Annotated in this window: 56 protein-coding genes and 1 pseudogene (1 of these 57 running past the window's edge); 31 read left to right on the forward strand and 26 right to left on the reverse strand. The window is 72.4% G+C overall.

What is annotated here, in order from left to right:
- From ACZ6S4_RS31505 to proC, 5 genes are all read left to right on the forward strand, one after another.
- Positions 1 to 121, forward strand: the 3' end of a protein-coding gene (locus ACZ6S4_RS31505; RefSeq protein WP_433726539.1) for a phosphotransferase enzyme family protein. It extends 761 nt beyond the left edge of the window; 121 of the gene's 882 nt are visible here — the last part of the coding sequence; its start codon lies beyond the left edge, outside the window; its stop codon occupies positions 119 to 121.
- A 15-nt stretch (positions 122 to 136) separates the two neighbouring features.
- The gene (locus ACZ6S4_RS31510; RefSeq protein ID WP_360830330.1) at positions 137 to 625 is read left to right on the forward strand and encodes a polyadenylate-specific 3'-exoribonuclease AS; all 489 of its coding nucleotides are present in this window, start codon (positions 137 to 139) and stop codon (positions 623 to 625) included.
- Positions 626 to 697: 72 nt separating this feature from the next.
- Positions 698 to 1198: a pyridoxamine 5'-phosphate oxidase family protein gene (locus tag ACZ6S4_RS31515; RefSeq protein WP_465478382.1), complete on the forward strand. Its 501-nt coding sequence runs from the start codon at positions 698 to 700 to the stop codon at positions 1196 to 1198.
- Positions 1199 to 1340: 142 nt separating this feature from the next.
- Positions 1341 to 2369, forward strand: a complete 1029-nt coding sequence (locus ACZ6S4_RS31520) for a 6-phosphofructokinase (protein WP_360548156.1) — start codon at positions 1341 to 1343, stop codon at positions 2367 to 2369.
- Positions 2370 to 2435: 66 nt separating this feature from the next.
- Positions 2436 to 3248: a pyrroline-5-carboxylate reductase gene (proC, locus tag ACZ6S4_RS31525; RefSeq protein WP_465478383.1), complete on the forward strand. Its 813-nt coding sequence runs from the start codon at positions 2436 to 2438 to the stop codon at positions 3246 to 3248.
- Position 3249: 1 nt separating this feature from the next.
- Here proC and ACZ6S4_RS31530 read toward each other — a convergent pair whose 3' ends face one another.
- On the reverse strand, positions 3250 to 3927 hold the full coding sequence (locus ACZ6S4_RS31530) for a DUF429 domain-containing protein (RefSeq protein WP_433726548.1): 678 nt from the start codon (positions 3925 to 3927) through the stop codon (positions 3250 to 3252).
- A 7-nt stretch (positions 3928 to 3934) separates the two neighbouring features.
- On the reverse strand, positions 3935 to 4405 hold the full coding sequence (locus ACZ6S4_RS31535) for a glutathione peroxidase (protein ID WP_465478384.1): 471 nt from the start codon (positions 4403 to 4405) through the stop codon (positions 3935 to 3937).
- A 172-nt stretch (positions 4406 to 4577) separates the two neighbouring features.
- Between ACZ6S4_RS31535 and ACZ6S4_RS31540 the strand changes: the two genes are divergently transcribed.
- From ACZ6S4_RS31540 to ACZ6S4_RS31555, 4 genes are all read left to right on the forward strand, one after another.
- Positions 4578 to 6050, forward strand: coding sequence for a glycosyl hydrolase family 18 protein (locus ACZ6S4_RS31540; RefSeq protein WP_465478385.1), 1473 nt, complete (start codon positions 4578 to 4580; stop codon positions 6048 to 6050).
- 71 nt (positions 6051 to 6121) lie between these two features.
- Complete coding sequence (locus ACZ6S4_RS31545; RefSeq protein WP_360827986.1) at positions 6122 to 7528, forward strand: class II 3-deoxy-7-phosphoheptulonate synthase; 1407 nt, start codon at positions 6122 to 6124, stop codon at positions 7526 to 7528.
- Positions 7521 to 8540 (forward strand): threonine aldolase family protein, encoded by a 1020-nt coding sequence (locus ACZ6S4_RS31550; RefSeq protein WP_465478386.1) that lies wholly within the window; start codon positions 7521 to 7523, stop codon positions 8538 to 8540. Before ACZ6S4_RS31545 ends, ACZ6S4_RS31550 begins: the two co-directional genes overlap by 8 nt.
- Before the next feature lie 54 nt (positions 8541 to 8594).
- Positions 8595 to 8984, forward strand: coding sequence for a DUF3224 domain-containing protein (locus tag ACZ6S4_RS31555; RefSeq protein ID WP_465478387.1), 390 nt, complete (start codon positions 8595 to 8597; stop codon positions 8982 to 8984).
- A 361-nt stretch (positions 8985 to 9345) separates the two neighbouring features.
- On the opposite strand, the gene ACZ6S4_RS31560 is transcribed toward ACZ6S4_RS31555, so the two are convergent.
- The 4 genes from ACZ6S4_RS31560 to ACZ6S4_RS31575 all read right to left on the reverse strand — a co-directional run bounded on the left by ACZ6S4_RS31560 (position 9346) and on the right by ACZ6S4_RS31575 (position 14004).
- Positions 9346 to 10212, reverse strand: coding sequence for an aminoglycoside phosphotransferase family protein (locus ACZ6S4_RS31560; protein ID WP_465478388.1), 867 nt, complete (start codon positions 10210 to 10212; stop codon positions 9346 to 9348).
- Entirely contained in the window at positions 10209 to 11075 is an 867-nt protein-coding gene (locus ACZ6S4_RS31565) for a deoxyribonuclease IV (RefSeq protein WP_465478389.1), read from the reverse strand. The genes ACZ6S4_RS31560 and ACZ6S4_RS31565 overlap by 4 nt, the downstream gene beginning before the upstream one ends.
- On the reverse strand, positions 11066 to 13036 hold the full coding sequence (pknB, locus tag ACZ6S4_RS31570) for a Stk1 family PASTA domain-containing Ser/Thr kinase (RefSeq protein ID WP_465478390.1): 1971 nt from the start codon (positions 13034 to 13036) through the stop codon (positions 11066 to 11068). Before pknB ends, ACZ6S4_RS31565 begins: the two co-directional genes overlap by 10 nt.
- Before the next feature lie 152 nt (positions 13037 to 13188).
- Positions 13189 to 14004, reverse strand: a complete 816-nt coding sequence (locus ACZ6S4_RS31575; RefSeq protein WP_465478391.1) for a hypothetical protein — start codon at positions 14002 to 14004, stop codon at positions 13189 to 13191.
- Positions 14005 to 14097: 93 nt separating this feature from the next.
- On the opposite strand from ACZ6S4_RS31575, the gene ACZ6S4_RS31580 reads away from it, so the two are divergent.
- The 4 genes from ACZ6S4_RS31580 to ACZ6S4_RS31595 are packed head-to-tail and all read left to right on the forward strand — an operon-like array spanning position 14098 to position 16066.
- Positions 14098 to 14475: an Rv2175c family DNA-binding protein gene (locus ACZ6S4_RS31580; RefSeq protein ID WP_212993845.1), complete on the forward strand. Its 378-nt coding sequence runs from the start codon at positions 14098 to 14100 to the stop codon at positions 14473 to 14475.
- 8 nt (positions 14476 to 14483) lie between these two features.
- A complete protein-coding gene (locus ACZ6S4_RS31585; protein WP_465478392.1) occupies positions 14484 to 14810 on the forward strand; it encodes a lycopene cyclase domain-containing protein in 327 nt (108 codons plus the stop codon).
- Positions 14807 to 15187, forward strand: coding sequence for a lycopene cyclase domain-containing protein (locus tag ACZ6S4_RS31590; protein ID WP_465478393.1), 381 nt, complete (start codon positions 14807 to 14809; stop codon positions 15185 to 15187). Before ACZ6S4_RS31585 ends, ACZ6S4_RS31590 begins: the two co-directional genes overlap by 4 nt.
- A 12-nt stretch (positions 15188 to 15199) precedes the next feature.
- Positions 15200 to 16066, forward strand: a complete 867-nt coding sequence (locus ACZ6S4_RS31595; protein WP_465478394.1) for a hypothetical protein — start codon at positions 15200 to 15202, stop codon at positions 16064 to 16066.
- An 88-nt stretch (positions 16067 to 16154) separates the two neighbouring features.
- Here ACZ6S4_RS31595 and ACZ6S4_RS31600 read toward each other — a convergent pair whose 3' ends face one another.
- Complete coding sequence (locus ACZ6S4_RS31600) at positions 16155 to 17222, reverse strand: polyprenyl synthetase family protein (protein ID WP_465478395.1); 1068 nt, start codon at positions 17220 to 17222, stop codon at positions 16155 to 16157.
- A gap of 52 nt (positions 17223 to 17274) precedes the next feature.
- On the opposite strand from ACZ6S4_RS31600, the gene metF reads away from it, so the two are divergent.
- The 3 genes from metF (at position 17275) to ACZ6S4_RS31615 (ending at position 19526) form a co-directional block, all read left to right on the forward strand.
- Positions 17275 to 18189: a methylenetetrahydrofolate reductase [NAD(P)H] gene (metF, locus tag ACZ6S4_RS31605; protein ID WP_465478396.1), complete on the forward strand. Its 915-nt coding sequence runs from the start codon at positions 17275 to 17277 to the stop codon at positions 18187 to 18189.
- Positions 18186 to 18854 carry a CDP-alcohol phosphatidyltransferase family protein gene (locus ACZ6S4_RS31610; protein ID WP_465478397.1) on the forward strand — a complete coding sequence of 223 codons (669 nt, stop codon included), beginning with the start codon at positions 18186 to 18188 and terminating at the stop codon, positions 18852 to 18854. Before metF ends, ACZ6S4_RS31610 begins: the two co-directional genes overlap by 4 nt.
- 228 nt (positions 18855 to 19082) lie before the next feature.
- Positions 19083 to 19526: an HNH endonuclease gene (locus ACZ6S4_RS31615; protein ID WP_433726576.1), complete on the forward strand. Its 444-nt coding sequence runs from the start codon at positions 19083 to 19085 to the stop codon at positions 19524 to 19526.
- A gap of 44 nt (positions 19527 to 19570) precedes the next feature.
- Here the strand turns inward: ACZ6S4_RS31615 and ACZ6S4_RS31620 are convergent, their stop codons facing one another.
- A complete protein-coding gene (locus ACZ6S4_RS31620) occupies positions 19571 to 20788 on the reverse strand; it encodes an exonuclease domain-containing protein (protein ID WP_465478398.1) in 1218 nt (405 codons plus the stop codon).
- A gap of 207 nt (positions 20789 to 20995) precedes the next feature.
- Between ACZ6S4_RS31620 and ACZ6S4_RS31625 the strand changes: the two genes are divergently transcribed.
- Together ACZ6S4_RS31625 and ACZ6S4_RS31630 are read left to right on the forward strand one after the other, a co-directional pair.
- Positions 20996 to 21478: a MarR family winged helix-turn-helix transcriptional regulator gene (locus ACZ6S4_RS31625; protein WP_465478399.1), complete on the forward strand. Its 483-nt coding sequence runs from the start codon at positions 20996 to 20998 to the stop codon at positions 21476 to 21478.
- Positions 21479 to 21521: 43 nt separating this feature from the next.
- Complete coding sequence (locus ACZ6S4_RS31630; RefSeq protein WP_465478400.1) at positions 21522 to 23018, forward strand: MFS transporter; 1497 nt, start codon at positions 21522 to 21524, stop codon at positions 23016 to 23018.
- Between the two features lie 27 nt (positions 23019 to 23045).
- Here ACZ6S4_RS31630 and ACZ6S4_RS31635 read toward each other — a convergent pair.
- A pseudogene (locus ACZ6S4_RS31635) lies at positions 23046 to 23825 on the reverse strand (DUF2306 domain-containing protein); the annotation flags it as partial.
- Between ACZ6S4_RS31635 and ACZ6S4_RS31640 the strand changes: the two are divergent.
- From ACZ6S4_RS31640 to ACZ6S4_RS31655, 4 genes are all read left to right on the forward strand, one after another.
- Complete coding sequence (locus tag ACZ6S4_RS31640; RefSeq protein WP_465478401.1) at positions 23725 to 24432, forward strand: TetR/AcrR family transcriptional regulator; 708 nt, start codon at positions 23725 to 23727, stop codon at positions 24430 to 24432. The pseudogene ACZ6S4_RS31635 and the gene ACZ6S4_RS31640 overlap by 101 nt on opposite strands.
- A complete protein-coding gene (locus ACZ6S4_RS31645) occupies positions 24422 to 24895 on the forward strand; it encodes a hypothetical protein (protein WP_465478402.1) in 474 nt (157 codons plus the stop codon). The genes ACZ6S4_RS31640 and ACZ6S4_RS31645 overlap by 11 nt, the downstream gene beginning before the upstream one ends.
- A 51-nt stretch (positions 24896 to 24946) precedes the next feature.
- Positions 24947 to 26131, forward strand: a complete 1185-nt coding sequence (locus ACZ6S4_RS31650) for an MFS transporter (RefSeq protein WP_465478403.1) — start codon at positions 24947 to 24949, stop codon at positions 26129 to 26131.
- A 131-nt stretch (positions 26132 to 26262) separates the two neighbouring features.
- Entirely contained in the window at positions 26263 to 27066 is an 804-nt protein-coding gene (locus tag ACZ6S4_RS31655) for an LPXTG cell wall anchor domain-containing protein (RefSeq protein WP_465478404.1), read from the forward strand.
- A 36-nt stretch (positions 27067 to 27102) separates the two neighbouring features.
- Here the strand turns inward: ACZ6S4_RS31655 and ACZ6S4_RS31660 are convergent, their stop codons facing one another.
- The gene (locus ACZ6S4_RS31660; RefSeq protein ID WP_465478405.1) at positions 27103 to 28140 is read right to left on the reverse strand and encodes a hypothetical protein; all 1038 of its coding nucleotides are present in this window, start codon (positions 28138 to 28140) and stop codon (positions 27103 to 27105) included.
- A gap of 243 nt (positions 28141 to 28383) precedes the next feature.
- On the opposite strand from ACZ6S4_RS31660, the gene ACZ6S4_RS31665 reads away from it, so the two are divergent.
- Positions 28384 to 28548 carry a hypothetical protein gene (locus ACZ6S4_RS31665; RefSeq protein WP_360834204.1) on the forward strand — a complete coding sequence of 55 codons (165 nt, stop codon included), beginning with the start codon at positions 28384 to 28386 and terminating at the stop codon, positions 28546 to 28548.
- Positions 28548 to 30080 carry a glycosyltransferase family 2 protein gene (locus tag ACZ6S4_RS31670; RefSeq protein WP_465478406.1) on the forward strand — a complete coding sequence of 511 codons (1533 nt, stop codon included), beginning with the start codon at positions 28548 to 28550 and terminating at the stop codon, positions 30078 to 30080. The genes ACZ6S4_RS31665 and ACZ6S4_RS31670 overlap by 1 nt, the downstream gene beginning before the upstream one ends.
- A gap of 48 nt (positions 30081 to 30128) precedes the next feature.
- Here the strand turns inward: ACZ6S4_RS31670 and ACZ6S4_RS31675 are convergent, their stop codons facing one another.
- From ACZ6S4_RS31675 to ACZ6S4_RS31690, 4 genes are read right to left on the reverse strand one after another with little or no spacing between them, the layout of a single operon-like run.
- Entirely contained in the window at positions 30129 to 30719 is a 591-nt protein-coding gene (locus ACZ6S4_RS31675) for a cadmium resistance transporter (RefSeq protein ID WP_465478407.1), read from the reverse strand.
- Positions 30720 to 30722: 3 nt separating this feature from the next.
- Positions 30723 to 31373: an AAA family ATPase gene (locus ACZ6S4_RS31680; RefSeq protein ID WP_465478408.1), complete on the reverse strand. Its 651-nt coding sequence runs from the start codon at positions 31371 to 31373 to the stop codon at positions 30723 to 30725.
- Positions 31370 to 32029 (reverse strand): response regulator, encoded by a 660-nt coding sequence (locus ACZ6S4_RS31685; RefSeq protein WP_465478409.1) that lies wholly within the window; start codon positions 32027 to 32029, stop codon positions 31370 to 31372. The genes ACZ6S4_RS31680 and ACZ6S4_RS31685 overlap by 4 nt, the downstream gene beginning before the upstream one ends.
- Positions 32026 to 33345, reverse strand: coding sequence for a sensor histidine kinase (locus ACZ6S4_RS31690; RefSeq protein ID WP_465478410.1), 1320 nt, complete (start codon positions 33343 to 33345; stop codon positions 32026 to 32028). Before ACZ6S4_RS31690 ends, ACZ6S4_RS31685 begins: the two co-directional genes overlap by 4 nt.
- Before the next feature lie 217 nt (positions 33346 to 33562).
- Here ACZ6S4_RS31690 and ACZ6S4_RS31695 point away from each other — a divergent pair, with 217 nt between their 5' ends.
- The 3 genes from ACZ6S4_RS31695 to ACZ6S4_RS31705 are packed head-to-tail and all read left to right on the forward strand — an operon-like array spanning position 33563 to position 37853.
- Positions 33563 to 34252, forward strand: a complete 690-nt coding sequence (locus ACZ6S4_RS31695; protein WP_465478411.1) for an ABC transporter ATP-binding protein — start codon at positions 33563 to 33565, stop codon at positions 34250 to 34252.
- Positions 34249 to 36666 carry an ABC transporter permease gene (locus tag ACZ6S4_RS31700; protein ID WP_465478412.1) on the forward strand — a complete coding sequence of 806 codons (2418 nt, stop codon included), beginning with the start codon at positions 34249 to 34251 and terminating at the stop codon, positions 36664 to 36666. Before ACZ6S4_RS31695 ends, ACZ6S4_RS31700 begins: the two co-directional genes overlap by 4 nt.
- Before the next feature lie 20 nt (positions 36667 to 36686).
- A complete protein-coding gene (locus ACZ6S4_RS31705; protein WP_465478413.1) occupies positions 36687 to 37853 on the forward strand; it encodes an alpha/beta hydrolase family protein in 1167 nt (388 codons plus the stop codon).
- A 51-nt stretch (positions 37854 to 37904) separates the two neighbouring features.
- Here ACZ6S4_RS31705 and ACZ6S4_RS31710 read toward each other — a convergent pair whose 3' ends face one another.
- The 3 genes from ACZ6S4_RS31710 to ACZ6S4_RS31720 are packed head-to-tail and all read right to left on the reverse strand — an operon-like array spanning position 37905 to position 41229.
- The gene (locus ACZ6S4_RS31710) at positions 37905 to 38648 is read right to left on the reverse strand and encodes a succinate dehydrogenase/fumarate reductase iron-sulfur subunit (RefSeq protein WP_360548086.1); all 744 of its coding nucleotides are present in this window, start codon (positions 38646 to 38648) and stop codon (positions 37905 to 37907) included.
- Positions 38648 to 40576 carry a fumarate reductase/succinate dehydrogenase flavoprotein subunit gene (locus tag ACZ6S4_RS31715; protein ID WP_465478414.1) on the reverse strand — a complete coding sequence of 643 codons (1929 nt, stop codon included), beginning with the start codon at positions 40574 to 40576 and terminating at the stop codon, positions 38648 to 38650. Before ACZ6S4_RS31715 ends, ACZ6S4_RS31710 begins: the two co-directional genes overlap by 1 nt.
- A gap of 2 nt (positions 40577 to 40578) precedes the next feature.
- Positions 40579 to 41229 carry a succinate dehydrogenase cytochrome b subunit gene (locus ACZ6S4_RS31720; protein WP_465478437.1) on the reverse strand — a complete coding sequence of 217 codons (651 nt, stop codon included), beginning with the start codon at positions 41227 to 41229 and terminating at the stop codon, positions 40579 to 40581.
- A 179-nt stretch (positions 41230 to 41408) separates the two neighbouring features.
- On the opposite strand from ACZ6S4_RS31720, the gene ACZ6S4_RS31725 reads away from it, so the two are divergent.
- Positions 41409 to 42332 (forward strand): LysR family transcriptional regulator, encoded by a 924-nt coding sequence (locus ACZ6S4_RS31725; RefSeq protein WP_465478438.1) that lies wholly within the window; start codon positions 41409 to 41411, stop codon positions 42330 to 42332.
- Here ACZ6S4_RS31725 and ACZ6S4_RS31730 read toward each other — a convergent pair.
- A complete protein-coding gene (locus ACZ6S4_RS31730) occupies positions 42329 to 42868 on the reverse strand; it encodes a nuclear transport factor 2 family protein (protein WP_465478415.1) in 540 nt (179 codons plus the stop codon). The two genes, ACZ6S4_RS31725 and ACZ6S4_RS31730, sit on opposite strands and share 4 nt — an antisense overlap.
- Here ACZ6S4_RS31730 and ACZ6S4_RS31735 point away from each other — a divergent pair.
- The gene (locus ACZ6S4_RS31735; protein ID WP_465478416.1) at positions 42759 to 43094 is read left to right on the forward strand and encodes a TetR family transcriptional regulator C-terminal domain-containing protein; all 336 of its coding nucleotides are present in this window, start codon (positions 42759 to 42761) and stop codon (positions 43092 to 43094) included. The two genes, ACZ6S4_RS31730 and ACZ6S4_RS31735, sit on opposite strands and share 110 nt — an antisense overlap.
- Positions 43095 to 43107: 13 nt before the next feature.
- On the opposite strand, the gene ACZ6S4_RS31740 is transcribed toward ACZ6S4_RS31735, so the two are convergent.
- Entirely contained in the window at positions 43108 to 43878 is a 771-nt protein-coding gene (locus ACZ6S4_RS31740; protein ID WP_465478417.1) for a Rossmann-fold NAD(P)-binding domain-containing protein, read from the reverse strand.
- Between the two features lie 74 nt (positions 43879 to 43952).
- Between ACZ6S4_RS31740 and ACZ6S4_RS31745 the strand changes: the two genes are divergently transcribed.
- Positions 43953 to 44414, forward strand: coding sequence for a MarR family transcriptional regulator (locus ACZ6S4_RS31745; RefSeq protein WP_465478418.1), 462 nt, complete (start codon positions 43953 to 43955; stop codon positions 44412 to 44414).
- On the opposite strand, the gene ACZ6S4_RS31750 is transcribed toward ACZ6S4_RS31745, so the two are convergent.
- From ACZ6S4_RS31750 to ACZ6S4_RS31780, 7 genes are all read right to left on the reverse strand, one after another.
- On the reverse strand, positions 44406 to 45641 hold the full coding sequence (locus tag ACZ6S4_RS31750; protein ID WP_465478419.1) for an erythromycin esterase family protein: 1236 nt from the start codon (positions 45639 to 45641) through the stop codon (positions 44406 to 44408). The genes ACZ6S4_RS31745 and ACZ6S4_RS31750 overlap by 9 nt on opposite strands.
- Positions 45638 to 47080, reverse strand: coding sequence for a phytoene desaturase family protein (locus ACZ6S4_RS31755; protein WP_465478420.1), 1443 nt, complete (start codon positions 47078 to 47080; stop codon positions 45638 to 45640). The genes ACZ6S4_RS31750 and ACZ6S4_RS31755 overlap by 4 nt, the downstream gene beginning before the upstream one ends.
- A gap of 73 nt (positions 47081 to 47153) precedes the next feature.
- Positions 47154 to 48248, reverse strand: coding sequence for a glycosyltransferase family 2 protein (locus ACZ6S4_RS31760; protein ID WP_465478421.1), 1095 nt, complete (start codon positions 48246 to 48248; stop codon positions 47154 to 47156).
- A complete protein-coding gene (locus ACZ6S4_RS31765) occupies positions 48245 to 49006 on the reverse strand; it encodes a carotenoid biosynthesis protein (RefSeq protein ID WP_465478422.1) in 762 nt (253 codons plus the stop codon). The genes ACZ6S4_RS31760 and ACZ6S4_RS31765 overlap by 4 nt, the downstream gene beginning before the upstream one ends.
- Before the next feature lie 2 nt (positions 49007 to 49008).
- Entirely contained in the window at positions 49009 to 49590 is a 582-nt protein-coding gene (locus tag ACZ6S4_RS31770) for a GNAT family N-acetyltransferase (RefSeq protein WP_360548070.1), read from the reverse strand.
- Complete coding sequence (locus tag ACZ6S4_RS31775; protein WP_465478423.1) at positions 49587 to 50303, reverse strand: monooxygenase; 717 nt, start codon at positions 50301 to 50303, stop codon at positions 49587 to 49589. Before ACZ6S4_RS31775 ends, ACZ6S4_RS31770 begins: the two co-directional genes overlap by 4 nt.
- Before the next feature lie 10 nt (positions 50304 to 50313).
- Positions 50314 to 50883, reverse strand: a complete 570-nt coding sequence (locus ACZ6S4_RS31780) for a CGNR zinc finger domain-containing protein (RefSeq protein WP_465478424.1) — start codon at positions 50881 to 50883, stop codon at positions 50314 to 50316.
- A 118-nt stretch (positions 50884 to 51001) separates the two neighbouring features.
- On the opposite strand from ACZ6S4_RS31780, the gene ACZ6S4_RS31785 reads away from it, so the two are divergent.
- On the forward strand, positions 51002 to 51672 hold a 671-nt coding region (locus ACZ6S4_RS31785), incomplete at its 3' end, for an MFS transporter (RefSeq protein WP_465478425.1).

The following is a 51672-nucleotide window of genomic DNA, read 5'->3' on the forward strand; positions in this document are numbered from 1 at the left end:
CCGCTGGGCGGTGCAGGCCGACTGGTCGGCGCAGCGACTCGTACGCGGTGACGACGGCAACGCCCGGGAGGCGCTGGGCCGGGCGCGGCAGGCCCTGGCGGAGACCACCGGCGCGGCGTAGGCAAGGATGTCCGCGATGGCCTACAGGTATTTCTACGACTGCGAATTCATCGAGGACGGGCGCACTGTCGACCTGGTCTCGATCGGCATGGTGGACGAGTTCGGCCGCGAGTTCTACGCGGTCTCGACGGAGTTCGACGACTCCCGGGCGGTGCCCTGGGTGCGCCGCAACGTGCTCGACAAGCTGCCGTCCCCGGCCGACCCGGCGTGGCGGTCCCGCGAGCGCATCCGCGACGACCTGTACGCGTTCATGCGCGAACCGGTCCAGGGCCGCGACGAGCAGATCGAGCTGTGGGCCTGGTACGCGGCGTACGACCACGTGGCCCTGGCCCAGCTCTGGGGGGCGATGCCGGCGCTGCCCCGCGAGATCCCCCGCTTCACCAAGGACCTGCGCCAGAAGTGGGACGACCTCGGCCGACCGCCCCTGCCGACCGCCGCGGGCCGGCACGACGCCCTGGTCGACGCCAAGCACAACCTGGCCCGCTGGCGGGCGATGGGGGGCTAGCTCCCGTTCGTTTCGGGCCCCCCGCGCTGGGCACGTTTCCCTTCGTATCCGACAACGGTGAGGGGATTTGTGATGGCCGAGAAGACCGAGCAGGAGAAGCGGGAAACGCTCAAGGGGCTGGTCAAGGACGCCCGGATCGGCATGCTCACCACCATGACCGCCGACGGGCGGCACGTCAGCCGGCCGATGGCCGTGCAGGACGTCGAGTTCGACGGCGACCTCTGGTTCTTCACCTACTCCGACTCCGACCTGGTCCAGCAGGTACGCACCCACCCGCAGGTCAACGTCTCGTTCAGTGACGACAAGCAGCACGCCTGGGTGTCCATCGCCGGCACCGCCGAGCAGCTCACCGACCGGGCCAAGGCCGAGGAGCTGTGGAACCCGATGCTCAAGGCGTGGTTCCCGGACGGCCTGGAGACGCCGAACCTGACGCTGGTCAAGGTGCACGCCGACACGGCGGAGTACTGGGAGTCGGCGCACAGCTCGCGCGTCGTCACGCTGCTGGGCTACGCCAAGGCCGCGGTCACCGGGAAGACCCCTGACGCGGGGGAGAACGAAACCGTGCAGTTGTAGCGGGGCGCCTTGGTCCGGGCTGCGAGCGGCGACTACAGTGCGCTTGCGGCCCGCCCCATGACCCCGGCAGTGCAGCCGGACGACAGCTTTCTCCTCCGGAGGCGGGCATCTCGCGACCTGATCTCAGGGAGGACGAGCAATCATGCGTATCGGCGTGCTCACCGGCGGCGGAGACTGCCCCGGTCTGAACGCGGTGATCCGGGCGGTCGTCCGTAAGGGCGTCGCCACTTACGGACACGAGTTCGTCGGATTCCGCGACGGGTGGAAGGGCCCCCTGGAGGGCCTGACGAAGCCCCTCGGCATCGCCGAGGTCCGGGGTATCCTGCCGCGCGGCGGCACCATCCTGGGCTCTTCCCGCACCAACCCGTTCAAGATCGACGGCGGCGTGGAGCGGATCAAGGCCAACCTGGCCGAGCAGGGCGTCGACGCGCTCGTCGCGATCGGCGGCGAGGACACCCTCGGCGTCGCGACCAAGCTCAACGACCTGGGCGTGAACGTCGTCGGCGTGCCGAAGACGATCGACAACGACCTCAACGCCACGGACTACACCTTCGGCTTCGACACCGCGGTCAACATCGCGATGGAGGCCATCGACCGGCTGCACACCACCGCCGAGTCGCACCACCGCACCCTGGTGGTCGAGGTCATGGGCCGGCACGCCGGCTGGATCGCGCTGCACGCCGGCCTGGCCGGCGGGGCCAACGTCATCCTGCTGCCGGAGCGCAACTTCGACGTGGAGCAGGTGGCAACGTACGTGACCAAGCGCTTCCAGGTCGAGTACGCCCCGATCGTCGTGGTCGCCGAGGGCGCGCAGCCGCTCGAGGGCCAGATGAGCCTGCAGAGCCAGGAGAAGGACGCGTTCGGTCACGTCCGCCTCGGCGGCATCGGGCAGTGGCTGGCCCAGCAGCTGGAGGAGAAGACCGGCAAGGAGGCCCGTACGGTCGTCCTCGGTCACATCCAGCGCGGCGGCACGCCCACCGCGTTCGACCGGGTGCTCGCGACCCGCTTCGGTCTGCAGGCGATCGACGCCGTCCACGAGGGTGATTTCGGTAAGATGATGGCGTTGCGTGGCACCGACATCGTCCGCGTCCCGCTCGCCGACGGCACCGGTGAGCTCAAGACCGTCCCGATCTCGCGGTACGACGAGGCCGAGGTCTTCTTCGGCAGCTGAGCCGGCGTTCTTTCACAGAAGGGGGCGACCGCCGGTCGCCCCCTTTTTCTGTCCCGAAGGGGTCCGATGGGCAATCACATGATCGCGGTGATCGGTGCCGGCAAGCTCGGCGAGCTGGTGCTCTCCGGTCTGCTGCGGGCCGGCTGGCCGGCCAACCAGATCATCGCCACCACCCGGCGCCCGGAGCGGGCCGCCGAGCTGGCCGAGCGGTACGGCATCCGGCCGACCCTGAACCTCACCGCCGTCACCCAGGCCGACGTGCTGCTGGTGGCGGTCAAGCCGCAGGACGCGGGCAAGCTGCTGGACGAGTTCGGCATGAAGATCCCGCCGGGCAAGCTGGTGGTGTCGCTGTGCGCGGGCCTGCCGACGAGCTTCTTCACCGAGCGGCTGCCCGGCGGCATCCCGGTGGTGCGGGTCATGACCAACACCCCGGCGCTGGTCGACCAGGCGATGACGGTGATCTCCGCGGGCCCGTACGCGACGGACGAGCACCTGGCGCTGACCGAGGAGATCTTCCAGCCGCTGGGCAAGACGATGCGGGTGCCCGAGGCCCAGCAGGACGCCGTGACCGCGCTGTCCGGCTCCGGCCCGGCGTACTTCTACCTGCTGGTCGAGGCCATGATCGACGCCGGGATCCTGCTCGGGCTGCCGCGTCAGGTCGCGCACGAGCTGATCGTGCAGACCGCGATCGGCTCGGCGGTGATGCTGCGCGACTCCGGCGAGCACCCGGTGAAGCTGCGCGAGGCGGTCACCTCCCCGGCCGGCACGACCATCTCGGCGATCCGCGAGCTGGAGAAGCACGGTGTCCGTGCGGCGTTTCTGGCCGCCCTGGAGGCCGCGCGGGACCGCGCTCGGGAGATCGCCGCTCAATCTGCCTGAGTCAGTACCAGATGGCGATGCGGGCGCCGTTGTTCTCCTCCGGTGGGCTGGGGTGGCTCTGCGCCGCCCCGGTCGCCATCCGGTGGGCGCTCCAGGCCACCGCGGCGGCGTCCAGGATGTCGTCGGGCGGGGCCTGCCCGGCCGGGCCGAGCTGGTCGGGCAGCACGATGCCGTGCTTGGCCAGCAACTGCCGGCGGCGGGCCTGACCGGTCCAGGTCTTCTTCGCGTACGCCAGGGGCTCGCCCGCCATCTGCCGGAACGACACCTCGGGGTGCGCCTCGAAGAGCAGCCCCGGGTGCCGTTCCCAGATCGCGTTGGCTTCGAGCAATTTCGGCCGCAATGCCCAGGACTGGCGGCTGAGGCCGGCGCCGGTGAGCTCGCGGCAGAGCCGGTTGGCGGCGGCGAAGTCGCCCTCCTGCCAGACCGCGCGCGGTGGCACCCGGAAGACGCTGCTGCGCCGCGGGCCGAGCTGGTCGGCGGCGAGGGTGTCCGCGGCGCGCCAGCGGTCGGGGAGCATGCCCAGCGGGATGTCGACGCCGATCACGGCCGCGCCGGAGCTGCCCGCGACGATCTCGTACAGGGTGGACGCCAGCATCGCCCGGCCGAACGCGCCGTCGCGCAGCTCGACCCCCACCCAGCCCAGGGCGTACGCGTCGACGCCGATCACGTGGATGCTCATCCGCAGCTCAGCGAGGAAGCAGTTTCTCGATGGCGGCGATGAGCTCGCCGTCCTGGGGGTCGGTCTGTGGACCGAACCGGGCGGCCACCGCACCGTCCGGGCCGACCACGAACTTCTCGAAGTTCCACTGGATGTCCGGGCCGGCGCCGACCAGTTCGCGGTAGAGCGCGTGGCGGCCGGGCCCGTTCACGTCCACCTTCTCGGTGAGCGGGAACGTCACGCCGTAGTTCACCTGGCAGAAATCTTCGATCTCGGCGGCGGTGCCGGGCTCCTGGCCGCCGAACTGGTTGCACGGGACACCCAGGACGACCAGCCCGCGGTCCGCATAGGTGTCGGCGAGCGCCTGGAGTCCGGCGTACTGCGGGGTGAGGCCGCAGCGGGAGGCCACATTGACCACCAGGACGACATGATCGCGGTAGCGATCCATATCGGCCGGTCCGCCCGAGAGTGTGTGGATGTCGACGGCAAAGATGGTCATGACGGCAGACTACGCGCTGTGCGCGAGCGAGTGCACGCCGTGGCCGCGTCCGGGAGAAAAGTTAAGGTCGCGCTTAATCAGCGATGACCTTCTTGACTCATGTTCATAGATGTGACTACCGTCTCTTCAACTTCCCTTTGGAAAGTTTCCTAACTGTTCTTGAGGAGACGCAGTGAAGAAATCCCTCCGCCGCGCCCTATGGGCCGGGGCCATCGTGGCGGTCGCGACCGCTGCGGTCCCCGTGGTCCAGGCCTCGGCCGCCGCCGCCTGTGCCCCCGCCTGGAGCGCCTCGGCGGTCTACGTCAAGGACAACTCCGTCTCGTACCAGTCGAAGAACTACACCGCGAAGTGGTGGACCACCAACGAGGTCCCCACCGCCAGCGGCGAGTGGGGCGTCTGGGCCGACAAGGGCGCCTGTGACGGTGGGCCGACCACGCCGCCCACCACCCCGCCGACCACGCCCCCCACGACACCTCCGACGACTCCACCCACCACGCCGCCGACAACCCCGCCGACCAACGGTCCGGCCGGCAAGGCCGTCGTGGGCTACTTCGCCGAGTGGGGCGTCTACGGCCGCAACTACCACGTCAAGAACCTGGTGACGAGCGGCTCGGCGGCCAAGCTGACCCACATCCTGTACGCCTTCGGCAACACCACCGGCGGCCAGTGCTCGATCGGTGACGCGTACGCCGACTACGACAAGGCCTACACCGCGGCCGACAGTGTGGACGGCGTCGCCGACACGTGGGACACCGGCGCGCTGCGCGGCTCGTTCAACCAGCTGCGCAAGCTCAAGAAGCTGTACCCGAACATCAAGGTGATCTGGTCGTTCGGCGGCTGGACCTGGTCCGGTGGCTTCACCCAGGCCGCCGCGAACCCGACCGCGTTCGCCAACTCCTGCTACAACCTGGTCAAGGACTCCCGCTGGTCGGACGTCTTCGACGGCATCGACGTCGACTGGGAGTACCCCAACGCCTGTGGCCTCACCTGTGACGCCAGCGGCCCGGACTCGTACAACAAGGTCGTCTCCGCCCTGCGCACCAAGTTCGGGCAGAACTTCCTGGTCACCTCGGCGATCTCGGCCGACGGCTCGAACGGCGGCAAGCTGGACGCGGCCGACTACGCGTCGGGCATCTCGAAGCTCAACTACGTCTTCCCGATGACCTACGACTACTTCGGCGCTTTCGCCCCGCAGGGCCCGACCGCCCCGCACTCGCCGCTGACCTCGTACTCCGGCATCCCGCAGCAGGGCTTCTGGTCCGACGCGGCGATCCAGAAGCTGAAGAGCAAGGGTGTGCCGTCCAGCAAGATGCTGCTCGGCATCGGCTTCTACGGCCGCGGCTGGACCGGCGTGAGCCAGACCGCCCCGGGCGGTACGGCCACCGGTGCGGCACCGGGCACCTACGAGGCCGGCATCGAGGACTACAAGGTCCTCAAGAACAGCTGCCCGGTCTCCGGCACGGTCGGCGGCACCGCGTACGCCAAGTGCGGCAGCAACTGGTGGAGCTACGACACCCCGAGCACCATCGCCGGCAAGATGACCTACGCGAAGCAGCAGGGTCTGGGCGGTGCGTTCTTCTGGGAGTTCTCCGGCGACACCGCCAACGGTGAGCTCATCACCGCCATCAAGAACGGTCTCAACTAGCTCGTCTTACCAAGTGGGGCGTCGGGGATCCTCCCGGCGCCCCACTTCCCTGCGCCGATTAGGCTTCTGACATGCGCCGAGAGTGGCACCAGCTCAGTCATCCCGGGGTCGGGACCACCGCCCTGCAGACGTCCCGCCCGTCCACCGACTCCGCCGAGGACTCCGCCCTCGGCCTGGACAAGTGGCGGGAGCTCCCGCGCCTGCAGATGCCGCCGTGGGCGGACATGGACGAGGTCGCCTCGGTCTGCCGGGTCCTCGACACCGTCCCGTCGATCGTCGCGCCCTACGAGGTCGACCAGCTCCGGCACCGCCTCGCCGAGGTCTGCGAGGGCCGCGCCTTCCTGCTCCAGGGCGGCGACTGCGCCGAGACCTTCGCGGACAACACCGAGAGCCACCTGCTGGCCAACGCCCGCACGCTGCTGCAGATGGCGGTCGTGCTGACGTACGGCGCGTCGATGCCGGTGGTCAAGGTGGCCCGGGTCGCGGGGCAGTACACCAAGCCCCGGTCGTCGGCGACGGACTCGCTGGGGCTGCCGGCGTACCGCGGTGATCTGATCAACTCGCTGGACGCCAACGAGGCGGCGCGGGTGGCCGACCCGCAACGCATGATCCGGGCGTACGCGAACTCCGCCGCGGCGATGAACATGCTGCGGGCGTACCTGGCGGGCGGCCTGGCCGACCTGGCCGGCCTGCACGACTGGAACAAGGACTTCGTCCGCGCCTCGCCGGCCGGCGAGCGCTACGAGGCGATCGCCCGCGAGATCGACCGCACCCTGGACTTCATCCGCGCCTGCGGCATGACCGAGGACGAGGCGCTGCGCACGGTCAGCCTGTACTGCTCGCACGAGGCGCTGGCGCTGGAGTACGACCGCGCGCTGACCCGGGTCTCCGACGGCAAGGCGTACGGCCTGTCCGGGCACTTCCTGTGGATCGGCGAGCGCACCCGGCAGCTGGACCACGCGCACATCGACTTCATCAGCCGCATCGCCAACCCGATCGGCGTCAAGCTCGGCCCCGGCACCAGCCCGGAGACGGCCATCGAGCTGTGCGAGAAGCTCAACCCGGACAACATCCCGGGCCGGCTCACGCTGATCAGCCGGATGGGCAACGGCAAGGTCCGCGACGCGCTGCCGGCCATCGTGGAGAAGGTCAGCGCCACCGGGGCCAAGGTGGTGTGGCAGTGCGACCCGATGCACGGCAACACCCACGAGTCGTCCAACGGCTACAAGACCCGGCACTTCGACCGGGTCGTCGACGAGGTCCTCGGCTACTTCGAGGTGCACCGCGGCCTGGGCACCCACCCGGGCGGCATCCACATCGAGCTGACCGGCGAGGACGTCACCGAGTGCCTGGGCGGCGCGCAGGGTATCGAGGACCTCGACCTGCCGGACCGCTACGAGACCGCCTGCGACCCGCGGCTCAACACCCAGCAGAGCCTGGAGCTGGCCTTCCTGGTGGCGGAGATGCTGCGTGGCTGACCTGCGGTCCGACACGGTCACCCGGCCGACCGCGGCGATGCGCGAGGCCATGGCGACGGCGGCGGTGGGCGACGACGTCTTCGGCGACGACCCGACGGTCATCGCGCTGGAACGGCGGGTGGCCGAGCTGTTCGGGCACGAGGCGGCCCTGTTCGCCCCGTCCGGGACGATGGCCAACCAGATCGCCCTGCAACTCGTCGTCCCGCGCGGCGGCGAGCTGCTGGCCGGCGCCGACGCGCACGTGGTGACGTACGAGCAGGGTGCGGCGGCCGCGCTCGGGGGCATCTCCACCCGTACGTGGCCGTCGGTGGGCGCGGCGCTGGATCCGGAGCAGATCGAGGCGATGATCCGCCCGGACGGCTACCCGTCGGTGGCGACCCGGGCCATCGCCGTCGAGCAGACCCACAACCTCGGCGGCGGCACGGTGGTCCCGCTGGAGATCCTGCGCCGGCTGCGTACGGTGGCCGACGCGGCGGGCGTGGCCCTGCACTGCGACGGCGCCCGGATCTGGCACGCGCACGTCGCGGACGGCGTGCCGCTGGCGGCGTACGGGGAGCTCTTCGACACCCTGTCGGTCTGCTTGTCCAAGGGCCTGGGCGCGCCGATCGGCTCGCTGGTCGTGGGCAGCGCGGCCCGCATCGCGCAGGCCCGGGTGCTCCGCAAGCGGCTGGGCGGCGGCATGCGCCAGGTCGGCATCCTGGCGGCGGCCGGGCAGCACGCGCTGGATCACCACCTCACGCGGCTGGCGGACGACCACGCGCGCGCCCGGCGGCTGGCCGAGGCCCTCGAGCCGCTCGGGGTGGTGCGGGCGGCGGAGGTGCGCACCAACCTGGTGATGCTGGACCTGACCAAGTCGGCGCTGGACGCGCCGTCGCTGGTCGCGGCGGCGGCCGAGCGGGGAGTGCTGATGGCGGCGATGCTGCCGCGTACGGCCCGCCTGGTGACCCACCTGGACCTGACCGACGACGACATCGACGTGGCCATCACGGTGCTGCGAGCGCTGCTTTCCTGACGCGTTCTGGTTACATCAGGAGCCGATGCTGTCCCGTACCGCTGAGGAGTTCCGATGACCCGCCGCGCCACCGGCACCTTCACCACCGTGTTCGAGCCGTTGCCCATCGACGACGACACGATCGGCCGGATGGAGGTGCGCAAGACCATCGAGGGTGACCTGAGCGGCACGGGCCGGGCGGAGATGCTGTCGGTCGGCACCCCGATCGACGGCTCGGCGGGTTATGTCGCGATCGATCGCATCACCGGCACGCTGCACGGCCGCAGCGGCAGCTTCGTGCTGCAGCACTACGGGCTGATGGACCGCGGGGCCGGGACGTTGATCGTGCGGGTCGTGCCGGACTCGGGCACCGACGAGCTGGCCGGCCTCACCGGTACGTTCGAGATCGACAACAGCTCCGCCGAGCACCGCTACACCTTCGACTACGACATCACGCCCGGCTGACCGCGGCATGGACGGCGGTTGTTGAATCGGTGCGGCGGGCTGACCACCGAATTCACACCCTGGCCGATGGCCGCGGCCGGTCGCCGGCCACGCTCATCACCCGGCCGGCCGATCGACACCCGGCAGTTGATCCCGTGCTCGAGCAGGTCCGCGTTGCCCGGCCCGGTGGCATCGGGCGGCCCCGCCGCCGGCCCACATCGGTGACCGGCGACAAGGCGTACTCGTCGCGTGCCAACCGCCAAGCCCTACGCGGCGAACGGATCCGCGCGACGATCTCGGAACCGACGACCAGATCGCCAACCGGAAACGCCGCGGTGGTCGTGGTGGCCGGCCACTCGCGTTCGGTCCCAGCGCCTACCGCCTAGGCGGTGATGGGATCGGCCAGCACCTGATCCACGACGTGACGCCAGGCCGGGGCGGCGCCCGGCTCGGCCAGCATGATCAGTGCCTTCCACAGCGCCCATCCGCGGGCCCGTTGCCAGGTCTGCCGGTCGAGGCCGACAGCGTCGCGGAAGGCGGCGCGCTCGGCCCCTGCCAGGGTGTTCCAGGCGATCACCAGGTCGCAGGCCGGGTCGCCGACGCCGCAGGTGCCGAAGTCGATGACGGCGGCCAGTCGCCCATCCCGCACCAGCAGATTGCCCACCGCGATGTCACCGTGGAACCAGACCGGCGCCGACTCCCAGGACGACTCCAGCGCCTCGGCCCACACCGCCCGGCACGCCGGCACGTCCACGGCGTCCCCGAGCTCCTTCAGGGCCTGCTCGACCCCGTCGGCGTAGGCGCTGGGGTGGCACCCGCGGAAGAACGAATGCCGGCCGCCGGGTGGCCCGGCCACGGGAGCCTGCCGCAGCACGGTGAGGAACTCGCCCAGGTCGCGCGCCAACCTGAGGCGGTCGACCTCCGCGGCGTCCTCGAGGGTGTCGCCCGCCAGCCACTGCCGGACCGACCACGGGTACGGGTAACCGGCCCCCGGACGCCCGACCGCCACCGGAGAAGGCACCGGCAGCGGCAGGTGCGCGGCCAGCTCGGGCAGCCAGCGGTTCTCCTTCTCCACCGCCGCCACGTACCCCTCGGCGCTGGGCAGCCGCACGGACAGCTGATCGCCGAGGCGGAACGTGCGGTTGTCCCAGCCCTGCCGGGGCACCGGTGTGACGGGCAGGTCGCTCCACCGCGGGAACTGCTCGGCGATCAGGGCGCGTACCAGATCGGTCGTGATCGTGGGCTTCACAGCTCGGGACGCAGCTCCTTGAGCAGGGCGATGTCCGCCGCGTGGCCCTCGTGTTCCTCGGTCGGGGTCTCCACGATCACCGGCAGGCCCGCGGTCGCCGGGTGGGCCAGCAGCTCGGCGAAGGCGGCCGCGCCGATCCGGCCCTCGCCGATGCGCTCGTGCCGGTCGCGGGTCGAGCCGCACGCGTCCTTGGAGTCGTTGGCGTGGATCAGCTGGAGGCGGTCCGGGCCGACCGTCGCCACCAGGGCGTCCAGTGTCTCGGTCATGCCGCCCGGCCTGGCCAGGTCGTGCCCGGCCGCCCAGGCGTGGCAGGTGTCGAAGCAGACGCCCAGCCAAGGGTGGTGCTCCACCGCGGCCAGGTACGGCCCCAGATCCTGCACCTTCGACGCCAGGCTGCGCCCGCCACCGGCACTGGGCTCCACCAGCACCTTCGGCAGGCCCTGGGCTGCCGCGACGTCCAGCAGCGGCAGCAACGCCTCGCGCAGCTGGTGCAGCGCCTTGTCGTCGTGGGCCGGGTCGACCGAGCTGCCCGCGTGGTAGACGATCGCCGTCGCGCCGATCGCGGCACCGCGGCGCAGCGCGTGCTCCAGCGTCTCCACCGACCGCTGGACCGTCTGCTCGGTGGGCGAGCCCAGGTTGACCAGCAGCGACGCGTGGATGTACGCCGGCAGCCCCCGCTCGCCGCAGCCGTCGCGGAACAGCGTGTCCTGCTTCGGGTCACCCGGCGGCAGCGCCCAGCCGCGGGAGTTCGAGACGTAGACCTGCACCGCCTCCGACCCGGCCGCGTCCGCGTACGGCAGTGCCGCCTTGGCCAGGCCCCCCGACGTTCTCGTGTGCGAGCCGACCGGCCTGCTCACGCGCACGTCAGCACCACCTCGGTCTGCGGAGGCACCGGCGTGCCGGCCGGCGGGTTCTGGATCCGGACCACGCCGTTGGGGTTGAAGTCGAGGCGGGCGCGCAGCCCCTGCGCCTCCAGGACGCCCTTGGCCGTCTGGCACGGCTGGTTGTTCACGTCCGGGACGCCGACCTGCGGCGGGCCCTTGCTGACCACGAGCTTGATCTCGTCGTCCTTCTCCGCGCCGGTGCCGGGCTTGGGGGACTGCTCGATGACCTGGTCGGCAGGCTGGTCGTTGTCCTTGTACTGCTCCACCACGGTCAGGCCGAGCCGCTGGGCCTCGCCGCGGGCGTCGTTGATGTTCTTGCCCGTCAGGTCCGGCACGGTGATCGGTGCCCGGCCCTTGCTGACCACCACGGTCACGGTCGAGCCCGGCTTGAGCTGCGCCTCCGCCTTCGGGTCGGTGGAGATGACCACGCCCTGCGGGATGGTGTCGCTGTACTTGCCCTTGCCTTCCTTGAACTTGAGCTTGGTGCCCTCGATCTCGCCCCGGGCCACGGCCAGCTCCTTGCCGATGACGTCGGGCACCGGATAGCGCTCCGGGCCCAGCGAGAGCGTGAGCGAGACGACGCCACCCTTGAGGATGCGCTCGGTGGGCGGCGGGTCCTGGCGGAGCACCACGTCCTTGGGGACGTTCTCGCTGAACGCACCGTCGCCGATGCGCAGCTCGAAGCCCTCCTGGGCGGCGGCCTGCTCGGCCTGGGCCCGGCTCATGTTCACCAGCTGCGGGGTGTCCGTGTAGCGGCCCAGGGTGACCCACCAGGTGCTGCCGACGACGACCAGCACCATCAGCGCCACCGCCGCCATGATCAGGATCTGCCGCCGGTCGCCGCTGAAGCGGCCGAGCAGGCCGCCGGCGGCGCGCGGGGGCGGCGCTCCGGCCCGGCGCTGGCCGCCGCGGGCGCGGCCCTGCTCCGGCAGGCGGGCCCAGCCGGGGCGGTCGCCGCCGGTGGCCGGGAAGGTCGTGGTGATCGCGGGCACGAGCGCGGTGGCGTCGGCGGCCGGCGGGCGGGCCGGGACCTGGCGCAGCAGCGCGGTCTCGACGTTCGCCGCGCCCAGGTCGTCGCGGACCACCTGGACCTCGGCCAGCAGCGCGCCGGCGTCGGTGGGGCGGGCCCCCGGGTCGCGGCGGGTGGCCCGGGCGACCAGGTCGTCCAGCACGGTGGGCAGGCCCTTGACGATGCTGGACGGCGCCGGCACGTCGTTGTCGACGTGCTGCCAGGCGACCTCGACCGGCTCGTCGCCGTCGTACGGGACCCGGCCGGTGAGCATCTCGAAGAGCACGATGCCGGCCGAGTAGACGTCCGTGCGCGCGTCGGCGTGCCCGTCGGTGACCAGCTCGGGCGCCACGTAGGCGACCGTGGCCATGAGCTGGCCGGACTCGTCGGTGCTGCTGGCCTCGACCGCGCGGGCCAGGCCGAAGTCGGCCACTTTGACCACGCTGTCGACCAGGTTGGCGATGCCGCCGCTGGGCGCCTCGGCGACCAGCACGTTCTCCGGCTTGACGTCGCGGTGCACCAGGCCGGCGCGGTGCGCGGCGGCGATGGCGGCGAGCATCTGCTCACAGATGGCCAGCGCCTCCACCGGGTTGAGCCGGCGGCGCTGGATCAGCAGGTCGCGCAGGGTGCGGCCCTGGACGTACTCCATGACCAGGTACGGCAGGCCCTGGTGGCGGCCCTGGTCGTACACGGCGACGACGTTGGGGTGGGTGAGCCGGGCGATCGTCTTCGCCTCGTCGGTGAAGCGGTCGACGAAGTGCACGTTCGTCGCCTGCGACGGGTGAATGATCTTGAGGGCCACCGTGCGTTCGAGCCGGTCGTCCACAGCGGTGTACACAGTCGCCATGCCACCACGGGCCACGCGACCGGTGATCCGGTAGCGCCCGTCAATCGTCGTGCCGATCAACGTGTCGGCGACAGTCGTGTCCATCGGCGTGAAGTGTATGTGTCCTTCCGGGCGCGGCAGCCCAGGATCTCACAGCTGAGACCGAACGGGTACAGCGCGCAGTCCTGACCAGGGCAAAGTGGAGAAAACGACCCGCGCGGCCGAGGCCCCGCGAGTCGTTATCGTGACAAATCGGATCAGTGCCGCCGCGCGTGGCGTGCCCGGCGCTCCTCCTGGTCCGTCCCCACGGTGTCGTCCGACCCGGTCGGCTCCGCCGAAACGGGCGATTCGCTCGGCGCCGGCGAGTCACTGCCGTCCGGCGAGGACGACGGCGAAGGCGTCGCCGACGGGCTGTGCGGCGTCGGCACCGGCGCGGTGGGCGTCGGGACCGGCGGGGACAGGCAGCAGTCGGTCGGCCGGGTCTCCGGCTGCCCGGCCGCGGTGGTCCGCGGCGCCACCGGCGCGACCGCCGGTGGCGCGAGCGGCGCTCTGCCGCCGGCCGTCGTGGGCAACACCCGGATCGACCCGGGTACGGGCTCAGCAGTCGTCGTGGCCGCCGCGGCCGGCCGGCCGGCCGGCGCGTAGGCGGTGCCCCGGCCCAGGCCCGAGTTGGACAGATCACCCTCGGAACCCCGCGGCGCCTCGGCGGCCAGCGGGTACGGCTCCGCCCCGGCCGGCTTCTCGCCGAGCAGCGCACCGATCCCGTTGACGACCGCGAAGTAGCTGCCCGCGGCCCCCGCGACCGCGAGGACGCCGAAGGCCGAGACCGCCGCGATCCGCCGCGGCCGGGGCACGAGCTGCTCGCCGTACGAGGTGCGCAGTCCACCGGTCAGGCCGGCACCGCCGAAGGTGCTGAACCCGGTCGAGGTCACGTCCGGGTGACCGCCGCCCGGGCGAACGGCTGCCCCGCCGGCAGAAGGGCCATCGGCGTCCGGCTCGGGCCGGCCCAGGTCGTACCGCACCGAGCGCCACGCTCCGGCCACCTCGGTGCGGGCTTTGCGCCACATGGTCATCGGGACTGTTCTCCGATCTCGAGGAACCGGGGATTTCCCGGTTCCGCATGCTCCGCTTGGTCAGCCGCGGAGCGGGCATGGCACGCTGGTCGGGTGACCGATTCCGTAACCGTGGGTGAGGCGGCGGCCCCGCAGCCCACCGGCCCGACCGAGTGGATCAACCTGCCCGACGTGGCGGACAAGCTCGGCGTGTCGATCAGCAAGGTGCACCAGATGATCCGCGACGGTGCTCTGCTCGCCGTCCGGCGCGACGGTGTACGCGTGGTGCCGGCGGAGCTGGTGGCCAACAGCACCGTGCTCAAGCACCTCCCCGGCATCCTCACGTTGCTTCGCGACGCTGGGTACAACGACGAAGAGGCGCTGCGGTGGCTCTACGAGCCGGACGCAACCGTGGACGGCTGCGGCGCCAAGGGTCTCGGCGGGGACCGCGCCCGCGAGGTCAAGCGGCGTGCCCAGGCGCTCGGTTTCTGACCGCCCACATGCGACACCTGGCGTACCTCCTCGTGCTCGCGGGATGCCTGGTGTCCGCCATCTGGCTGGAACCGGTGCTGAAGGTCAACGTGTTGCGCCGGTGGCGGCGGCTGCTGCTCACGCTGCTGCCGGTCGTGGTGATCTTCGTGCTGTGGGACCTCAGCGCGATCGCCGCCGGGCACTGGACCTTCGACCCGGAACAGACCACCGGCGTGCTGTTCCCGGGCGGCCTGCCGCTGGACGAGGTGCTGTTCTTCGTCGTGGTGCCGGTCTGCGCGGTGCTGGGCTTCGAGGCGGTCCGGGCCGTGCTGCGCCGCCCGGCCGGTGACGAATGACCTACACCGTCGCGGCGTTGCTCGGCGTGGCCGGGGCGCTGATCGTGGACCTGGCGGTGCTGCGGACCCGGCTGGTGACCCGGGTGGTGTTCTGGGCCACGTACCCGATCATCATCACGTTCCAGCTGTTGTCCAACGGCATCCTGACCGGCCGCCGGATCGTCATCTACGACCCGGCGGCGATCATCGGCTGGCGGCTGGTCTACGCGCCGGTCGAGGACCTGCTGTTCGGCTTCGCGATGGTGCTGCTGACCCTGTCGGTCTGGGTCTGGCTGGGCCGCCGCGGGGTGCAGCGCACACCGGCGGCGGGCGAGGGCAGCCGGCTGCTGAGGTGGGCCCGGGCCCGCATGGGACAGCGCGATTCCGCCGATATGTGACACCATCCCGCGGTGCGTCTGAGGCCGTGGCTCCTGACCGCCGCGGCCGTGCTGGCAGTGGTGCACGTGATCGGGGTGCTGTTCGCCCGGCCGCTGTACCGCTCGGCGGGGGTGCTGGCCATGCTCTGCCTGCTGGTCTACGCGATCCGCTACGACCTGCTGGCTGACCGCCGCCCGGGACGGTGGGGGCTGAGTGTCGCGGCGGCCGTACTGGTGGCCGGGGCCGTGCTCACCGTGCCGCCGCCGGCCGGCGACGGCGCGGGGTGGCAGTTCCTCAGCCCCGAGCAGTACGACGGCCTGATCCTGCGAACGCAGCTGAAAAGCCTGATCCCGGTGACCGCGGCTCTTCTCTTCGTGCTGGTGCTGCTGGTGGCCAGCACGCGCACCGCAGGCCGGCAGTGGCCGAGCCGGGCCGGGCTCCTGACGGGGATCGCGGCAGCGGTCGCGGTCGTGGGTTACACGGTTGTCCGCCTCGCGGTGATCGAGTTCGAGGTCCACGAAGTCGCGACAGTCGTCACCTTCGGCGACGCGGCGCCGGCCCCGAGGCTGTCGGCCGGTGTCGTGGCTGTCCTACCGCTGCTGTTGGCGGTGACGGCGCTCGCGCTCGCCGTCGTGACGGCCACCCGGCGACGCCTGCGGGCCGCCGGCGGTGCGCTGCTGCTGGCGGTGACGGGACTGATCTGGATCGACGCCGCGATCGGGGCCGCCCACCTGCCCTACGCCGTCCATGACGACGCGAGCATGTTCTCGCTGGACCTGTTCACAGCGACCGACGCGCTGCCGCAGCCGACGCAGGCGCTGACCGCGGCCCTGCAGCTCACCGCGGCCGTCCTTCTTGTCGCGGGTCTGGCCCGCCGGCCGTCGGCCGATCGGGTTTGACCACGCACGCACCTGGCATTCGGCGGGAGCGACGGTCAGTGCCATGCAACCAGGCACGACCGCCATCTGACCTTGATCTGGATCCTGCTCAGACGGCTCGCCGGGTGGCCGCGTCGGCGAGCTCGAGCAGCACCCCCCGCGCCTCCGCCTCGACCTCCGCCGCCCCCAGCTCCGCCAGCGCCGCGGTCGTCAGCGCCGTGATCCGTTCCTCGGTCCGCGCCAGCGCCCCGCTGTCGCGGATGAGCGCCCGCAGCCGCTCGACCCCCGCGTCGTCCAGCGCCGGATCGCCCAGCCGGGCCTCCAGTTCGGCCCGCTCCTGCCGGCCCAGCGCGGCGTGCGCGGCCGCCACCAGATACGTCCGCTTTCCCTCGCGCAGGTCGTCGCCGGCCGGTTTGCCGGTCTGCGCCGGGTCGCCGAACACCCCGAGCACGTCGTCGCGCAGCTGGAAGGCCTCGCCCAGCGGCAGTCCGTAGCCCGAGTAGGCCCGCATCAGCGACTCCGGCGCACCGGCCAGGGCCGCGCCGAGCAGCAGCGGCCGTTCGACCGTGTACTTCGCCGATTTGTACCGGGCGACCTTGCTGGCCCGCTCCGTCGACGTGTCGCCGGTCACCACCGTGAGGACGTCCAGGTACTGCCCGGCGGTCACCTCGGTGCGCATCTCGTCGAAGACCGGGCGGGCCCGGGCCAGGTCGGCCGGTTCGATGCCGGAGGTGTGCAGCAGCTCGTCCGACCAGACCAGCGCCATGTCGCCGAGCAGCACCGCCGCGCTGTCGCCGAAGCTGTCGCCGGCTCCGCGCCAGCCGGCCGCGGCGTGCCGGGCCGCGAACCGGCGGTGGATCGACGGCTCGCCGCGGCGGGTGTCGGAGCGGTCCATCAGGTCGTCGTGGATCAGGGCGCTGGCCTGCACCAGCTCGAGCGCCGCGACCGCGGCGACGACCTGCTCGGAGTCGGCCCCGCCGGCACCGCGGTAGCCCCAGTAGGCGAACGCCGGCCGCAGCCGCTTGCCGCCGAGCAGCACGAAGTCGTCGAGGGCGTCGGCCAGGTCGGCCAGCACCCCGTCGATGGCGAGCAGCCGGGACCGCTGGGTGGTGAGGAACGCGGCCAGGGCCTTGTCGACGCGGGGCCGCAGGCCGGCGCGTTCTAGCGGGGACGTCACGGGGCCAACCTAGCGGGTCTGGCCGGGTCCGCCAGCCGGTAGAGTCTGCTGTGTGTCTCTCGGACTTCCTTCGCGGCTCCCGACGTCTCCGGCGATCGGGGAGCTCATCCGTCGTCCGGACCCCACCTTCTCGTTCGAGTTCATGCCGCCCAAATCGCGCGAGGGTGAGCAGCTGCTCTGGCAGACCATCCGTGAGCTGGAGACGCTGCGGCCCGACTTCGTGTCGATCACGTACGGCGCCGGCGGCAGCACCCGGGACACCACCGTCGCGGTGACCGAGCGCGTCGCCACCGAGACGACGCTGCTGCCCATGGCCCACCTCACCGCGGTCAACCACTCCGTCGCCGAGCTGCGCAACGTCATCGGGCGACTCGCCGGGGCCGGCATCCGCAACGTGCTCGCCGTCCGGGGTGACCCGCCCGGTGACCCGATGGGCGAGTGGGTGCGCCACCCCGACGGCGTGCTCTACGCCGAGGATCTCGTGCGGCTGCTGCGCGAGGCCGGTGACTTCAGCGTCGGCGTCGCCGCCTTCCCGTACAAGCACCCGCGCTCGGCCGACATCGAGAGCGACACCCGCAACTTCATCAGCAAGTGCCGGGCGGGCGCCGACTTCGCCATCACGCAGATGTTCTTCGAGGCCGACGAATATCTGCGGCTGCGTGACCGGGTCGCCGCGGCCGGCTGTGACACGCCCATCGTGCCCGGGGTGATGCCCGTGCTGCGGATGGCGACCATCGCCCGCGCCGCGCAGCTTTCCGGTGCCCCGTTCCCGCCGGCGTTGCTGGCCCGCTTCGAGCGGGTCGCCGACGACGACGCGGCGGTGCGCGCGCTCGGCATCGACCTGTGCAGCGAGATGTGCCAGCGGCTGCTCGACGAGGGCGTGCCGGGCATCCACTTCATCACCATGAACCGATCCACGGCGACCCGTGAGGTGTGGCAACACCTGGCCGCCAACGTCCCGGCTTGACCTGGCAGGAGTACGCGGCAGCCTGGTCCAGGCTGCACGGCGGCTTCGACCCCGAGTCCGCCCCGCCGGTCGTGCGCGGCTGGATCCGGCTGGCCTACCGCGGCGGCAGCCTGCTCGGCCGGTTGCGGATCAGCCCGGCCACCGTCACCGCCTGCGGGCTGCTGCTCTGCCTCGCGGTGCCGTTCGCCGCCCTGCTCGGCCGGTCCGGTCTGCTGCTCGGCGCTCTGCTGGTGCTGCTCGCGGGTTTTGCGGACGCGCTCGACGGCGCGGTCGCCGTGGTGACCGGCCGGACCAGCCGGCTGGGTTTCGTCTACGACTCGGTCGCCGACCGGCTGGGTGAGCTGGCCTGGCTGGCCGCCTTCTGGGTGGCCGGGGTGCCGGGCTGGCTGGTGGCGGCCGGCGCGGCGGTGAGCTGGCTGCACGAGTACGTGCGGGCGCGCGCCGCGGCCGGCGGCATGGACGGCCTGGGCATCGTGACGCTGGGGGAGCGCCCGACCCGGGTCTCGGTCGCCATCAGCGGGCTGCTGGTCGGTGGGGTCGCCGGCCTGGTCCACCCCGGTTGGGAGACCACGGTCGTGCTGGTGGCGGCGATCGTGTGGCTGGCCCTGGGCGTGATCGGGCTGGTCCAGCTCGTCGTCGCGGTACGCCGGGAACTGTCCGCCTGAGGGATCTTTATTCGGTTGTCCACGATGGCGCCGCCCCCTACCTTTCTCAGCAACGACGTGTCCCGGATCACCGGGGCCAAAGGGAGATACACGTGACTGCCTTCCGGCACGAGAGCAGGGCTGACGGCCCCGGTTGACGCGCGCCCGCGCCGGCCGGTCGCCGTTCGTCCCTGTGTCCCGGGACGGACGGCTTTTTCGTGCCGCAGACACAGGGGGAGGTGACCCGCGATGAGTGTGGTCCTCGTACTCAACGCCGACTTCGGGCCACTGCACCGGGTCAGCGTCCGGCACGCCATCCGCATGCTGTGCCGTGAGGTGGCGGTCGTGCAGGAGGCGCAGCCGGACGCCCGGATGGGTGTCTTCCCGATCCCGACCGTCGTCCGCCTGGTCAGCTACGTGGTGACGCGCTGGCGGCACGGCCGCGGCCCGGGCTGGTCCCGCGGCGGCGTGCTGACCCGGGACGGCCGGCGCTGTGCGTACTGCGGCGGCGCCGCGTCCACCATCGACCATGTCCTGCCGCGCTCGCGGGGTGGCGGCAACACCTGGCTCAACACCGTCGCGGCCTGCGGGCGCTGTAACCAGCGCAAGGGCGACCGCACGCCGGCGGAGGCGCGGATGCCGCTGCGCTGGGTGCCGACGGCGCCCGGCTGGGCGGCACTGACCGCGCACTGATGACGACGGCCGGCGGGTTCACACGGGGGTCCGTCGGTCGTCCATCAGGCCGGCAGCAGCAGTGCTTCCACCATCGCCCGGTACGCCACCGGGTGTACCACCGGGACGCCGTACTGGCGGGCCTTCTTGGCCTTGCCGGACATCGAGTCGGGGTCGGCCGCGACGAGCAGCTGGGTCCGCTTGTTCACGGCTTCACCGACCACCAGGCCGGCTGCTTCGGCCTCGGCCTGCCACTGCTCGCGGGCGGGTTCCATCGTCCCGGTGAAGACCACCAGGTCCCCGCGCCGCAACTGCCAGAACTGCCGGTCCGCACCCGCCGCCGTCCGCGCGGCGTCGGCCAGGGCTTTGTCCACGGCGGTCGGGGGCAACCCGACGAGGGCGGCGACCCCGGCCAGGTCGTGCCGCTCGGCCTGGGTCAGGACACCGTCGGCCAGCGCCACGGTCGCGAGCCCGGTCAGGTACCGCTTGTGCAGGCACCGGACGTCGGCCTGTCCGAGCCCGAGGGATTCGGCGACGGCGATCAGGCTGTCGGCCTCGGTGTTCGAGATGTGCCGGTCGAGCAGCGCCTGGTCGAGCAGGTCCAGGTAGGCGTCCGCCCGGGGCTCCTGCTGGCGGGGCAGGCGGTCGGTGAGGCGGGTGAGGAAGTGCGGATCGCGGACGCCGGGGGAACGGCGCGGCACAGCGGCGGCCGTCGTCATCGGCAGAGCGGGCCACGGCAGCGACCGGGCCCCGGCGAGGGTCGGTGACCACGGGGGCGGGGCACCGGTGATCGTCAGGTAGTGGGCGAGCAGATCGGCGGCGGCGTGAGCGTCGTGCAGGGCGGAGTGGGCCTGGTGGCCGGGCATGCCGGCGGCGCGGCGGCAGTCGTACAGGCTGCGGCCGGCGCTGGGCAGGAAGTGCGGGGCGAGCTGCATCGTGCACAGGCCGTACCGGGCGTCGATCGGCACGGTGTGGCCGAGGCGGCGGAACTCGGCGGCCAGGAACAGCGCGTCGAAGGCCAGATTGTGGGCGACCAGCGTGCGTCCCCGCAGCCGGCCGGCGATCACCCCGGCGAGCTGGGCGAAGCCCGGCGCCCGGCCGGCCTCGGCGGGGGAGATGCCGTGGATGTGCCGCGGCCCCAGATCACGGTCCGGGTTGAGCAGGCTGCACCACTCGTCCTGCACCCGGCCCTGCTCGTCGAGGTGGACGACGGCGATCTCGATGATCCGGTCGTGCCAGCTCGCGCGCAGCCCGGTGGTCTCCACATCGATGACCGCATACATTGCTGCTCCTACGCGCTGTTAGTCCTGATTGCCCCGGGCCGTCCGGCTCGGGCCATGACGCTAACAACGCACCGCAGGCGAGGGACTCCGCTGCGTGGGGGGTCTTCTCGGCCGGTGCCCGCCGAGAAGAAGACGACACGCTGAGCCGGGAAGTCGTCCGGAAAAGCAATCATCCGGTACGGGATGATCGCGCGTTACGCTTCGGTCATGTCGTCCGCAGCCCCCGAGCGCACCGAGCGCGATGTCACCGGCCTGCTCAACATGGCCGGTCACGCCCTGTCCAACCGGCTCGCCGCCGCGCTGGCCGCCGTCGACCTCACGCCGCGCATGCAGTGCGTCCTGGTGCACGCCCTGGAGGAGGAGCGCACCCAGATCCAGCTCGCGGCCCTGGCCGATCTGGACAAGACGACCATGGTCAGCACCGTGGACGACCTGGAGCGGCTCGGGCTGGCCGAGCGCCGCCCGTCGGCGACCGACCGGCGGGCCCGGATCATCGCGGTCACCGAGGCCGGCCGGGCTGCCGCCGAGCAGGGTCAGCGGATCGTCGACCAGGTGCACGCCGAAGCGCTGGGGGCGCTGCCGGAGCAGGCCCGCGAGGCTTTCGTCGCGGCACTGCGGCAATTGGTGGAGGGTGGTCTGGAGCCCGGACCCAAGCCGGTGCGGCGAGCGCGCCAGCCGGCGAATAGGTGACATCTGGATAGTCTGCAAGCGGACTATCTGCTACGGTCGCACCATGGTTGCTTCCGCGTACCCCCGTCGTGGCCCGGCCCTCGCCGTGCTCTGCGCGATGTCGCTGATGATCGTGCTGGACAGCACGATCGTGGCCGTCGCCGTGCCCGCCATCCAGCTCGATCTCGGCTTCTCGCCCGCCGGGGTGGCCTGGGTCGTCAACGGCTACCTGATCGGCTTCGCCGGTTTCCTGCTGCTGGCCGGGCGCCTCGGCGACCTGCTCGGGGCCCGCCGGGTCTTCCTCGCCGGACTGGGTGTCTTCACCGCCGCGAGCCTGCTCTGCGGTCTGGCCGGCACGGCCGGGCTGCTGGTGGCGGGCCGGTGCGTGCAGGGCGTCGGTGGTGCGCTGGCCTCCGCGGTGATCTTCAGCCTGATCGTGCGGCTCTACCCGGAGCCGGGCCCCCAGGCCCGGGCGATCGGCGTCTACAGCTTCACTCAGGCCGGCGGGGCCGCCTTCGGTTTCGTGGCGGGCGGGTTGCTGACCGAGGCCGCCGGCTGGCCGTGGATCTTCCTCGTCAACGTGCCGATCGGCCTGGCGGTCCTGGTCGGCGCACTGCGGGTGCTGCCCCGCGAGGCGGGCCTCGGGCTGGGCGACGGGATGGACGTGAGCGGGGCGATCCTGATCACCGCGGGACTGTCGCTCGGCGTCTACGCCATCGTGGACGGTGTCTTCTGGTACGGCGTGACGGCCACCCTCCTGGTCGCCGCCTTCCTGCTCCGCCAGCGGTACGCCCGCCGCCCCCTCGCCCCGCTGCCCGTTCTGCGCCGCCGCTGGCTGCTGGGCACCGGTGCCGCGGTCGTGCTGATCTTCGCCACCGGGATGGGTTTCCAGTTCGTCAACGCCCTGTTCCTGCAGCGGGTGCTCGGCCTGGACGCGATCGGGACCGGCCTGGCGTTCCTGCCGACCCCGATCGTGATCGGCCTGATCTCGCTGTTCGTGGCGCCCCGCGTGACGGCCCGGCTGGGTGCCCGGCCGGTGCTGCTGACCGGGCTGGGTGTGCTGGCCGCGGGTCTGCTGCTGCTGGTCCGGGTGCCGGTCGAGCCGCGGTACCTGACCGACGTCCTGCCCGCGCTGCTCATCATGGGTCTGGGCATCGGCGTGGTCATCCCGGCGATCATCATGCTGGCGATGGCCGGTGCGGGCCCGGGTGAGACCGGGCTGGTGTCCGGCCTGACCAACACGGCCCAGCAGGCGGGTGCCGCGCTGGGCCTCGCCGTGCTGGCGGTGGTGGCGGCCCGGGTCAGCGAGGCGAGCCTGGTCGCCGGGGCGGCCGACGTCGCGGCGCTGCGCGACGGTTACAGCCGCGCCTTCCTGACCGCGGCCGGATTCGCCCTCGGTGCGCTGCTCATCGGAGCCGTCGTGCTCCGCCGCGGCCCCTCACCGGTGGGCGACAGCGGTGGGCTCGTCGACGACAGCAGCGGGCCGGGCGGGGAGCCGGCGGTCGCGGACGCGGCGGCTGCGGGTCCGGTCGCGCTCGAGCCACCACTCTGCCGCCAGTAGCGGCAGCGTCCACCCGAGCCACGCGGCTATTGCGGACACGACCCAGCTGAACAGCACCTCGTCACCGTGGAACGTCGTGTCGAGCTGCGGGGAGAGTGTGATGACGGCGATCGCACCCCAGATCCGGTTGGTGATGATGGAGGCGGTCAGCGCGAAGCTGCGGATCATCCACCGCCGGTGGTCGGCGAAGCGGCGCTGCCGGGCCATCCGCCAGCCGGTCAGGGTGCAGCCGAGCCACAGCACCGCGAGCAGCAGGTTGCTGGCCCGGGTGGCCGGTCCGAACGGAGTGAACGCGCCCACCACCAGCGCGGCCACTCCGGCGGGCAGCACCCCGCCAAAGACGTAGAGCCGGCCGAGCCGCCGGTGCCAGACCGGGTGCCGGGCGCGCAGCCAGGGCCAGATCTGCAGGACCGCGGTGGCCAGCGCGATGCTGCCGAACAGCACGTGCGGCACCAGTGTCCAGTAGTGCGCGACGCCGAGGGCCTCCGGCTGGGGGACGCGGGAGCGGTCCGGGTCGAGGCTGAGGTACGGCGGCAGCGAAAAGACCAGGAAGAGCGTCACCACCGCCCCCAGCGGAAAGACCCACGGTCGCCGCCACCATCTCGGTCGTGCCGTCATCGCCGTCCCCCTCCGTTGCGTATGGCGTACGCAAGTAGCGTATGGCATACGCACAAGCTTCGCGAGGGGCGCTCGTAGGATGGCCACCGTGACGACCAAGATCCCGCGTACGCTGCGCGTCCTGTGGGGCGAGCCGGACCGGCCGGGCGGCCGGGGGCTGAGCCGTGACCGGATCGTCGCGGCCGGCATCGCCCTCGCCGATGCCGACGGCATCGCGGCCCTGTCCATGGCCCGGCTGGCCGAGCGGCTCGGCAGCGCGCCGATGTCGCTCTACCGGCACGTGTCCAACAAGGATGAGCTGCTGGCCTTCATGACCGACGCCGCCCCGGGACCGCCGCCCGAGCTGCCCGCCACCGGCTGGCGAGCGGCGCTGGAGACCTGGGCCCGGGCGCTGCGCGGGGTCTACTACGCCCACCCGTGGATCCTGCAGGTCACCGCGGGCCGGCCGCCGCTGGACCCGGGCCAACTCGCCTGGCTCGACCGGGGTCTGTCCGCTCTGGACGACACCGCCCTGAGCCCGGCCGAACGGTTCGAGGTGCTGATGACAGTGCTGCACTTCGTCCGCGGCGAGGCCGAGATCGGGGCCGTCCTGCTTCAGCGCGGGCCGGGCGACCAGGCCGAGTACGGCCGGCTCATCGCCCATTTCGTCACGCCGGAACGGATGCCCGCCCTGGCCGCGGCCTCGGCGGCCGGCATCTTCGCGGCCGGCGACGGCGATCCGGAGCAGTCCTTCACGTTCGGGCTGACCCGCGTCCTCGACGGCATCGACGTCATGGTGACGCGCGGTGGAGGTTGAGCTCGGGCACCTCGCCGAGATCGGGGCGGCCCGGGCCGCCCTGGACGAGCGTGAGCTCGAGCTGATCGACCGGGCCCGCCAGGCCGGCGCCACCTGGAGCCAGGTCGCCGCGGCGCTGGGCCTGACCAGCCGCCAGGCGGCCGAGCAGCGCCGGCAACGGCTGGTCGCGGCCGCGCGGTCGCGGCGCCACGAGCAGGACCTCCGGTACGCCCACAGCATCGTCACCCTGCGCGCAGCGGTCGACGACCTGCACCGCGGCATCGCTGCCGACCGCCGCTGGACCACCCGGTTCCCGCGCGCCGCCCTGGTCCGGGCGACCGTGCGGACGGCGCTGGACGCACCACCGGGCGGCCTCTACGCGCTCGCCGCCCAGGCTGACGAGGACCTCGCCGCGGCACCCCTGCCCGGCCACGTCCGGCTCGCCGCGGCGGCCCTGCGTCGGGCGCTGTCAACGGATCGTTGACGGCACTGATAGGCATTGAGTCGCAGGGACTCACCTGTTGAGGTGGACGGCATGCGTCGCAACGTCGTGCTCTTCGTGGCGATCTCGCTGCTGTCCGGCTTCGGCAGCACCGCGATGTCGCTGGTGGCGGGCATCTGGATGCTGGACCTGACCGGCTCGGCGAGCCGGGCGGCACTGACCGGCCTCTGCGTCTTCGCGCCGGTGCTGGCCGGGCCGTGGCTGGGCGGCCTGCTCGACCGGGTGCCCCGCCGCCCGTTGCTGATCGTCACCAACCTCGTGCTGGCCGCGTCTCTGCTGAGCCTGCTGGCGGTGCGCACCCCGGCCGGCAGCTGGCTGCTCTACGCCGTCTCCCTCGCGTACGGGATCAGCTACGTCCTGCTCGACGCGGGCGAGTCGGCCCTGTTGCCGGTGGCCCTGCCGGCCGGCGCTCTCGGCGAGGTCAACGGCTGGCGGTCCAGCGCCCAGGAAGGCATGAAGCTCGTCGCCCCGCTGGCCGGCGCGGGCCTCTACGCCTGGCACGGCGGCGCGGCCGTCGCCGTCCTCAGCGCGGCGCTGCCGGTGATCGTGGCAGTCCTCTACGCCGCGCTGCGCCTGACCGCTGCCCCGGCGACCAGCACGAAGGTTCCGTCAGGACTGCGCGCCGGTCTCGCCGTACTGGCCGGGCATCCTCTGCTGCGGGTGACCGTCACGCTGGCCGCCGTCTCGATCGCCACCACGGGCTTCGCCACCGCCGCCCAGTACGAGGTCGTGACGGTCGACCTGGGCCTGGCCGCGACCTTCCTCGGTCTGGTGCTCAGCGCCCAGGGCGCCGGTTCGGTCGTGGGTGGCCTGATCGTCGGCCGGCTGATCTCCCGCGCGGGCGTGACGGTCGTCGGCGTCGCCGGGACGGCGCTCGTCGCGATGGCCCTCGGGGTGCGCTGCCTGCCGTGGTGGCCGGCGCTGCTGGCCGGCGGGGTGATCGGCGGCATCGGTCTGCCCTGGACGCTGGTCGCGGCGGTCACGGCCGTGCAGACCCACACCCCGCCGGAGCTGCTGGGGCGGGTCGCGGCGACGGCGAACACGCTGATGTTCGGCCCGGTCGCCCTGGCCACCCCGCTGGGCGCGGCCGCGGTCCACCTGGGAGCCCGCCCGGTCCTGCTGGCCGGCGCCGCCCTCTGCCTGGCCTCGGCGGCCGCCGTCGCCCGCCGTTCCCGGTCCGGGCAGCCGGCCGGGGCAACTGTGCACATTGGCAGGTAACCGGGCCTTTGCTGGAGATGTCGGAACCGATGATCGCGGTCAGGGCCCTCGGGCCGTTCAGCCGATCCGGTGCGGTGGGTCCCGTGTGAATCATGTGGCGTCCCCCGACGCCACTCCCGGAGCACGCATTCATGCAGATCAACCGTTACTTCCGCGCCGCGACAGCCACCGCCCTCGGTGGCTGCGCCTCCCTCGCTCTCGCCGCCACGGCGTCCGCCGCTCCCGTCCCGTCCGTCGTCCCGATCAATCCGGGCAACGTCCCGGCGACCGCCGCGAACTACGAACACGAGTGCGGCGTCAACCTGGGCGGCGGGCCGTACCCGGGCCGGGACGTCTGGGTCTTCAACCTGCCCGGCAACGCCGAGAAGACGGGCGTGTTCACGCTGATCACCGCCACGTTCGACACCGACCAGGACGGTGCCGGGGACAAGACCGTGGTCATCGAGGCCGGCGCCGCGGACGACGACGACATCGTCTTCGCCGGCCACAGCAAGGCGTGGGTGGCCACCACGGCCGGCTGGACCCTGGTCGGCGCGACCGCCACGATCACCGGCCAGGCGGACAAGTTCGTCCTCACGCACACCTGCGCCGCGTCGGGCACGCCGCCCACCACGACCCAGCCCGCCACGCCGCCGACCACCACACCGGCGACCACCGCGACGCCGACCAGCGCGCCGACGACCGGGCCGGCCACGACCCCGGCCACCACGCCGGCCGGCGAGGTGCCGACCACGCCGACGGACACCGCCACCGGCGACAGCACGCCGACCCCCACCGTGACCCCGTCGCCCACGCCGGCTGCGGGCACCGGGACCGGCGGCGGTGGCCTGCCCCTGACCGGTGCCGCCGTCAGCAGCATCGCCGCGGTGGGCGTGGCCCTGGTCGGCGGTGGCGCGACCCTGCTGCTGCGCCGCCGGCGCAAGTTCATCGCCTGAGCCCCGCCGAACGTCGGCACCGGCCCGCCCCGGCGGTCATCGACCGCCCGGGGCGGGCCGCGCTGTTCCCGACGGTGGTGTCGTCAGCCCGTAGTCGAGAGTTCGCGGCGGATTTCCCTCCGCCTTGAAAACGTTGTAGCCGAAATACGTCGTGCCGATGACGGCCGGGTATCGCGAGCAATAGAAATGGGTGGTCGCGCGCAGTGCCGCGCGTTTAACCGTGACGTCGGCCACTAATCCGGCCGTCTGATCCGGCATCGAGTCCTGCGCGGCCAGAGTCTGGAATCCGTATTCGACGACGATCGGGGAACCCGGCTGGGCGGCCACCGCCCGGTCCGCCGCCGACCGCAGCCGGGGCGCGTCGATCAGCTCCTCCGCGCTGCTGCCCGCCGACGGCACCCGGCCGCCCGGATAGCTGTAGCTGGTCAGCACGTACCCGTCGGCGCCGCTGTCGCGATAGGACGGGATCCGGTACGACCCGTCCCAGCCGTAGAACAGGCCGAGGAAGACGGGCACCGGGCCGGCGTGCGGCCGGACCAGGGCGACGAGCTCTTTCGCGTACGCGACCTGGCGGCGCGCGGACAGCTCCGAGTTGACCCCGCCGAGCCGGGCCTGCACCCGCGGATCGTCCACCGGCATGTTCAGCGCCAGGTAGGCCACCGGCTTGTCCCGTACGTCATCAAGCAGCTCACGGTGCCTGTCCAACACCTCGGCCGCGTCCTGAGGGCGGAACGCGAACGTTGCCGGGTCGTACGCCTCCAGCCGGACGACCGCCCGCATCCGCAACGAGGTCAGTGCGGTGAAGAACTCGTCGAGGCGGGACCTGCTCCACGTCTCCAGGCCGTACACGTTCACCGTGTCGATGGCGTGCTCGTCGCGCATCCGCCGCAGATCACCGCCGACGTCGGCGGTCGGTGACCAGGTGGCGCCCTGGATCCAGCCGGCCGGGCCGGGATACGGCGTCAATGCGGCCGAGCTGCCGAGCGAGGTGCCGGTCGGGCAGGCGCGCCCCGGCCGGTCGCCGTCCGACCCGCACGCCGTGAGCGGCAGCACCGCCAGTGTGAGGGTCAACACATGGGCCAGCTTAAATGTCATGCCGCCATTTCTCCGGTATGGACACAGCGTTTCCGTGCGCCCCACAATACCCCGCTGACCTGCCCCGGCGGCCGAGCCGGCAAATATTGACAGAGTTCATCCGGGGGAAACAATGCCGGCCCGCTCCCGGCGTGAAACGCGGGCGAACGAACCGTTTTACCCGCCATTAATATCGCCCGTCCATGGTGGATCCCGGCAGTCACTTCCAGGGGAGGAACAATCATGTACGACAACTCGGCGTCATTGGCGCTCACCGGCAGCGGGATCACCATTCTCGGGCAGACCGCGAGCCTGACGGCGGTGACGGTGGGCGGCGCGCTGTTCGTCGGCATCGGCGCGGTCCTGGCCCTCAGCGACCGGCTCAAGCGGCGACGGGACGGCTCCTGATGACCAAGTCCCCCCGGCTCTACCTGATCATTCTGGGCTGCTGGTCGGTGCTGCTCGCGGCGCTGCTGGAGACGTCGCTCGACCAGCTCGACGCGGCCACCCGGGCCGGCTGGCCGATCGTCACGCTGGTGGTGGCCAGCACCGTCTTCATCGCGTACTTCTGGCTCAACGGCACCAAGGACGTCGTCTACACGCTGTACTACCACCTGGTCTCGGCCCGGCGGTCGCGGCCGGTGCCGCGCCGGGCGTCGGCGGCCCAGCCCCGGGTCGTGCTCGTCTACTGCACCTGCAACGACTTCTCCGCCGACAGCCTGCTGCGCAGCATGCGCCAGGACTACGGCAACTTCGACGTGGTCATCCTGGACGACTCGTCGAAGCCGGAATACCTGGCCCAGGTCGACGCCTTCGGCGCCGAGCACGGCGTGCGGGTGGTGCGGCGGGCGGACCGCGCCGGCTTCAAGGCCGGCAATCTCAACAACTACCTGGGTACGGCGGAGTACGACTACTTCGTCATCCTGGACAGCGACGAGATCATCCCGCCCGGCTACATCCTGCGCAGCCTGGACTACTTCGCGGCGTACCCGAACGCGGGCATCGTGCAGGCCAACCACATCGCCACCCGCAACCGCAACGCGTTCATGCGGATGTTCTCGATCGGCGTGGACTCGCACTGGATCGCGTACCAGACGGTCAAGGACCGGTACGGCTTCCTGTCGCTGCTCGGGCACGGCGCGATGGTCAGCCGCGAGTGCTACACCGCGGCCGGTGGCTTCCCGCACGTGGTGGCCGAGGACCTGTGCTTCTCGATCGCCGCCCGGGACGTCGGCTACTTCACCGTCTTCGCGCCCGACGTGGTGTGCGAGGAGGAGTATCCGGTCGACTACCTGGCCTTCAAGAAGCGCCACTCGAAGTGGACCCAGGGCAACATGGAGTTCATCAAGCGCTACACCGCGGTGATCCTGCGCTCACGGATGAGCTGGTTCGAGAAGCTCGACATCGTGCTGTTCACCTACAACCTGCCGCTGACCGCGGTGTTCTCGATCTACGTGGCGATCCACGTGGTGGTGCTGCCGGTGCTCGGCTACCGCATCGAATATCCGCTGTGGATGCTCGCCCCGACGGCGCTGTTCCTGCTGGCGCCGATGCTCAACGACGTGATCTTCCACTTCCGCACCATGCCGAAGCTGCGCCTGGCCTGGTATCTGCTGCACACGATCCTGCTGTACGGCTCGATGCTGTTCATCAGCTTCCGGGCCTCGGTGACCTCGGCGTTCGGCAAGTCGGTGTTCGTGGTGACCCCCAAGGAGGACCAGCGGATCACCCTGCGCCAGGCGCTGGTGGCGAACCGGGCGGAGATCATCTTCGGGGTGCTGCTGACGGCGGTGTCGATCTACCTGACCGGCAGCGCGCTGCCGGTCCTGCTGATCGCGGTCCCGGCGATCCTCTGCTTCTACCTGGCGCTGAAGCACAACACGGCCACCCCGGTGGCGGAAGGAGCCGAGCCCGAGGCGCGCGAGCCCGTGCCGGCCTGACCGCTCGCGGCGCCGGGCCCGGTGGGCGGGTCCGGCGCCGCGTCGGGTTCAGAACAGGCGACTCAGCACGCCTGACTCGATGAGGATCACCAGGCCGATGGTGATGAAGACCAGCGGCACCAGCCAGTGCCCGTGCCGGCGGACCAGTTCGATGATCCGGCGGTGCGAGCCGAGCCACGACGCCGCCGCGCACCACACCGCGATCAGCACCGCGAAGACGAGCACCACCACGACACTGCCGCCGGCACCCAGCGTGCGGAACATCGGCGTGTAGACCGCGATGTTGTCCGCGCCGTTGGCGATCGTCACGCCGGCCACCGAGAGCGCGTTCCCGGCCGCCACCGGGGAATCGTCGTCAGCACCACCGCGGGCCGCGCCGATCAGCCCTCGGACACCGAGCGCGATCGGGACCAGGCCCAGCAGCCCGACCCACTCGTCCGGGACCAGAGCCAGGCCCAGGGCGGCCAGCGCGGAGACCGCCACGAGCACGGTGATGCCGGCGTACTGCCCGGCCCAGATCTGCCAGGGCCGCGGCCGGCCCGCCGCGCGGGCCGTGAGAAAGAGCACGGTCAGCACGATGATGTCGTCGACGTTGGTCCCGGCGAAGACTCCGACCGCCGCGAGCACGGTTCCCAGCAACCTCTACCTCTGTTCCACGACCGGCATCGGCCGGCCGATGTCGCTGTTGTCGATCACCAGATCGGCCCGCTCCCACGGCCGGCAGGCGGCGAAGTACAGGTGCTGGCCCCGCACGTACCGGGCCATGCTCGGATGGTCCGGGTCCGGGTGGGTGCCGTCGCGCCGGGCCATCCGCTGCGCGGTGACGGCGAACGGCGCGGTCAGGAAGATCGAGAAGTCCCAGTACGCGGTCAGCTCGTCGCGGTGCAGGAACAACCCGTCCACCACGAGCACGGCGTCGGCCGGCGCTTGCACCCACGGCAGATCGAGCACCTCGTCGGTGGCGACGTCGTGCACGGCGCTGCGATACCGCCGGTCCCCACCCGGCCCGAACGGCGCCAGCACGTCGGAGACCAGCGCCGGGTAGTCGTACGAGTCCAGCCAGAAACCCTCGGGTGAGGTGCGCCCCCGCCGATGCCGGAGGGCCCGTACCTGATGGAAGCCGTCGGCGGACACGTGCACGACCGGCCGTCCCAGCGCGCACAGCGCGGCGGCAAGCTCCCGGGCGAACGTGGTCTTCCCGACCCCGTCGACGCCGTCCACCGCGACCCGCACGGCTCCGGCCGCCGCCGGGATCCGGGCCGCGACCTCGGCGATCACCCGCTCCCGGGTCACGGATTGACCAGGCCCGTGCGGTACGCGACGACGACGGCCTGGACCCGGTCCCGCAGCCCGAGCTTGGCCAGGATCCGGGCGACGTGGGTCTTCACCGTCGCCTCCGACAGGTGCAGCCGGGCGGCCAGCTCGGAGTTGCTGAGCCCGTGCGCCAGCAGGCCGAGCACTTCCAGCTCGCGCGGGGTCAGGACGCTCAGGTCGCGGTGCACGACCGGCACGTCGGCGTCGCGCTGGGCGAAACGTTCGACCAGGCGCCGGGTGATCGCCGGCGCGAGCATCGCGTCGCCGTCGCGGACCAGCCGTACGGCGTTCACCAGGTGTTCGGGGGTGACGTCCTTGAGCAGGAAGCCGCTGGCCCCGGCGGTCAGCGCCGCGTACACGTAGTGGTCGAGGTCGAACGTCGTCAGCATGATGACCCGCGGCGCCTCACCGGTGCCGGAGAGGATCTGCCGGGTGGCCGCCAGCCCGTCCATCTCGGGCATCCGGATGTCCATCAGCACCACGTCGGGCCGGTGCCGGCGAACCGCGTCGACCGCCTCGGTCCCGTTCGTCGCCTCGGCGACCACCTCGATGCCGTCCGCCGTGAGGATCATCCGGAAGCCGGCGCGGACCAGCGCCTGGTCGTCGGCGACCACCACCCGCAGCGCCGTGGTCACGACACCTCCACCGGGATCCGGGCGTGGACGCGGTATCCGCCGCTGAGCCGCGGTCCCGCCTGCAGGACCCCACCGTAGACGGCGAGCCGTTCGCGCAGGCCGATCAGCCCCCGCCCGGCCCCGCCGGCGGCCGCGGCGCCGGACCGGCCGCCGGTGTCGGCCACCTCGACCTGCACATCGTCGTCGCTGTAGGCCAGCGTCACCCGCACCGAGGCGCCGGCCGCGTGCTTGACGATGTTCGTCAGCGCCTCCTGCACCAGCCGGTACACCGTGAGCTCGATCCCGGACGGCAGCGGCATCCGGCGCCCGCTGCGGGTGAGCTCGATCGGCACGCCGGTGTCGCGCATCCGCTGCACGAGCCCGTCGAGCCCGTCCAGACCCGGCTGCGGCGCCAGGTCCGCGTCGCTCGCCGGCTCCGGGCCCTCGCCCTGCATGGTGAGCAGGCCCATCACGTGGCGCAGCTCGGTCATCGCCGACCGGCCGCTGGCCTCGACCGCCAGCAACGCCTCCTTCGCCTGCTCGGGCGACGAGTCCATGATCTTGCGGGCGCCGCCGGCCTGGATCACCATCACGCTCACGTTGTGCGTCACCACGTCGTGCAGCTCCCGGGCGATCCGCGCCCGTTCGTGCTCGGTGGCCCGGCGCACCGCCTCGGCCTGCTCGTGGGCCATCACCGCCATCCGCGCCTGCCCCTCGTCGGCGCGGTGTTTCCACCGGCGCAGGCCGTCGGCCGCGACGGCGATGGGCAGCATGATCAGGTACGGCACCGCACTGTCCGCCACCGAGCTGGCGTCCGACTGCAAGGTGTTGTGCAGCACCGCCGCCACCGGCAGGCTGGCCAGCGCGGGCAACCGGTACGGGCTGAAGACCGCGGCCGTGTAGCCCGCGATGACGCAGGCGAAGAACGACAGCCGCAACGCCGCCGGGTTTTCGCTGACCGCGGTGGCCAGCGCCAGCACGATCCAGAGCACGCCCAGCGGATACCGCCGCCGGAACACCAGCGGCAGCACCACCAGCAGGAGCAGCAGGGTCGTCGGACCGGCGGACTGGCCCTCGTCGACCGGCAGGAACGGCGGCCACACCGGCTCGCACACCGGCGCCGGCCCAGGACCGGGGTCCGGCACCGGGCAGTTGACCAGCCGGGCCCGGTTCTGGATGCCCTCGTCACCGGCCTGGATCGCGGCGATGCCGAGGCCCAGCGCCAGCACGGCGTCGAACACCTGGCCCCGCAGCGGCAGCGCCGGCAGCGCGCCGGCCGGCCGGGTCAGCGCCCGCACTCCGGCCCGCAGCCGGCTCAGCAGCGCACGTTCGGTCACCGGCCCATTCTCGTCGCCGCGGCGGCACCGCGGTATCCGTCTCGGGACGGGTGCGCGCTACCTCGCACGCCTACATCTCGGGGATGACGCCGCGCCGGGCTCATCCCGTTGCGGTACCGAAGATGCCTCCCGCTGGCGATGTGTCCGGTCCGGGCCCGCACCTAGCGTCAACGCCGCCGAGCCCGTCCACGGCTTGCCATCCGACGAGGAGACCACTATGACAGCGCCGTTGATCGAACTGCGGGACGTGACCCGACGCTACGACGACGGGCCCCCGGCGTTGCGGGAGCTGTCCCTGATCGTGCAGCCGGGGGAGTCGGTGGCGATTCTCGGCCCGTCCGGCAGCGGCAAGTCCACCCTGCTCAACCTCATCGCCGGGCTGGACCGCCCGAGCGCCGGCACGGTCACGGTGGACGGCGTCGCCGTGGACAAGCTGGGCGAGGCGGCGTCGGCCCGGTACCGGCGGGCCCGGATCGGCCTGGTGTTCCAGTTCTTCAACCTGCTCGACGACCTGACCGTCGCCGACAACGTGATGCTGCCGGCCCAGCTCGCCGGCATGGCCCGCGCCGCCGCGCAGCGCCGGGCCACCGAGCTGCTGACCGTGCTCGGCGTCGACCGGCATGCGGCCGCGTACCCGGGCCGGCTCTCCGGCGGGGAACGGCAGCGGGTCGCCGTGGCCCGCGCGCTGATGAACCGGCCGGCGCTGCTGCTGGCCGACGAGCCGACCGGGGCCCTGGACACCGCCGCCGGCGAGGAGGTCCAGCGGCTGCTCAACGAGCTGCACGCCGACGGTCAGACGATCGTGCTGGTCACGCACGATCTGGCGCTGGCCGAGAACTGCGCGACCCGTACGGTGCAGCTCCGCGACGGCCGGGTGGCCGCGGACACGACGGCGGCCGTCCGATGAGCACGCTGGGCCGGGTGGTCCGCGCCGGAGCGGGCCGCCACCGGGTCCAGACCGTGGTGATCACCATGGTCGTGCTGATCGCGGTGACTTCCGCCGTGCTCGGCGGCTCCCTGCTGGTCGCCTCCCGGGCACCGTTCGACCGGGCCTTCGGCCAGCAGCAGGGCGCGCACCTGACCGCGCAGTTCGACCCGGCGAAGGCGACGGTGGCGCAGCTGACGGCGTCCGCGGGGGCCGCCGGGATCGACGCCGCAGCCGGACCGTTTCCCACCACCCAGATCAGCGCTCGAGGGCCGGGCGGCAACCCGCGGCCACCGATGACTGTCGTCGGCCGGTCCGCGGCGGACGGCCCGGTCGACCAGGTCACGCTGACCGCGGGCCGGTGGGCGACGGCCCCCGGCGAGCTGGTGCTGGCCGAGGACAGCCGCTTCCGCGGACCACCGGTCAAGATCGGTACGGTGTGGACGGTCACCGACCCGCCCGGCAGCCCCGACGTGACCGTGGTCGGCATCGCCCGCTCGGTCAGCCGGACCGCCGACGCCTGGGTGACCCCGGGGCAGGTCGCCGCCTGGACCGGCGACCGTGGCCCGGCCGGATGGCAGATGCTCTACCGCCTCACCGCCGCCGGGACCACGGCGCAGGTCGACGCGGCCCGCACCGCGATCGCCGCCACCGTGCCGGCCGGTGCTCTCACCGGAGCCGTGTCCTGGCTGGCCACCCGGCAGAACGCCGTCGGCCAGGCCGCGCTGCTGGTGCCGTTCCTGATCGCGTTCGGGGTGCTGGGCGTGGTGATGGCGGTGCTCATCATCGGCAACGTGATCGCCGGGGCGGTCAGCACCGGCACCCACCGGATCGGCATCCTCAAGGCGCTGGGCTTCACCCCGGCCCAGGTCGTCCGGGCGTACGTCGGTCAGGCGCTGATCCCCGCCGCGGCCGGCACCGTGCTCGGTGTCGTCGCCGGGAACCTGTTGACCCTGCCGGTCCTGGCCCAGACCAACCGGCTGTACGGCACGTCCGACAACGGGGTGACGCTGTGGGTCGACGCGGTGGTGGCCGGGGGTGCGCTCGCCGTGGTGACGCTGACCGCCTGGGCCGCCGCGGCGCGGGCCGGCCGGTTGCGCAGTGTCGACGCGATCGCCGTCGGCCGTACGCCCCGGCCCGGGCGCGGTCAGTGGGCGGCCCGGCTGACCGGCCGGATCCCGGTGCCGCGGCCGATGAGCCTGGGTCTGGCCCATCCCTTCGCCCGGCCGCTGCGCTCGGCCGGCATCGTCGCCGCGATCGCTTTCGGCACCGCAGCCGTGACGTTCGCTGTGGGTCTCGGCACGTCGCTGAGCCTGATCCAGGAGGCCGAGGACCTCGCCGACGTGCAGATCGACGCCCGGATGGAGGCGTCCGGGCCGGGTGCCGGCGGGCCGGGTGCCGGCGGGCCGGGTGCCGGCGGGCCGGGTGCCGGCGGGCCGGGCCTCCAGCCCGGGCCGGACGGGCCGAGGGCTCTCCGCGACCCCGCCGGGGTCGTCGCGGCGATCACCGCCCAGGCCGGGACCGGCGGGTACGTGGGCCAGGCCCGGACCGAGGTGACCGTCGCCGGGATCACCGACCCGCTCACCACCGTTGCCCTGACCGGCACCGACGGCGCCCGCTACTACCGGATGGTCTCCGGGAGCTGGCTCACCGGGCCGGGCCAGATCGTGGTCTCCACCCCGTTCCTGACCGCTGCCGGCAAGAAGGTCGGCGACACCGTCGTGCTCACCGATCACGGCACCGACGTCACCGTCCGGATCGTCGGCGAGGCCTTCAACACCGACGACCGGGGCATGCAGATCCTCACCGACCTTGCGACTCTGCGCGCCGCCGAGCCCGACCTGGCACCGGAGAACTTCCTCGTCTCCGTCCGGCCCGGGACCGACACCGCGGCGTACGCCTCCGCCCTGGACACGGCGCTGCGGTCGCTCGGCGCGTCGGCCCGGCCCGTCGCGCACGAGACCGACGAGCTCGTGCTGATCATCGACGCACTGACCGCTCTGCTCAGCATCCTGCTGGTGGTCGTGGCCGGCCTGGGCGTACTGAACGTCGTCGTCCTGGAGACCCGCGAGCGCGTGCACGACCTGGGCGTGCACAAGGCCCTCGGGATGACGCCGCGGCAGACGACCACGATGGTCATCTCCTCGGTGCTGGTCACCGGTGTCATCGGCGGCGTGATCGGCGCGGCGGTCGGGGTCGCGTTGCAGCGTGCGGTGCTCGGCGCCATGGGTGGCACCGCCGGCTTCACCCTGCCCGCCGCCATCGTGGACGTCTACGGCTCCACCGAGCTGCTGCTGTTCGGCCTCGGCGGGCTGGTCATCGCGGTCGGCGGCGCACTCCTCCCGGCCGGCTGGGCCGCCGGCACCCGCACGGTCACCGCACTGCGCACCGAATGACACCTCGTGGAAGGGCTGACATGAACCGCTCCCTGCTCGTACGCCTGACCTGCGCCGCCCTTGCCGTCACCGCCGGACTGACGGTCCCGGCGCCGGCGCAGGCCGCGGACACACCGCAGTGGGTCCGGCCGACCGGCCACCATCCGCAGCTGGTCCGGCCGACCGGCCACCATCCGGTCGGCACCACCGCGATCCACCTGACCGACACGTCCCGCCCCGACCCTTGGGTGCCCGGTTCGGCCGCGCGCGAGCTCATGGTCACGGTCTGGTATCCCGCGACCGCGCCGAGCGGGCGTCGTGCCCCTTACATGTCACCGCGGGAGTCCGAGCGGTACCTGGCCGGCAAACGGATCACCGACCTACCGGCGGACACCCTGAGCCGGGTCCGCACCTACGCGTCGGTCGATGCGCGGCCCGCGGGCAGGGTCCACAGCCTGCCCCTGGTGGTGCTCTCGCCCGGCTACACGCAGCCCCGCGGAACGCTGACCGGGCTGGCCGAGGACCTGGCCAGTCACGGCTACGTCGTGGTGGGGATCGACCACACCCACGAGACGTACGCGGTCACCTTCCCCGACGGCCGGATCGCCACCTGCGCCACCTGCGAACTCAACGAGGACGATGCGTTCTTCCGCAAGCTGTACGCGGGCCGGGCCGCCGACGTCTCCTTCGTGCTCGACCGGCTGACCGGGCCGAAGCCGGCCTGGCGGGGCAGCTCGCTGATCGACGCCTCCCGGATCGCCATGTCGGGTCACTCGGCCGGCGGGGCGAGCGCGATCGCGGCGATGGCCGGTGACCCCCGCATCGACGCGGGGATCAACATGGACGGCACGACCCGCGGCATCGTCCCGTCCGGCGGGCTGTCCCGGCCGTTGCTGTTCCTCGGCACCCAGGCCGAGCACTCACCGGGCGGCCGGGACGTCTCGTGGGACGACGACTGGAAGCGGCTGACCGGGTGGCGGCGCTGGATCGTGGTCGCCGGCACCGTGCACGGGTCCTTCACCGATCTCGCCCTGCTCGCCGACCAGCTCGGCATCGACCTGGGCGGGACCACCACGGGCACCCGCTCGCTGGAGCTCACCCGCCGGTACAACCGGGCGTTCGTCGACCGGCACCTGCGCCACCGGCCGCAGCCGCTGCTGGACCGGGCGGCGCCGCGCTATCCGGAGGTGGTCATCGCCGCACGCTGACCCAGAGCTGGGCACGGTCGCCGACCGTGCCCAGCTCCGTGGGCCCAAGCACTACTTCTTGCCGATCGCCTTGCGGTAGTCGTTGTTGAGCCGGCCGATCAGCGTCAGCGGGATCCCCTTCGGACAGACCGTCGTGCACTCGCCCATGTTGGTGCAGCCGCCGAAGCCCGCGTCGTCCTGGGCCTGCAGCATGTCGACGACCCGGCTGTCGCGTTCCGGCTGGCCCTGGGGGAGCAGGCCCAGGTGGGACACCTTGGCCGCGGTGAACAGCATCGACGAGCCGTTCGGGCAGGCCGCCACGCAGGCGCCGCAGCCGATGCAGGTGGCCGCCTCGAAGGCCGCGTCGGCGTCCGGCTTGGGCACCGGGGTGGCGTGCGCGTCCGGGGCGGTGCCGGTCGGCGCGGTGATGTAACCGCCGGCCTGGATGATCTCGTCGAACGCGCTGCGGTTGACCACCAGGTCCTTGATCACCGGGAAGGCGGCCGCGCGCCACGGCTCGACGTCGATGGTGTCGCCGTCCTTGAAGTGCCGCATGTGCAGCTGACAGGTGGTGGTGGCCCGCTCGGGACCGTGCGCCACGCCGTTGATCATCATGCCGCACATGCCGCAGATGCCCTCGCGGCAGTCGTGGTCGAACGCCACCGGGTCGTCACCGTCGAGGATGAGCTTCTCGTTGAGGACGTCGAGCATCTCCAGGAAGCTGGCGTCGGGGGAGATGTCCTTGACGTCATAGGTGACCATGCGGCCCTTGTCAGCCGGCCCCTGCTGGCGCCACACGCGTACCTGGATATCCATTACTTGTAGCTCCGGGTGCTCGGGTGAACGTATTCGAATGCGAGCTGTTCCTTGTGCAGCACGGGCGTCTCGCCGAACTCCCAGGCCGCGACGTAGCTGTACTCGTCGTCGTGGCGCAGCGCCTCGCCGTCGGGGGTCTGGCTCTCGGCGCGGAAGTGACCGCCGGCCGACTCGGCGCGGTGCAGCGCGTCGATGCACATCAGCTCGCCCAGCTCGAAGAAGTCGGCGACCCGGCCCGCCTTCTCCAGGTTCTGGTTGAGCTGCTCGCCGGTGCCGGGCACCTTGACCCGCTGCCAGAACTCCTCGCGCAGGCCCCGGATGAGCCCGATGGCCTTGGTCAGGCCCTCCTCGGTGCGTTCCATGCCGCAGTACTCCCACATGATGTGGCCGAGCTCGCGGTGGAACGAGTCCACGGTGCGGTCGCCGTCGACGGCCAGCAGCCGGGCCAGGCGGTCCTCGACCTGGCCGCGGGCGGCGACGACCTCCGGGTGCGACTCGTCGATCTTGTCGAACGGGCCGGACGCGAGGTAGTTGTTCAGCGTGTTCGGCAGCACGAAGTAGCCGTCGGCCAGGCCCTGCATCAGCGCGGAGGCGCCGAGCCGGTTGGCGCCGTGGTCGGAGAAGTTGGCCTCGCCGATCACGAACAGGCCCGGGATGGTCGACTGGAGGTCGTAGTCGACCCAGAGCCCGCCCATCGTGTAGTGCACAGCGGGGTAGATCCGCATCGGCGTCTGATACGGGTCCTCGCCGGTGATGCGCTGGTACATCTCGAAGAGGTTGCCGTACTTGGCCTCGACGGCCGGCTGGCCCAGCCGCTCGATCGCGTCCGCGAAGTCCAGGTAGACGCCGAGCCCGCCGGGGCCGACGCCGCGGCCCTCGTCGCAGACGTTCTTCGCCGCGCGGGAGGCGATGTCGCGGGGGACCAGGTTGCCGAAGGAGGGGTAGATCCGCTCCAGGTAGTAGTCGCGGTCCTCCTCCGGGATGTCGCCCGGGGCGCGCTTGTCGTCGCCGCGCTTCGGCACCCACACCCGGCCGTCGTTGCGCAGCGACTCCGACATCAGCGTCAGCTTCGACTGGTGCGAGCCGGACTCGGGGATGCACGTCGGGTGGATCTGCGTGTAGCAGGGGTTGGCGAACAGCGCGCCCTTGCGGTGGGCCCGCCACGAGGCCGTGACGTTGCAACCCTTGGCGTTGGTGGAGAGGAAGAAGACGTTGCCGTAGCCGCCGGAGGCCAGCACGACCGCGTCGGCCAGGTCCGTGGTGATCTCGCCGGTGACCAGGTCGCGGACCACGACGCCGCGGGCCTTGCCGTCGACGACGATCAGCTCGAGCATCTCGTGCCGGGCGTGCATCTCGATGTTGCCCAGCCCGATCTGCCGCTCCATCGCCTGGTACGCGCCCAGCAGCAGCTGCTGACCCGTCTGCCCCCGCGCGTAGAACGTGCGCGACACCTGGGTGCCGCCGAAGGACCGGTTGTCGAGCAGGCCGCCGTACTCGCGGGCGAACGGCACGCCCTGGGCCACGCACTGGTCGATGATGTTCACGCTGACCTCGGCCAGCCGGTACACGTTGGACTCGCGGGCGCGGAAGTCGCCGCCCTTGACCGTGTCGTAGAACAGCCGGTAGATCGAGTCGCCGTCATTGCGGTAGTTCTTCGCGGCGTTGATGCCACCCTGCGCGGCGATCGAGTGCGCGCGCCGCGGGCTGTCCTGGTAGCAGTACGAGCGGACCTTGTAGCCGGCCTCGGCCAGCGTCGCCGCGGCCGAGCCACCGGCCAGGCCGGTGCCGACCACGATGACGGACAGCTTGCGGCGGTTGGCCGGGTTGACCAGCTTGGCGGAGAACTTGCGGCGTTCCCACCGGGTCTCGATCGGCCCGTCCGGAGCGGCCTGGTCGGCGATGTCCTCGCCCTCGGTCCAGAAATTCATGGTCAGTCCACCAATCCGGTGAGCACGGCGAACGGCACCGACAGGTAGCCGACCACCAGGACGACGGAGAGCAGCAGCGCGGCGCCGCGGGCGATGCGCTCGCCGCGGGCGGTGCGCTGGCCCAGCGTGCGGACCGCGCTGAACAGGCCGTGCCGCAGGTGGAAGCCCACGGCCACGATGGACAGCGTGTAGAACAGCGTCACGTACCAGCGGTCGGGCGCGAAGTCGGCGGCGACGTTCGCGTACGCCTCACCCGGCTTGCCGTTCGGGTTGAGCGTGCCGGTGGTCAGGTCGAGGATGTGGTAGATCACGAACAGCAGGATGATCACGCCACCCCAGCGCATCGTCCGGGCCGCGTAGCTGCCCTGGACCTTGGGGCGGTGCACGTAGCGCACGGGCCGGGCCTTGCGAGCGCGGCGGGCCAGGATGGTGGCCGCGACGATGTGCGCGACGACCGCGAAGGTCAGCACCGCACGCTGGATCCACAGGTACCAGTCCTGGGGCAGCAGGGGCGTGCCGATGGTCCGCAGCCAGTGCGCGTAGTGGTCGAAGGTCTCGGCGCCGAAGAAGATCTTCAGGTTGCCGATCATGTGGGCGTACAGGAAGCCCACCAGGAGCAGCCCGGTCACCGCCATGAGGATCTTCAACGCCAGCGAGGAGCGCGCGCCCCGGCGCGGCTTGAGCGCCGGCTTCTTCGCCAGCGTCTTGCGGGCCGGCTCGGCCGTCGCCCGGGGAGTTGGAGTGCTGATGTCTACCGCCACACCCTGAACGCTAGGAAGCCGCGGGCGATTCGTCTAATGCATGATCGGCGGGGTCGTCATAGACGTAAGCTATCAAGGTGCAGCTTCAACAGCTCCGATACTTCGTAGCAGTGGCAGAAACCCGGCATTTCACCCAAGCGGCTGACTCGCTGAACGTTTCTCAGCCGACTTTAAGTAAGCAGATTCACACCCTCGAAGAGACCCTCGGCGCGCCGCTCTTCGAACGCGTCCGGGGCGCGGTCGCCCTCACCGCCGCCGGTGAGACCCTGCTGCCGCTGGCCCGCCGGATGGTCGCCGACGCGGACGCCGCCCGCGACGCGGTGCAGGAGATCGTCGGGCTGCGCCGCGGCCGGGTCCGGGTCGGCGCCACCCCCAGCCTGTGCTCGTCGCTGGTCCCGACCGTGCTGCGCCGGTTCCGCACCGAGCACCCGGACATCGAGCTGCACGTCAACGAGGGCAGCTCGCAGGACCTGATCACCGACCTGCTGGCCCGGGACCTGGACCTGGCGCTGATCGTCCACCCGGAGCAGGGCGTCGACCCGGCCCTGCACGCCGCCCCGGTGCTGCGCGAGAGCCTGGTCGTCGCCTCGGTCGCCGCCGGACCGCCGCCCACGGCCAACCGGCAGCTCGCCCTCACCGAGCTGCGCGACACCCCGCTGGTGATGTTCCGGCCCGGCTACGACCTGCGCGACGTCACCCTGGAGGCGTGCCGGGGTGCGGGTTTCACCCCGCGCTTCGCGGTCGAGGGCGGCGAGATGGACGCGGTGCTCGCCTTCGTGGAGGCCGGCCTCGGGGTGGCGCTGGTGCCGAGCATGGTGCTGGTCAACCGGCCGCTGCTGCGGGCGACGCCGCTGGCGCCGCCGGGGATGCGCCGCACGATCGCGCTCGCGCACCGGCGCCGGGCGGTGCTGCCGCACGCGGCGGAGGCACTGCGCGCGACGCTGCTGGACCACATCGCAACGGGCGAGCTGCCCTTCGGCGTGCAACCGCTCTAGTCGGTCGTGGAGTTACGCCGCTGTGGCGGCTGTCTCGGCGGCCTCGATGGCCGACTTGAAGTCGGGGTAGGCCCCGATCTGAGCGAGCAGCACATTCGCCGCGTTGTAACAGTTGAAGCTTTCGATTTTCCGTCCCGGAGATACCAGAGATCCGCCGTCGGCACGTCGATCCGGTTACCGGTCGGGCGGATTTCGCCGGCCGGTGTCGGGAACCCGCCGAGGTGCGTTCCTTGAATGCGCAGTTCGACGGCGACGACATCACCGAGCGCATGCACTTGGAGCAGCTCCCGGTGGACGTCGGGAAAGACGCTCGCGAAGCCCGCCAGCGCCTGAGGAATCTCGTCTCCGCGGAAGGTCAATGCATTCGGCACGTCGTTGAACGTGCCATCCTCGGTGAACAGGGCGCGAAAGCCAGGTCCGTCGAGGATGGCGATCGAGTTCAGCAGCAGTGATCGGCGGGTCTCGCTCACCACGCGCGCGCTGGTCGAATCGACCGGCGAGGAGGATCCACTTTCGACGGCCACGAAGGCCGGCATCGAGCAGCTCGCCGGGGTCTACTCTCAATGCCTGGAACACGCGCGGGAGAACGGGGATCTCCCGGAGGACGCGAACGTGCAATCGCTGGCGGTCTACTTCGTCGCCGTCACCCGGGGAATGGAGTTGCTCGGCCGCGCCGGTGTCGGCCGCAGCGTGCTGACCGCGGTCGCCCTCGACGCGCTTCGCGTGCTCCACGGCCAGCGCATGGAAGAGGCCCGGGAATGACGGCGAACTCTGGTCAGCGGAACTGCTCGGCGTGGTCGGTGGCCCACTCGGCAAACGTCCGGGCCGGGCGGCCGAGCACATCAGCCACCGTTGTCGAGGACGGGCCCGGGGCCCGCGCATAGTCGGCCAGCGACCCCAGCAGGCGGTCGGGGATCTCGGCCGGCAGGCCGGCGGCGAGCATGCCCTGGCGCACCTGCTCCGGCGTGATCTCCGCGAAGCTCAGCTCCCGGCCGGTGGCCCGGCCGATCGCGTCGACCTTGGCGGCCTGGGTGAGTGGTTGCGGCCCGGTGAGCAGGTACGTCCGCCCGGCGTGCTCCGGCTCCAGCAGCGCCCGTACGGCCACCGCGGCGACGTCCCGCTCATCCACCGTCGAGGTCACCGCCGCCGCATGAGCCCCGCGCACCACCCCGCCCCGCCGGAGTTGCGGCGCCCAGGCCAGCGCGTTGGCGGCGAAGTCGGTGCAGCGCAGGATCGCCCATTCCAGACCCGAGCGCTGCGCCGCCTGCTCCGCCGCGGTGAACTCCGCGATGAAGCGTGGGTCGCCGACCGGGTGTGCCACCGTGGCCGCCGACAGCACGACGACCCGCTTGGCACCCCGCTCGGCGGCCCGGGTCAGCAGCTCCGGCGTGGCCGCCCGAGGGCTGTAGAGCACGGCTTCGACGTGCGCGATCGTCTGCAGGGGCGTGTTGCGGGCGGGGTCCCGGGACAGTCCCGCGGCGCGGTCGCCCAGCAGCCGCATCGCTTCGCGGCCCACGTTTCCCGTCGCTCCGGTGATCAGCATCATGGCGGACTCCTCAAGGCGCTTCGATAGCCGTACGATATGAATCTCATAGTAAAGTATTTTGGAGTTCATACAATATGGCGGACGTAACATCCCGGCGGCGGCTGGTGGCCGGCGTCAAGGAGTCGCTGCGGCTGGCCCGCAACCAGCTGTCGGTGTTCAGCCGGCAGGTCGGCTCCCGGCTCGAGCTCAAGGACGCCGACCTGGACTGTCTCGACCTGATCGACCGGGCCGGCCCGCTGAGCCCGACCGCCCTGGCCGGGCTCACCGGCGTGCACCCGGCCACGCTCACCGGCATCCTCGATCGGCTGGAACGCGGCGGCTGGATCGCCCGGGAGCGGGCCGAGAACGACCGTCGCGCGGTGCAGATCCGTTCCCTGCGCGACCGCCAGGGCGAGCTCTACGGGATGCTCGCCGGGATGAACCGCTCGATCGAGGAGATCTGCGCCGGCTACTCGGACGCCGAGCTGGCCGTGGTGGCCGACTTCCTGCGCCGCGCCACCGAGGCCGGCGAGACCGCTGTCCGGGACCTACCGTGACGTGGTGCTGATCTCCGGCAGGTTCACCACGAGGTCGTAGGCGTCCAGCACCGGCGTGTCCAGGAAGGTCTCCGACAGGCGGATCTTCTCCGGCCCGTCCATCCGGTCCCGCGCCGCCCGCAGATCCACCAGCGCCGGCCCCGCCGACGCCACGAACGCGGCCTCCACACTGTCCGCGGGCGCCGGCGGCAGATCCTCGCTGGTCACCGCGACGCCGCCCGGTGCGTCCGGGTCGGCGCGGCGCGCGGAGGTCCGGCCCGCCTGTGCGGTCACCGCCATCGCCACGTACTGACCGCCGAGGCGGTCGGCCAGATGGTGACCCATGGCGGACAGCGCGAACGTGGGAGTGCGCACCGGGGTGCGCTGGATGTGCGTGTTGTGCGCGGCCAGCACGATCTTCGTGTCCCTGTCCCCGTCCGCGCCGAGCAGCTCGAGGACGGTCTCGGCCATGCCCCGGTCGCGAGCGGCCACCTTGGGATGGGCGAAGTCCGCCGTGAAGCTTCGCAGCCCCTGGTCCAGCAGGCAGGCCAGCCGCAGCTCGTGCCGGGCCGTCCGGTACGCCTCGGCACCGGCGGCCGCCGTGTAGTCCACGGCCAGCGCGTCGAAGCGGGTCGCCAGGTCGGCCAGCAGCGCGGTGGCCCGGTCCCGGTCCACCCCGTCGATCGCCGCGTAGGCCCGGTACGCGAGCAGAGTGTGCTCACCGGCGTAGGCCCGGGCGTACTCGGCGATCCGGTCGACCAGCGGCAGCGCGTCCGCGTCGACCTTGCCCAGATAACGCCGCAGGCTGTCGAGGGCCGGCAGGGGAGAAGCCGTCGACCCGGGGACGTCCACTCCGCTGAACCGCAGCGGCAGCGGCGACGACCGCATCCAGCGGAGCAGGTCACGCATCTCCGGGCACCGGCCCATCCGGTACGTGATCCCGTGCTCGGCCAGCTCGTCGAGGTCACCCGGCCCGCCCCGGACCCAGTCGTCCACGGCCAGTCCCTCGCTGAAGCCGGACTCCATCGCGAAGACGGTGAAGCCGCACCGCTCGGCCAGGAACCGCAGCAGCCGGTGCCGCCACAGGTAGTACTCGCGGACGTGGTGGGCGCTCTCACCGACGGCCACCACCCGCGCGTCCCGCAGCATCTCCATGAGCGGTTCCAGGTCGTCCAGCGGCGCCGGCGGATCGGTGGTGCCGAGCGGGACCGCCCGCTCCGCGACGTACGCACTGAAGGCAGCTGTCACGCCGCTCCGATCTCGTCCGCGACGATCTTCGCCGACAGGGTCACCATGGGCAGCCCGCCGCCCGGATGGGTGGAGCCGCCGACCAGGAACAGCCCGGCCAGCGGGCCACGGTTCGCCGGGCGGGTCAGCCCGCCCGCCGTACCGTAGATCGCGCCGCCCGGCGCGGCCGTGGCCTCCGCCAGATCCGCCGGGGTGCGGGTCTCGCTGAACAGCAGCCGGTCCCGCACGTCCAGCCCGCGCGCGGCCAGCACGTCCAGGATGTGCCGCCCGTAGGCGTCGGCCAGGCCGGGCCGCCGCCAGTCGACCGCCCCGAACGACGTGCCGTGCCGGGGCGCGTTCACCAGCACGAACCAGGCCTCCGCGCCGGCCGGACTCACCGCGGGATCCGCCGCCCGGGTCACGAAGACGGTCGGATCCGAGGGTGGCCGGGCGCGCGCGCCGGAGCCGGGGGAGCCGAAGACGGCGTCGAACTCGGCGTCGTAGTCCCGGGGGAAGAACACCGTGTGGTGGGCCAGCTCGGGCGTCTGCCCACGGACGCCGAGCAGCAGGACGAAGCCGGCCAGGCTGCGAGCGGACAGCCCGCCGAGGCGGGACGGCGAGGGCAGCAGGTCGCGGTACACCGACAACGCGTCCACATTGGCCACCACCACGTCGGCCGGCACCTGAGCGCCGGAGCGTAGCCGTACGCCGGTGGCCCGCCCCGCGTTCGAGCAGATCCGCTCGACCGGCGAGGACGTCACGACCTGCACGCCCAGCGAGCGGCAGCGGTCGAGCAGCGCCGTGGCCAGCACCCCGAGCCCGCCGTCGAGATACCAGCCACCGAAGGCCAGCTCCGCGTACGGGATCGCGGCCAGCGCCGCCGGGGCCCGGCGCGGATCGGCGCCGGTGTAGGTCGCATAGCGGTCCAGCATCATGCGCAGCCGCGGGTCCCGCAGATAGTGCCGGCCCAGCGACCGCAGCGAACGCCAGGGCGCGATGGCCGCCAGGTCACCGACCCGCCAGGACAGCGCGGCCAGCGACGCCGGGGTGACCTCGCGCTGCAACACCGACCGCCAGGAGGCGCGCCAGATCCGCTCGGCGCGCACCCAGAACCGGGCCCAGTCCGCGCCGGCGGCGGCCCCGAAGGCGGCCTCGATGCGCTCCCGGAACACCTGCGGATCCGGCGAGGAGTCCAGCACCGAGCCGTCGGGGAAGTGGTGGCGCACCACCGGGTCCAGCGCCACCGGGGACAGCTCCAGCCCCAGGTCGGCGAAGACCTGCGGCAACGTGAGCAGGCTGGGGCCGGTGTCGAAGCGGAAGCCGTCGCGCTCGTACCGGCCGAGCTTGCCGCCGACCTCGGCCGCCCGCTCGTGCACGGTCACCCGGTGCCCGGCGGCGGCCAGCCGCGCGGCGGCGGCCAGGCCACCCACCCCGGCCCCGATGACCACGATCTTGCTCATGCCGTCGCCTCCGCTGGCGCTCCGGCGGTGACATTCGTCGAGCGCAGAGTTGATGATTCGCTCGCAAGCTCGCTCATATCGGCCGCCCCCGCCACGAGAGCCGGCCGCGCCGCCGCAGCGCGAAGGAGCGCACCACCAGAGCGGCGGAAAGCAGGATCGAAACCGGCTGGGCCAGGGCGTCGGGCCAGGCCCGGCCGCCGGTCGCCCGGGCGGCGACCACCCGGCCGACAACCCCGAGCAGGTACGCCGCCAGCGCCCACCCGGCCGGCCCCACAGCCCCGGCGGCCAGGAAAACTACGGCGGCCACCGGCGGCACGACGTAGAGCAGCACCAGCAACCCGACCACCGCGGCAGCCCCGGCCGGCGAACCGAAGGACGCCCACATCGACTTGCTGTAGCCGTCGCGCAGCTCCCGCCACGAGGTGTACATCAGGCATTCCGCCAGCGCTGAGCCGTCGGCGAGGGCGATCCGGCCGCCGGCGCGTTTGACCGCCCGGGCCAGCCCGATGTCCTCCAGCACGTCGTCCCGTACCGCCGCGTGCCCGCCGGCCCGCTCGTAGCCCGCCCGGTCCAGCACCAGCCACTGGCCACCGGCCGCGGCCAGCGACGGTCGCGGCGAGCGTTCCATCGCCCGCAACGGGAGGAAGGTCAGCCACGACCATTGCAGCAGCGGCTGCACGAGTCGCCCGGCCCCGACGATCCGCGGGTACGGCGACAGCAGCTGCACCCCGGCCGAGCGCAGCAGCTCGACCCCGCCGGCGATCGCCCCCGGGGCCAGCACCACGTCGGCGTCCACAAGAACCAGTACGTCCACGTCGCCGGCCGCGGATGCGAGTTGCGCGCACGCGTGCGGTTTACCGAGCCAGCCGGCCGGCAGGGGCGCGCCGGTCAGCAGCCGTACCTTGTCGCCGGCGACCGCCCGCACCACCTCGGCCGTGCCGTCGGTCGAACCGTCGTCGAGCACGAGGATCTCCAGGTGCGGCACGCCGGACTGGCCCAGCAGCGCCCGCAGGCACGGCGTCACGCGTTCCGCCTCGTCGCGCAGCGGCAGCAGCACGGCGACCCGTTCGGTGGTCGTCGCCCCGGTGCGCGGGCGGCGCAGCAACGCCGCGTTGACGATCGTGTGGGTGGTCAGCGCGACCAGCGGGAGCAGTGTCAGCCACCTCATGCCGGCACCGGCTGACGGACCCGCCGCACAGCCAGCGGCAGCACGATCGCGCCCATCAGCACACCACCCCACAGCGCCGAGGCCGGCAGGCCGAGGAAGACGGCGTGGGCGAGCACGGAGGAAGCGTACGTCCACCACCAGAGCGCGAGCATCGGTGTGTCGCCCGGCAGGATCACGGCGGCGCGCGGCCCCGCGGCGGCGGCGAGCCCGGCCATCAGCAGCACGGCGAAGCCCAGCCAGCCCAGGTAGTTGCCGATCGGGATGCCGGGCACGCCGGGTAGCGCGGGCGTGGGGGAGTCCCAGGTCCAGTAGCCCTCGGCGACCATCTGCGGATCGAGGAACAGGTCCCAGGCCGCGAGCCCGGCCGCGGCCAGCGCGATCCGCGCCGGCCTGGAGCGGGCCAGCCGCAGCGCGGCCAGCCAGGCCGGCCAGGCCATCCAGGTCCAGGCCAGCGGGATGATCAACGGTACGCCGAGCAGCTTGGGCCCGAGCTGGCCGGAGTAGTCGTAGGTGCCGAACGGGAACCCGGTCGCCACCCCTACCGCCTCCACGGCGAAGCCGCCCAGGGTGGCGGTCGCGATGAGCGCGGCGGCCGCCCGGACGCCCCGGGTGAGCAGCGCGTGCGAGACCGACAGCAGATAGCCGAGCACGACGGTCAGCACGGTGAGGCCGGCGCGCAGGCCGCCACCGGTCAGCGGATAGCAGATCTGGGTCAGGATCAGGGCGCCGAGCAGCACCCACGGTATTGCCCGCTTCACTGTCAGATGCCGACGATCCCGGGCACGTCCTCGGTCGCCGGGCGGCCGGCCAGCGGCAGCTCCCGCCCGAGGATCGCGAACGCCCGCTCGTCACCGGGGAAGATGAAGTCGCGCAGCACGTCGGAGAAGCCGAAGCGCCGGTACAGCCGCCAGGCCCGCGACTTCTGCTCGTCGGCCTCGGGGGTGGACAGCAGCACGGTGGAGCCGTCGGCCATCGACAGCAGCGCGCGCAGCTGCCGGGCGCCGATGCCGTGGCCCTGCGCGCTGGGCTTGACGTGCAGCTCGACGACCTCGAAGCAGTCACCGAGCCAGTGCCGGCGCCCGGGCTCGTCCAGGGCGGCGCGGACCTGGTCGTGCCACCACTGGCCGGGCCCCGACGAGTAGCCGTAGCCGAAGCCCGCGAGGTGGCCGTCGGTGGTGAGGGTGGCGACGGCGCGGAAACCGGCCCGGCGCACGTGGGCACCGATATACCCGCGCCGGGTCTGCAGCAGCTCGGCGCGGTAGCCCATCGCCTCGCCGTACACGCTGACCACGTCGTCCAGCCGCCGGAGCATGTCGTCCGGCTGCCAGGGAACGAGCCTCATCGCTCTCCTTCTCGCCGGGGAACATCTTGCCAGCCCAGAACGGCTTTGTCGCCACTGATGCCGCGCACCGCGAACCGGGCGAACAGCTCCTCGGCGTACCACCCGGCGCCCGGGGTGCGCTGCACCACGGCGCGATGCTCCGGCTGACGGTACGCGAACCCGGTCAGATCCGCCTCGGTGCGCCAGACGCTGACCGTGCCCTGCCAGCCGAGCGGCGCCTCCCCGATGCCGAACCGGGCCAGCAGGCCGGGCGCCGCGGCGAGCTCACGCGCCACCGGAGGCACGGCCCGCCAGAACGTCAGCGCGCGCGCCGGGCGCAGCCGGGCCCGGGTCAGCGCCAGCACCGGGGCGTCGGTCCGCCCGCCGGAGGGCGCGCCGAACGGGGTCTGCCCGGACCACTGCCCGCGGCTGGTCAGCGGGGTCAGCTCGACCCGGGCCGAGCCCTGGGCCAGCGCGTCCCAGGCGGCGCCGACCGGCCCGAGCTCCCCGCCGGCCGGATCGTCCCAGGCCACCACGGCGGCGTACCGGGTCAGGTCGGCGTCGCCGGGCCCGAAGCCGGTGCCGGTCCCGGTGCCGAGCAGCTTGCCGAACCGTACGCCGGGGAGCGCGCGCAGCCGCCGCCGATCGAGCGCCATGCGCAGCAGGGCACTGCCGAGGGCCCGGCGCGGAACCCGCCACACGTGCAGGGTGACCAGCGGCGGGACGTCAATCATGGGAGCCACGCTACGTCGCCGGCGGCGTGGCGTCCTGCGCGCCCTGGCGCCGCCGGGTCCGGGCGGTGTACGCGCGGCGCATCTTGACGTGGTTGCCGCAGCCGGCCATCGAGCACCAGCGGCGTACCCGGTTGCGGGAGTCGTCGTAGAAGGCCCAGCGGCAGGTGTCGCGCTCGCAGACCTTGAGCCGGGTCCACGTACCGTCCTCGGCGGCCTGCCGGACCGCGTCGATCAGCCCGGCCAGCGCCCGGTCGAACGCCGGTCCGCCGGCGGCGACCAGGTGGTAGCCGTCGGCGGTGAAGGCCGGTCGCACGGGTGCCAGGGCCTGGTTGAGCGCGGCCAGCGCGGCCGGATCCGCGGGATGACCGGCATGGGTGCGCAGGACCGCCCGCAGCCCTTCCCGGACGGTCACAGCGGTGGCCAGGTCCGCGGGGCGCAGCCGCGCGCCGGCGGTCAGCAGTTGCCGCTGCGCGAGCCACTCCCGCAGCTGCTCGGGCGTGGTCAGCTCCTCGGCCCCGACCTGCGGCTCGTACGTGTTGACGAAGTCGCGCACCAGCCGGACGGCTCCCGCTGCGGGCACCGGCCACCTCCTCCTGATTCACACCAGCGTAACGCCTTGACAGGTGTGACCGCCGTTTGTGAGGGTCGAACGAGAAGAACACCAACCAAACGCTTACGGTGGTGTGAAGGAGGGCCGGATGGCGGCGCTGCCCGTGCTGGTGCTGGGGTTGCTGGCGGCCCTCGGCCCGCTCTCGATCGACCTGTACCTGCCGGCGTTCCCGGCCCTGCGCCAGGACCTGCACACCTCCGACGCGGCGGTGCGGTTCACGCTGGCGGGCATGACCCTCGGCCTGGCGCTGGGGCAGGCGGTGGTGGGCGCGTGGAGTGACCGGGTGGGCCGGCGTACGCCGCTGTTGCTGTCCACTGTGCTGCACCTGCTGGCGACGATCGGCTGTGCCCTCGCCCCCTCGGTCGAGGTGCTGGCCGCCTGCCGGTTCGTCCAGGGGGTGGGTGCGGCCGGCAGCGCGGTGCTGGTGCTGGCGATCGTCCGGGACGTCGCCGACGGTCGCGCCCTGGTCGTGCTGCTGTCCCGGGTGACCCTCGTGGAGACCGTCGCGCCCCTGCTCGCCCCGGTCGCGGGCGCGGAACTGCTGCCGCTGGCCGGCTGGCGGGGCATCTTCGGTGTGCTCGCCGCCGGCTCGGCCGCGCTGCTGGTGGCGGCCCTGCTGGTCGTTCCCGAGACCGCGAAACCCCCGCCCGAGCCGGTGCCGCTGCGGGCCCGGCTGCGCGGGGGGGGGGGGGGGGGGGGGGGGGGGGTGGAGGGGGGGGGAGGGGGGGTGGGGGTGGGCCGGGTTCCCCTAGCCGTCAC

This window comes from Actinoplanes sp. NPDC051405 (genome assembly GCF_055586185.1).

Excerpts from the sequence above, each read along its gene's own strand:
- ACZ6S4_RS31510 (WP_360830330.1), top strand. The coding sequence starts at position 137 with ATGGCCTACAGGTATTTCTACGACTGCGAATTCATCGAGGACGGGCGC.
- ACZ6S4_RS31515 (WP_465478382.1), top strand. The coding sequence starts at position 698 with ATGGCCGAGAAGACCGAGCAGGAGAAGCGGGAAACGCTCAAGGGGCTG.
- ACZ6S4_RS31520 (WP_360548156.1), top strand. The coding sequence starts at position 1,341 with ATGCGTATCGGCGTGCTCACCGGCGGCGGAGACTGCCCCGGTCTGAAC.
- proC (WP_465478383.1), top strand. The coding sequence starts at position 2,436 with ATGGGCAATCACATGATCGCGGTGATCGGTGCCGGCAAGCTCGGCGAG.
- ACZ6S4_RS31530 (WP_433726548.1), bottom strand. The coding sequence starts at position 3,927 with ATGAGCATCCACGTGATCGGCGTCGACGCGTACGCCCTGGGCTGGGTG.
- ACZ6S4_RS31535 (WP_465478384.1), bottom strand. The coding sequence starts at position 4,405 with ATGACCATCTTTGCCGTCGACATCCACACACTCTCGGGCGGACCGGCC.
- ACZ6S4_RS31545 (WP_360827986.1), top strand. The coding sequence starts at position 6,122 with ATGCGCCGAGAGTGGCACCAGCTCAGTCATCCCGGGGTCGGGACCACC.
- ACZ6S4_RS31555 (WP_465478387.1), top strand. The coding sequence starts at position 8,595 with ATGACCCGCCGCGCCACCGGCACCTTCACCACCGTGTTCGAGCCGTTG.
- pknB (WP_465478390.1), bottom strand. The coding sequence starts at position 13,036 with ATGGACACGACTGTCGCCGACACGTTGATCGGCACGACGATTGACGGG.
- ACZ6S4_RS31575 (WP_465478391.1), bottom strand. The coding sequence starts at position 14,004 with ATGACCATGTGGCGCAAAGCCCGCACCGAGGTGGCCGGAGCGTGGCGC.
- ACZ6S4_RS31585 (WP_465478392.1), top strand. The coding sequence starts at position 14,484 with ATGCGACACCTGGCGTACCTCCTCGTGCTCGCGGGATGCCTGGTGTCC.
- ACZ6S4_RS31590 (WP_465478393.1), top strand. The coding sequence starts at position 14,807 with ATGACCTACACCGTCGCGGCGTTGCTCGGCGTGGCCGGGGCGCTGATC.
- ACZ6S4_RS31615 (WP_433726576.1), top strand. The coding sequence starts at position 19,083 with ATGAGTGTGGTCCTCGTACTCAACGCCGACTTCGGGCCACTGCACCGG.
- ACZ6S4_RS31620 (WP_465478398.1), bottom strand. The coding sequence starts at position 20,788 with ATGTATGCGGTCATCGATGTGGAGACCACCGGGCTGCGCGCGAGCTGG.
- ACZ6S4_RS31625 (WP_465478399.1), top strand. The coding sequence starts at position 20,996 with ATGTCGTCCGCAGCCCCCGAGCGCACCGAGCGCGATGTCACCGGCCTG.
- ACZ6S4_RS31630 (WP_465478400.1), top strand. The coding sequence starts at position 21,522 with ATGGTTGCTTCCGCGTACCCCCGTCGTGGCCCGGCCCTCGCCGTGCTC.
- ACZ6S4_RS31650 (WP_465478403.1), top strand. The coding sequence starts at position 24,947 with ATGCGTCGCAACGTCGTGCTCTTCGTGGCGATCTCGCTGCTGTCCGGC.
- ACZ6S4_RS31655 (WP_465478404.1), top strand. The coding sequence starts at position 26,263 with ATGCAGATCAACCGTTACTTCCGCGCCGCGACAGCCACCGCCCTCGGT.
- ACZ6S4_RS31665 (WP_360834204.1), top strand. The coding sequence starts at position 28,384 with ATGTACGACAACTCGGCGTCATTGGCGCTCACCGGCAGCGGGATCACC.
- ACZ6S4_RS31670 (WP_465478406.1), top strand. The coding sequence starts at position 28,548 with ATGACCAAGTCCCCCCGGCTCTACCTGATCATTCTGGGCTGCTGGTCG.
- ACZ6S4_RS31695 (WP_465478411.1), top strand. The coding sequence starts at position 33,563 with ATGACAGCGCCGTTGATCGAACTGCGGGACGTGACCCGACGCTACGAC.
- ACZ6S4_RS31700 (WP_465478412.1), top strand. The coding sequence starts at position 34,249 with ATGAGCACGCTGGGCCGGGTGGTCCGCGCCGGAGCGGGCCGCCACCGG.
- ACZ6S4_RS31705 (WP_465478413.1), top strand. The coding sequence starts at position 36,687 with ATGAACCGCTCCCTGCTCGTACGCCTGACCTGCGCCGCCCTTGCCGTC.
- ACZ6S4_RS31710 (WP_360548086.1), bottom strand. The coding sequence starts at position 38,648 with ATGGATATCCAGGTACGCGTGTGGCGCCAGCAGGGGCCGGCTGACAAG.
- ACZ6S4_RS31715 (WP_465478414.1), bottom strand. The coding sequence starts at position 40,576 with ATGAATTTCTGGACCGAGGGCGAGGACATCGCCGACCAGGCCGCTCCG.
- ACZ6S4_RS31735 (WP_465478416.1), top strand. The coding sequence starts at position 42,759 with ATGGCGATCGAGTTCAGCAGCAGTGATCGGCGGGTCTCGCTCACCACG.
- ACZ6S4_RS31730 (WP_465478415.1), bottom strand. The coding sequence starts at position 42,868 with ATGCCGGCCTTCGTGGCCGTCGAAAGTGGATCCTCCTCGCCGGTCGAT.
- ACZ6S4_RS31740 (WP_465478417.1), bottom strand. The coding sequence starts at position 43,878 with ATGATGCTGATCACCGGAGCGACGGGAAACGTGGGCCGCGAAGCGATG.
- ACZ6S4_RS31745 (WP_465478418.1), top strand. The coding sequence starts at position 43,953 with ATGGCGGACGTAACATCCCGGCGGCGGCTGGTGGCCGGCGTCAAGGAG.
- ACZ6S4_RS31755 (WP_465478420.1), bottom strand. The coding sequence starts at position 47,080 with ATGAGCAAGATCGTGGTCATCGGGGCCGGGGTGGGTGGCCTGGCCGCC.
- ACZ6S4_RS31760 (WP_465478421.1), bottom strand. The coding sequence starts at position 48,248 with ATGAGGTGGCTGACACTGCTCCCGCTGGTCGCGCTGACCACCCACACG.
- ACZ6S4_RS31770 (WP_360548070.1), bottom strand. The coding sequence starts at position 49,590 with ATGAGGCTCGTTCCCTGGCAGCCGGACGACATGCTCCGGCGGCTGGAC.
- ACZ6S4_RS31775 (WP_465478423.1), bottom strand. The coding sequence starts at position 50,303 with ATGATTGACGTCCCGCCGCTGGTCACCCTGCACGTGTGGCGGGTTCCG.